This window comes from Streptomyces sp. NPDC001070 (assembly GCF_053598835.1).
In genome coordinates, this window is record NZ_JBSFLB010000009.1 from 115,344 (window position 1) to 171,482 (window position 56,139).

General features: G+C 73.6%; 52 protein-coding genes (1 of these 52 cut by a window edge). 23 read left to right on the top strand and 29 right to left on the bottom strand.

What is annotated here, in order from left to right; translation table 11 throughout:
* Both hemG and hemQ read left to right on the top strand, forming a co-directional pair.
* On the top strand, positions 1-840 hold the 3' portion of the coding sequence (hemG, locus tag ACWDAS_RS13565) for a protoporphyrinogen oxidase (protein ID WP_450389414.1). Its footprint begins 606 nt before the window's first position; the window shows 840 of its 1,446 coding nt (coding positions 607-1,446); its start codon lies off the left edge, out of view; the stop codon is at positions 838-840.
* A gap of 4 nt (positions 841-844) precedes the next feature.
* Complete coding sequence (gene hemQ / locus ACWDAS_RS13570; RefSeq protein ID WP_450389415.1) at positions 845-1,576, top strand: hydrogen peroxide-dependent heme synthase; 732 nt, start codon at positions 845-847, stop codon at positions 1,574-1,576.
* A gap of 22 nt (positions 1,577-1,598) precedes the next feature.
* Here hemQ and ACWDAS_RS13575 read toward each other — a convergent pair whose 3' ends face one another.
* The 5 genes from ACWDAS_RS13575 to ACWDAS_RS13595 all read right to left on the bottom strand — a co-directional run bounded on the left by ACWDAS_RS13575 (position 1,599) and on the right by ACWDAS_RS13595 (position 6,791).
* The gene (locus tag ACWDAS_RS13575; protein ID WP_450389417.1) at positions 1,599-2,351 is read right to left on the bottom strand and encodes a TIGR04222 domain-containing membrane protein; all 753 of its coding nucleotides are present in this window, start codon (positions 2,349-2,351) and stop codon (positions 1,599-1,601) included.
* 94 nt (positions 2,352-2,445) lie between these two features.
* Positions 2,446-3,618 carry a DUF1996 domain-containing protein gene (locus tag ACWDAS_RS13580; RefSeq protein WP_450389419.1) on the bottom strand — a complete coding sequence of 391 codons (1,173 nt, stop codon included), beginning with the start codon at positions 3,616-3,618 and terminating at the stop codon, positions 2,446-2,448.
* A 14-nt stretch (positions 3,619-3,632) separates the two neighbouring features.
* Positions 3,633-4,370 carry a DUF4142 domain-containing protein gene (locus tag ACWDAS_RS13585; protein ID WP_450389421.1) on the bottom strand — a complete coding sequence of 246 codons (738 nt, stop codon included), beginning with the start codon at positions 4,368-4,370 and terminating at the stop codon, positions 3,633-3,635.
* A 162-nt stretch (positions 4,371-4,532) separates the two neighbouring features.
* The gene (locus ACWDAS_RS13590) at positions 4,533-5,891 is read right to left on the bottom strand and encodes a DUF692 domain-containing protein (RefSeq protein WP_450389423.1); all 1,359 of its coding nucleotides are present in this window, start codon (positions 5,889-5,891) and stop codon (positions 4,533-4,535) included.
* Positions 5,892-5,984: 93 nt separating this feature from the next.
* A complete protein-coding gene (locus ACWDAS_RS13595; RefSeq protein WP_450389425.1) occupies positions 5,985-6,791 on the bottom strand; it encodes a peptidyl-tRNA hydrolase in 807 nt (268 codons plus the stop codon).
* Between ACWDAS_RS13595 and ACWDAS_RS13600 the strand changes: the two genes are divergently transcribed.
* Genes ACWDAS_RS13600 through ACWDAS_RS13610 form a run of 3 tightly spaced genes read left to right on the top strand, consistent with a single transcriptional unit; the run spans position 6,733 to position 8,901 of the window.
* Entirely contained in the window at positions 6,733-7,407 is a 675-nt protein-coding gene (locus ACWDAS_RS13600; RefSeq protein ID WP_450389426.1) for an AIM24 family protein, read from the top strand. The two genes, ACWDAS_RS13595 and ACWDAS_RS13600, sit on opposite strands and share 59 nt — an antisense overlap.
* Before the next feature lies 1 nt (position 7,408).
* Positions 7,409-8,233 carry an ABC transporter ATP-binding protein gene (locus tag ACWDAS_RS13605; protein ID WP_450389428.1) on the top strand — a complete coding sequence of 275 codons (825 nt, stop codon included), beginning with the start codon at positions 7,409-7,411 and terminating at the stop codon, positions 8,231-8,233.
* Complete coding sequence (locus tag ACWDAS_RS13610; protein ID WP_450389430.1) at positions 8,230-8,901, top strand: ABC transporter; 672 nt, start codon at positions 8,230-8,232, stop codon at positions 8,899-8,901. The genes ACWDAS_RS13605 and ACWDAS_RS13610 overlap by 4 nt, the downstream gene beginning before the upstream one ends.
* A gap of 21 nt (positions 8,902-8,922) precedes the next feature.
* Here the strand turns inward: ACWDAS_RS13610 and ACWDAS_RS13615 are convergent, their stop codons facing one another.
* The 6 genes from ACWDAS_RS13615 to ACWDAS_RS13640 all read right to left on the bottom strand — a co-directional run bounded on the left by ACWDAS_RS13615 (position 8,923) and on the right by ACWDAS_RS13640 (position 15,054).
* Entirely contained in the window at positions 8,923-9,546 is a 624-nt protein-coding gene (locus ACWDAS_RS13615; protein WP_450389432.1) for a LysE family translocator, read from the bottom strand.
* Between the two features lie 4 nt (positions 9,547-9,550).
* The gene (locus ACWDAS_RS13620; RefSeq protein WP_450389434.1) at positions 9,551-11,626 is read right to left on the bottom strand and encodes a spermine/spermidine synthase domain-containing protein; all 2,076 of its coding nucleotides are present in this window, start codon (positions 11,624-11,626) and stop codon (positions 9,551-9,553) included.
* A gap of 98 nt (positions 11,627-11,724) precedes the next feature.
* Positions 11,725-12,132: a peptide-methionine (R)-S-oxide reductase MsrB gene (msrB, locus tag ACWDAS_RS13625; protein ID WP_450389436.1), complete on the bottom strand. Its 408-nt coding sequence runs from the start codon at positions 12,130-12,132 to the stop codon at positions 11,725-11,727.
* 14 nt (positions 12,133-12,146) lie between these two features.
* A complete protein-coding gene (murC, locus tag ACWDAS_RS13630; protein WP_450389438.1) occupies positions 12,147-13,547 on the bottom strand; it encodes a UDP-N-acetylmuramate--L-alanine ligase in 1,401 nt (466 codons plus the stop codon).
* A gap of 79 nt (positions 13,548-13,626) precedes the next feature.
* Entirely contained in the window at positions 13,627-14,100 is a 474-nt protein-coding gene (locus ACWDAS_RS13635; protein ID WP_450389440.1) for an indole-3-glycerol phosphate synthase, read from the bottom strand.
* A gap of 195 nt (positions 14,101-14,295) precedes the next feature.
* Positions 14,296-15,054 (bottom strand): pyrimidine reductase family protein, encoded by a 759-nt coding sequence (locus tag ACWDAS_RS13640; RefSeq protein ID WP_450389442.1) that lies wholly within the window; start codon positions 15,052-15,054, stop codon positions 14,296-14,298.
* An 81-nt stretch (positions 15,055-15,135) separates the two neighbouring features.
* On the opposite strand from ACWDAS_RS13640, the gene zapE reads away from it, so the two are divergent.
* Both zapE and ACWDAS_RS13650 read left to right on the top strand, forming a co-directional pair.
* Positions 15,136-16,248 carry a cell division protein ZapE gene (zapE, locus tag ACWDAS_RS13645; RefSeq protein ID WP_450389444.1) on the top strand — a complete coding sequence of 371 codons (1,113 nt, stop codon included), beginning with the start codon at positions 15,136-15,138 and terminating at the stop codon, positions 16,246-16,248.
* Positions 16,249-16,383: 135 nt separating this feature from the next.
* On the top strand, positions 16,384-17,274 hold the full coding sequence (locus ACWDAS_RS13650) for a PPK2 family polyphosphate kinase (protein WP_450389446.1): 891 nt from the start codon (positions 16,384-16,386) through the stop codon (positions 17,272-17,274).
* Positions 17,275-17,287: 13 nt separating this feature from the next.
* On the opposite strand, the gene ACWDAS_RS13655 is transcribed toward ACWDAS_RS13650, so the two are convergent.
* The 3 genes from ACWDAS_RS13655 to ACWDAS_RS13665 are packed head-to-tail and all read right to left on the bottom strand — an operon-like array spanning position 17,288 to position 20,134.
* Positions 17,288-17,425, bottom strand: coding sequence for a hypothetical protein (locus ACWDAS_RS13655; protein ID WP_450389615.1), 138 nt, complete (start codon positions 17,423-17,425; stop codon positions 17,288-17,290).
* 13 nt (positions 17,426-17,438) lie between these two features.
* Complete coding sequence (treZ, locus tag ACWDAS_RS13660) at positions 17,439-19,196, bottom strand: malto-oligosyltrehalose trehalohydrolase (RefSeq protein ID WP_450389448.1); 1,758 nt, start codon at positions 19,194-19,196, stop codon at positions 17,439-17,441.
* Between the two features lie 29 nt (positions 19,197-19,225).
* Complete coding sequence (locus ACWDAS_RS13665; protein WP_450389450.1) at positions 19,226-20,134, bottom strand: GNAT family N-acetyltransferase; 909 nt, start codon at positions 20,132-20,134, stop codon at positions 19,226-19,228.
* Between the two features lie 238 nt (positions 20,135-20,372).
* On the opposite strand from ACWDAS_RS13665, the gene ACWDAS_RS13670 reads away from it, so the two are divergent.
* Positions 20,373-20,927: an FHA domain-containing protein gene (locus tag ACWDAS_RS13670; protein WP_450389452.1), complete on the top strand. Its 555-nt coding sequence runs from the start codon at positions 20,373-20,375 to the stop codon at positions 20,925-20,927.
* 24 nt (positions 20,928-20,951) lie between these two features.
* Here ACWDAS_RS13670 and ACWDAS_RS13675 read toward each other — a convergent pair whose 3' ends face one another.
* The 4 genes from ACWDAS_RS13675 to glgX all read right to left on the bottom strand — a co-directional run bounded on the left by ACWDAS_RS13675 (position 20,952) and on the right by glgX (position 26,783).
* Entirely contained in the window at positions 20,952-21,488 is a 537-nt protein-coding gene (locus tag ACWDAS_RS13675) for a hypothetical protein (protein WP_450389454.1), read from the bottom strand.
* Positions 21,489-21,532: 44 nt separating this feature from the next.
* Positions 21,533-22,015: a VOC family protein gene (locus ACWDAS_RS13680; protein ID WP_450389456.1), complete on the bottom strand. Its 483-nt coding sequence runs from the start codon at positions 22,013-22,015 to the stop codon at positions 21,533-21,535.
* Between the two features lie 199 nt (positions 22,016-22,214).
* Positions 22,215-24,611, bottom strand: a complete 2,397-nt coding sequence (gene treY, locus ACWDAS_RS13685; protein WP_450389458.1) for a malto-oligosyltrehalose synthase — start codon at positions 24,609-24,611, stop codon at positions 22,215-22,217.
* 51 nt (positions 24,612-24,662) lie between these two features.
* Positions 24,663-26,783, bottom strand: a complete 2,121-nt coding sequence (glgX, locus tag ACWDAS_RS13690; RefSeq protein WP_450389460.1) for a glycogen debranching protein GlgX — start codon at positions 26,781-26,783, stop codon at positions 24,663-24,665.
* 234 nt (positions 26,784-27,017) lie between these two features.
* Here glgX and ACWDAS_RS13695 point away from each other — a divergent pair, with 234 nt between their 5' ends.
* From ACWDAS_RS13695 to ACWDAS_RS13710, 4 genes are all read left to right on the top strand, one after another.
* Positions 27,018-27,857: a Tat pathway signal sequence domain protein gene (locus tag ACWDAS_RS13695; RefSeq protein WP_450389462.1), complete on the top strand. Its 840-nt coding sequence runs from the start codon at positions 27,018-27,020 to the stop codon at positions 27,855-27,857.
* 19 nt (positions 27,858-27,876) lie between these two features.
* On the top strand, positions 27,877-29,169 hold the full coding sequence (locus tag ACWDAS_RS13700) for a copper amine oxidase (RefSeq protein ID WP_450389463.1): 1,293 nt from the start codon (positions 27,877-27,879) through the stop codon (positions 29,167-29,169).
* A 123-nt stretch (positions 29,170-29,292) separates the two neighbouring features.
* Complete coding sequence (locus tag ACWDAS_RS13705; protein WP_450389465.1) at positions 29,293-30,540, top strand: SAV2148 family HEPN domain-containing protein; 1,248 nt, start codon at positions 29,293-29,295, stop codon at positions 30,538-30,540.
* Positions 30,541-30,772: 232 nt separating this feature from the next.
* On the top strand, positions 30,773-31,486 hold the full coding sequence (locus tag ACWDAS_RS13710; RefSeq protein ID WP_450389467.1) for an exonuclease domain-containing protein: 714 nt from the start codon (positions 30,773-30,775) through the stop codon (positions 31,484-31,486).
* Here ACWDAS_RS13710 and ACWDAS_RS13715 read toward each other — a convergent pair.
* Both ACWDAS_RS13715 and ACWDAS_RS13720 read right to left on the bottom strand, forming a co-directional pair.
* A complete protein-coding gene (locus ACWDAS_RS13715; RefSeq protein WP_450389469.1) occupies positions 31,467-31,931 on the bottom strand; it encodes a hypothetical protein in 465 nt (154 codons plus the stop codon). The genes ACWDAS_RS13710 and ACWDAS_RS13715 overlap by 20 nt on opposite strands.
* A gap of 58 nt (positions 31,932-31,989) precedes the next feature.
* Positions 31,990-32,850 carry a phosphotransferase enzyme family protein gene (locus tag ACWDAS_RS13720; RefSeq protein ID WP_450389471.1) on the bottom strand — a complete coding sequence of 287 codons (861 nt, stop codon included), beginning with the start codon at positions 32,848-32,850 and terminating at the stop codon, positions 31,990-31,992.
* A gap of 33 nt (positions 32,851-32,883) precedes the next feature.
* Here ACWDAS_RS13720 and ACWDAS_RS13725 point away from each other — a divergent pair, with 33 nt between their 5' ends.
* From ACWDAS_RS13725 to ACWDAS_RS13735, 3 genes are all read left to right on the top strand, one after another.
* Positions 32,884-33,240 (top strand): hypothetical protein, encoded by a 357-nt coding sequence (locus ACWDAS_RS13725; protein ID WP_450389473.1) that lies wholly within the window; start codon positions 32,884-32,886, stop codon positions 33,238-33,240.
* Positions 33,241-33,393: 153 nt separating this feature from the next.
* Positions 33,394-34,293 carry a hypothetical protein gene (locus ACWDAS_RS13730; protein WP_450389474.1) on the top strand — a complete coding sequence of 300 codons (900 nt, stop codon included), beginning with the start codon at positions 33,394-33,396 and terminating at the stop codon, positions 34,291-34,293.
* A gap of 99 nt (positions 34,294-34,392) precedes the next feature.
* Positions 34,393-34,692: a YciI family protein gene (locus ACWDAS_RS13735; protein WP_450389476.1), complete on the top strand. Its 300-nt coding sequence runs from the start codon at positions 34,393-34,395 to the stop codon at positions 34,690-34,692.
* A 65-nt stretch (positions 34,693-34,757) separates the two neighbouring features.
* On the opposite strand, the gene ACWDAS_RS13740 is transcribed toward ACWDAS_RS13735, so the two are convergent.
* The 7 genes from ACWDAS_RS13740 to ACWDAS_RS13770 form a co-directional block, all read right to left on the bottom strand.
* On the bottom strand, positions 34,758-38,477 hold the full coding sequence (locus ACWDAS_RS13740) for a CHAT domain-containing protein (RefSeq protein WP_450389478.1): 3,720 nt from the start codon (positions 38,475-38,477) through the stop codon (positions 34,758-34,760).
* A gap of 475 nt (positions 38,478-38,952) precedes the next feature.
* Positions 38,953-40,029 carry a carboxylate-amine ligase gene (locus tag ACWDAS_RS13745; RefSeq protein ID WP_450389480.1) on the bottom strand — a complete coding sequence of 359 codons (1,077 nt, stop codon included), beginning with the start codon at positions 40,027-40,029 and terminating at the stop codon, positions 38,953-38,955.
* A gap of 44 nt (positions 40,030-40,073) precedes the next feature.
* The gene (locus ACWDAS_RS13750; protein WP_450389481.1) at positions 40,074-41,360 is read right to left on the bottom strand and encodes a condensation domain-containing protein; all 1,287 of its coding nucleotides are present in this window, start codon (positions 41,358-41,360) and stop codon (positions 40,074-40,076) included.
* Positions 41,361-41,403: 43 nt separating this feature from the next.
* Positions 41,404-42,303, bottom strand: a complete 900-nt coding sequence (locus tag ACWDAS_RS13755; RefSeq protein WP_450389483.1) for an NAD-dependent epimerase/dehydratase family protein — start codon at positions 42,301-42,303, stop codon at positions 41,404-41,406.
* An 8-nt stretch (positions 42,304-42,311) separates the two neighbouring features.
* Positions 42,312-43,460: an N-acetyltransferase family protein gene (locus ACWDAS_RS13760; protein WP_450389485.1), complete on the bottom strand. Its 1,149-nt coding sequence runs from the start codon at positions 43,458-43,460 to the stop codon at positions 42,312-42,314.
* The gene (locus ACWDAS_RS13765; protein WP_450389487.1) at positions 43,457-44,698 is read right to left on the bottom strand and encodes an aminotransferase class I/II-fold pyridoxal phosphate-dependent enzyme; all 1,242 of its coding nucleotides are present in this window, start codon (positions 44,696-44,698) and stop codon (positions 43,457-43,459) included. Before ACWDAS_RS13765 ends, ACWDAS_RS13760 begins: the two co-directional genes overlap by 4 nt.
* A 16-nt stretch (positions 44,699-44,714) precedes the next feature.
* Entirely contained in the window at positions 44,715-45,962 is a 1,248-nt protein-coding gene (locus ACWDAS_RS13770; protein ID WP_450389489.1) for a cytochrome P450, read from the bottom strand.
* A gap of 517 nt (positions 45,963-46,479) precedes the next feature.
* Between ACWDAS_RS13770 and ACWDAS_RS13775 the strand changes: the two genes are divergently transcribed.
* The 7 genes from ACWDAS_RS13775 (at position 46,480) to ACWDAS_RS13805 (ending at position 51,191) form a co-directional block, all read left to right on the top strand.
* On the top strand, positions 46,480-47,592 hold the full coding sequence (locus ACWDAS_RS13775) for an LLM class flavin-dependent oxidoreductase (protein ID WP_450389491.1): 1,113 nt from the start codon (positions 46,480-46,482) through the stop codon (positions 47,590-47,592).
* Positions 47,589-48,221, top strand: coding sequence for an FMN reductase (locus ACWDAS_RS13780; protein ID WP_450389492.1), 633 nt, complete (start codon positions 47,589-47,591; stop codon positions 48,219-48,221). The genes ACWDAS_RS13775 and ACWDAS_RS13780 overlap by 4 nt, the downstream gene beginning before the upstream one ends.
* A gap of 10 nt (positions 48,222-48,231) precedes the next feature.
* A complete protein-coding gene (locus ACWDAS_RS13785) occupies positions 48,232-48,555 on the top strand; it encodes a GNAT family N-acetyltransferase (protein ID WP_450389494.1) in 324 nt (107 codons plus the stop codon).
* 98 nt (positions 48,556-48,653) lie between these two features.
* Positions 48,654-49,643 carry a pirin family protein gene (locus tag ACWDAS_RS13790; RefSeq protein ID WP_450389496.1) on the top strand — a complete coding sequence of 330 codons (990 nt, stop codon included), beginning with the start codon at positions 48,654-48,656 and terminating at the stop codon, positions 49,641-49,643.
* The gene (locus ACWDAS_RS13795) at positions 49,640-50,005 is read left to right on the top strand and encodes a tetratricopeptide repeat protein (protein ID WP_450389498.1); all 366 of its coding nucleotides are present in this window, start codon (positions 49,640-49,642) and stop codon (positions 50,003-50,005) included. The genes ACWDAS_RS13790 and ACWDAS_RS13795 overlap by 4 nt, the downstream gene beginning before the upstream one ends.
* Before the next feature lie 135 nt (positions 50,006-50,140).
* Entirely contained in the window at positions 50,141-50,881 is a 741-nt protein-coding gene (locus ACWDAS_RS13800) for a VC0807 family protein (RefSeq protein WP_450389500.1), read from the top strand.
* 103 nt (positions 50,882-50,984) lie between these two features.
* Positions 50,985-51,191, top strand: coding sequence for a hypothetical protein (locus ACWDAS_RS13805; RefSeq protein WP_450389502.1), 207 nt, complete (start codon positions 50,985-50,987; stop codon positions 51,189-51,191).
* Between the two features lie 92 nt (positions 51,192-51,283).
* On the opposite strand, the gene ACWDAS_RS13810 is transcribed toward ACWDAS_RS13805, so the two are convergent.
* Complete coding sequence (locus tag ACWDAS_RS13810; protein WP_450389608.1) at positions 51,284-53,506, bottom strand: MMPL family transporter; 2,223 nt, start codon at positions 53,504-53,506, stop codon at positions 51,284-51,286.
* A 421-nt stretch (positions 53,507-53,927) separates the two neighbouring features.
* Complete coding sequence (locus tag ACWDAS_RS13815) at positions 53,928-55,139, bottom strand: pyridoxal phosphate-dependent aminotransferase (protein WP_450389503.1); 1,212 nt, start codon at positions 55,137-55,139, stop codon at positions 53,928-53,930.
* A 107-nt stretch (positions 55,140-55,246) separates the two neighbouring features.
* Between ACWDAS_RS13815 and ACWDAS_RS13820 the strand changes: the two genes are divergently transcribed.
* Positions 55,247-55,858 (top strand): winged helix-turn-helix transcriptional regulator, encoded by a 612-nt coding sequence (locus tag ACWDAS_RS13820; protein ID WP_450389505.1) that lies wholly within the window; start codon positions 55,247-55,249, stop codon positions 55,856-55,858.
* Positions 55,859-56,139 lie beyond the last annotated feature (281 nt).

A 56,139-nucleotide genomic window follows, 5' to 3' on the forward strand; every position in this document is an offset into this window, starting at 1 on the left:
GAGGCCGTCCGCGAGACCCAGCGCAAGGCCGCCGCCGCACGGCAGGACGGCCCGGTCTTCGCCGGCATCCGCGGCGGCGTCGGGCGCCTCCCGATCGCCGTCGCCGAGGCCTGCCGGGCCGCCGGGGCCCGCATCGAGACCGACGCCCCCGTCCGGCAGCTGCGGCGGATCGAGGGCGGCTGGGAGATCGCCTTCGACCGCGACGGCACCCGCGAGTCGCTGGCCGCGGACGCGGTCGTGCTCGCCGTGCCGGCGCCGGCCGCCGCCAGACTGCTGGCCGCCGAGTCGCCGGGGGCGGCCGCGGAGCTGTCGGCGGTGGAGTACGCGAGTGTCGCCCTGGTCACCATGGCCTTCCGGCGCCGCGAGATCGCCCACGCGCTGCCCGGCAGCGGCTTCCTCGTCCCGCCGGTCGACGGGCACACGATCAAGGCGTCCACGTTCTCCGGCCAGAAGTGGCACTGGAGCGGCGCCGCCGACTCCGACGTCTTCGTCCTGCGCACCTCGGTCGGCCGGCACGGCCAGGAGGCCGACCTCGCGTGGGACGACACCGATCTCGTCCGGCTCTCCCGCGAGGACCTCGGCGAGGCCGTCGGTCTCACCGCGGCGCCCGTCGCCGCCCGCGTCACCCGCTGGGACGGCGGCCTGCCGCAGTACCCGGTCGGCCACCTGGCCCGGGTCGCGCGGCTGCGCGAGCACGTCGCGAAACTGCCCGGGCTGGAGGTGTGCGGCGCCGTCTACGAGGGCGTCGGCATCCCGGCGTGCGTCGCGAGCGCGCGCGGCGCGGCGACGCAGGTCCTGGGCACCCTGCGGCAGGCCGCGGAACCGGACGCGGGACAATAGCCTCATGACCGACTCCACTGCTTCCGCCGCCCCCGCCAAAGCCCCCAACGCCGGCAAGAAGGCCAAGGACCTCAACGAGGTCATCCGCTACACCCTCTGGTCGGTGTTCCGGCTGCGCGACGTCCTCCCGGACGACCGCACCCGCTACGCGGAGGAGGTGGAGGAGCTCTTCGAGCAGCTGGCCGAGAAGGACGTCACGATCCGGGGCACCTACGACCTGTCCGGGCTGCGTGCCGACGCCGACGTCATGATCTGGTGGCACGCCGAGACCGCCGACGCCCTCCAGGACGCCTACAACCGGTTCCGCCGCACCATGCTGGGGCGCCAGCTGGAGCCCGTCTGGTCCAACATGGCCCTGCACCGCCCGGCCGAGTTCAACAAGAGCCACATCCCGGCCTTCCTCGCCGACGAGACGCCGCGCGACTACGTCTCCGTCTACCCCTTCGTCCGCTCCTACGACTGGTACCTCCTCCCCGACGAGGACCGCCGCCGCATGCTGGCCGACCACGGCAAGATGGCGCGGGGCTACCCGGACGTGCGGGCGAACACGGTGGCGTCGTTCTCGCTGGGCGACTACGAGTGGATCCTGGCCTTCGAGTCCGACGAGCTCCACCGCATCGTGGACCTGATGCGTCATCTGCGTGCCTCCGAGGCCCGGATGCACGTCCGCGAGGAGGTCCCCTTCTACACGGGCCGCCGCAAGTCGGTCGCCGAGCTGGTGGCGGACCTGGCCTGAGGCCCGCCCACCGGGCCCCGCGTCAGCTCAGGGCCGCGCGGAGGGCGGGGTCGGGGAGGGCGGAGGGGCCCCGGACGGCCAGGGCGGTGAGGAGCTGCTGCCGGTCGTCGGGGGCCGGGCCGTGGGGCACGTCGACGGCGCGCAGGAGCTCCCGGCCGGCGGGGGCGGCCCAGCGGGTGTACGGCTGGATCTCGAGGCGGGCGATGCCCAGGCAGCCCAGTGTGACCAGCAGGGGGAGCGCGAACCACGGCAGCAGCGGCCGGCCGGCGGGGCTGAGGGTCGTCGCGGCGGCCAGCATGACGAGGATGAGCGCGGTGGCCGCGCGGACCTCGCGTATCCCGGTGGAGATCGACTCGCGGGCCGCCGGGGGCACCGCGAGCCCCGCGTCGGCGAGACGCTCGGCGAGGGCGCGTATCCCCTCGGAGGCCGCGTGCTGCGCGCGTATGGCGGGGACGGGTGCCTGACCCTCGGGGCCGGTGGCGGCGATCAGGGAGCGTTCGATGGCGTCCCGGCCGTCGGGGTCCACCACGGTCGCCCAGCCCGTCCTGGCGAGCAGCAGACGCCGTTCACGCCCCATGGCGACCATCGCCAGCTCGGTCACCCGGCGCGGTCCGCCGGACAGGAAGGCCATCTCGTAGAGGCCGAGGCCGCGGTCGCCGGCGGGGACCGCGGCGGTCCCGTCGGACAGATCGGCCGCGGCGACCGCCGCCCTGCACAGGCGTGTGCAGGAGGCGATCGCCGCGGCCCAGGCCACGAAGAGGAAGAGCATCCACATGGGGGAGTTGTAGCCGACCCCCGCGAGGGCCCGCCCGCGATTTCGGGGATCGGAGGGGCGGACCTGCGCGAGGGCCTGGGGGCGGGCTTCCGCGTCAGCCGCAGTTGCGGCCGCTGTTGATGCAGCTGACGACCTGGTTCATCAGGCGCGTCGGCATGAAGTTGGCGAAGTCCGCGTGGTCCGTGACCGGCTTGTGCTGCTGCTCGGGGAAGCTGTCGAGCGCGAAGTTCGGCCCCTGCGGGACCTTGTAGGTGAGCCGCATCTTCAGCTGGGGCACGGCCTTGAAGCCGGCCTGGCACTGGCCCGCGCCGTCGGGGAAGACGATGTGCGTGCGGTGGTTGGCGCTGTCGGTGTTGGTCCCGTCCCAGCAGCTGGGGAAGTTCAGTGTACGGACCACCCGGCTGCCCTGCGGGCACAGCGGGTACTTGTCGGTGAGCTGGCGGTTCTCGAAGCCGGTGCAGCTCCACGACGCGCGGGCGTTGGCGACGCCGTTGGTGAAGGACTTCGCGTCACCCATGATGATCCGCAGGGTGGACGGCATCGCGACCACCTTGGACGCCGGGTTGCCCTTGAAGAGCAGCTGCACCGAGGTCGCCTGCAGGATCGTGCCGGTGTTGCCGTCGGCGTCCGGCGCGTCGTTGGCGGAGCGGGTGCGCAGCACCGGCCAGAAGTACGCCGACTTGTCACCGCGGGCGCAGGTGGTGCCGGCCGCGGCCAGCGACTCGTTGGTCGAGAAGCCGTCGGTGCTCAGGTTGCCGACGTAGTCGTGGACGTGGTGGGCGCCGTTGGCGACACCGGGGGCCACGATGAAGTTGTCGGGGTTGTGGTGCTTGTTCTCGTTGCGGCCGCAGCGCGCCGTGAAGGTGCCGCGCGAGGCGCCGCTCTGGTTCGCCGCCCGCTGGACGTTGGGCTGGACGGAGCGGATGTCGGCGAAGTCCTCGGGGGAGGGGCCGTTGGTCTGCACGCCGCCGGCCGGCGCGGACGCCGAAGCGGAGGCGGACGCGGAGGCGGAGGCCGGTGCCGAGGGCGACGCGGAGCCGTTCTGGCCGCCGTTGTTCTGGTTTCCGTCGTCGGCCTTGGTGCTGTTCCCCGGAGTCGGGCTCTGCCAGCCGTTGGAGTGACCCGAGTTGGGCCGCCAGTGGGCCGAGGCCGATCCGGTGACCAGGGCGAAGGTGCCGCCGGAGCCGAGCAGTGCCAGCACGGCTATCAGCACGAGTTGCTTGGTGCTCAACCTGCGCCGGTGGTTCATGTGTTGTCGTGTGGGCATTGGATCGCTCATTTCTACTGCGACGGCTGGGGGGATGAGGCCGCTGGGGGAAGGGAGTACGTCGGGGACGGCGTGACGACGAAGGTCGGTTCACCGGGGGCGGGGGAGACCGGCACCGCCGCACCGGGGTTCGTGGGGCTGGCGGTCGTGTCCACGGCGATCTGGTCGAAGTTGACCAGTCCGGTCTTCTCCAGAACGGTGATGTGGTCGAGCACCGTCGCGTTCGCCTGGTCGGCCAGTTCCCGCACCAGCGAATTGCGGGTGGTGGCGCGCACCTGGGCGATGACCGAGAACACCTGGCCGTGGGCGAGCCTCACGATATTGGCGAACTTCTGGTCGAAGTCCTGGCCACTCGCAGCGGAGAAAGTGGCCAGAAAGCCCATTTGCTGCTGTGTGGGCTGGTTGGGCAGGGTGATGCCCAATTGGGGCGCGATCGTGCGGCACGTCGCGTCCAGTTGCGTGTGGCCGTCGATCAGATGCTGCCCCGCGCGCTTGACCGCGGGTGTCGTCCCCTTCTGCAAGGCCATCTGCCCGGCGGGGAACTCCCACAGGCCCGCCAGTCGCACCTTGGTGACGAACGTACGGTCCAGCTGCGTGAGCGGGCCGTACTGCGTGGACACGGTCTGGGCGCCGGCCGCGGTCACGGCGGGGCTGTTCAGCCCGGACATGACCGGGTAGGCCAGCGCGGCGAGGGTGACCACGAGAGCCCCGACCACGAGGCTGAGTCCGGTGGCGTAACGGGTGGATCGCATGGGACCGCACGTTAGTGCGTTTGATGCGTCCAGGGCGAGGAACTGTCACGTATTCGCGAATTCCACGAATCGCGGAGCAGTTCTTGATACCTTGTTGCCTTTTTATGCCGGGTGGGGTCCACCGGCATTCCCGCCGCAGGTCGGGGGCCTCTTGGAAAAAGATTATGGCAGCTTTGAACGGAGCCTGTCCCGCATACGTATGAATACGTGTGAGGGCTGTCGCGGTGGCCGGAAAGACCGCCCCCGCAGACGTGTCCGCCAGTCCGCAAGCGGTGCCGGACCGGAGCGTTCCCGCCACCACGCGGCCAGCCGGCGCGAGGCAACGGGGTCGGCCGGACCGCCCCCGCCGTCGAGCACGTACGCCGCGAAGTCGAGGGCGTCGCGCCGGTAGCCCCCGTCGAGCGGCCGGTCCGCGGCGTAGCGCAGGAACGCCGGCCGGAACGCTGCCCCCAGGATGTCCGGCAGCTCCGGCGCCACCTTGGCGACGACGCCGGCGCGCTTGGCGGCCAGGGCACGGCTCTGCACACCGATCCGGGCCCGGTCGAAGCCTTCCGGCACGGGCGTCCCGGCCACGAGCGCGGACAGCAGCGCGGTCTGACGCAGCGCGAGGCGCTGGCGCGCCGCGCCGGGCGCTTCGGGGACTGCGGCGGGCACGGCGGGCGGCCCGTCCGAGGGTCCCCGTGTGCCGCCGTCCACCACGCGGCGTATCGCGGCCAGTTCGCCGGCCAGCTCCTCGTCCGCGGGGAAGTCGTCGTCGCGCTCCAGCAGCACGCCGGGCGGGCGGGCCCGCTCGTACAGCGCGGCCAGCACGTCGAGGACGGCCTCGGGGACGGGATGTGCGTGGCTGTCGTGCCATACGCCGTCCTTCTCGACACCGCCCGCGACATGGACGTAGGCGATCGCGTCCACCGGCAGGGCATCGAGGGCCGCGAGCGGGTCCTCACCGCGGTTGACGTGGTTCGTGTGCAGGTTGGCCACGTCTATCAGCAGGCGTACCCCGGTCCGCTCGACGAGCTCGGCCAGGAAGGCGCCCTCGCTCAGCTCCTCGTCCGGCCAGGCCACGAGCGCGGCGATGTTCTCCAGCGCGAGCGGCACCGGCAGCGCGTCCTGGGCGATGCGCACGTTCTCGCACAGGACGTCCAGCGCGTCGCGGGTCCGCGGCACGGGCAGCAGGTGCCCGGCCTCCAGACGGGCCGACCCCGTCAGTTCCCCACCACCGCGGACGAAGGCGATGTGCTCGGTGACCAGTGGGGCGCCCAGCGCCTCCGCGCGCTGCGCGAGCGCGGCCAGCCGGTCCGCGCCGGGCCGCTCGGCGCCCCCGAGGCCGAGCGAGACTCCGTGCGGGACGACCGTGACACCGCGCTCGCGCAGGCGCAGCAGGGAGCCGGGGAGGTGGCCGGGGCAGACGTTCTCGGCGACCGCCTCGACCCAGTCGACCCGGCCGGCCTCCGCGAGCGCCTCGACCGCCTCCGCGATCTCCGGCCGCCAGCCGATGCCCGTGCCCAGATACGAGTGCTCCATGCGCCCCCCTTCCTCCTGCCGGGGTTCTGGCCCGGCGGGAGGCGGGTGAACCCCGCGGGGGCGGGTTTCAGAGCTTGATTTGAGCTTGGGGCCTCAGTGGCGCAGCGCCGGGTGGTCCGCCACGACGGTGCACGACCCCGGGGCGATCTCGGTGAACCCGGCGTCCCGCACCACGGGCAGCCCGGAGCCGGTGAGCTCGCGCCAGCGCTCCGCCGCGGCCGTGCGCACGGCCAGCGGGAAACCCGCGTCGCGCCATTCGGCCCGCTCGGCGGCGGACAGCGCGAGCCACGCGAGCTGGGCCCCGTGCCCGGCCTGCGCCATCGCCTTGCCGGCCGACATCTGCACCTCGGGGCTGAGCCACAGCACCGGGGTCCCGGCCTCGGGTGCGGCGGGCGGTTCCGGGTCCTCCAGCTCGGTTCCGGACACCTGGAGCCGCGCCAGGTCCTTGGGCCAGGCATCGAGCGGCACCGGCGGGAAGACCCGGACCTCGGCGGACTTGCCGGTGACCGTGATGCCCGGCAGCGCCTCGGCCCGTCGCCACTCGGCGCCCCGCGCCCGCCGTACGACCTTGCGGATGCGGGCGTCCTCCCAGCCCCGTACCGCCCCGGTCCACTCCCCGTCCCCGGCCGTGGCGCGCTCGTCGGAGCGCAGCATGAGCACGGCACGGGCGGCCGTCTCCAGCGCGTCGGTACGCGCCGGCGGGGCGGCCCGCTCGATGCGGACGACCAGGGGCAGGACGAACTGGGGTGCGGCGTCACGAGGATCGGTGGTCACCTCGACAGTCTGCCACCCGCGCCGGAAGAGCTTGGCGGAGGCGATCCCTCCGGGCCAGGATGCCGGGGTGCACAGCGATCTCTTCGCGACCGAGAACACGGCGCAGCCGGCCACCGAGCCCGGCATGACCCTTCAGAACGCCAAGTCGATCAAGTACGCGGTGAACGGCGAGTGCCTGGCCCGCCAGGGCTCGATGATCGCCTTCCGCGGCAATCTGCAGTTCGAGGTGAAGGGGCAGGGCGTCGGCAAGTTCCTCAAGCGCGCCTTCACCGGTGAGGGACTGCCACTGATGTCGGTCCGCGGCCAGGGCGAGGCCTGGTTCGCGCACGAGGCCGCCAACTGCTTCGTCATCGAACTCGACCCGGGCGACAGCCTCACCATCAACGGCCGCAACGTGCTGGTCTTCGACCCCACCCTCTCCTACGAGATAAAGGTCGTGAAGGGCGCCGGCATGGCCGGCGGAGGTCTCTTCAACAGCGTCTTCACCGGTCACGGCCGCCTCGGCGTCATGTGCGAGGGCCACCCCATCGTGATCCCCGTCACACCTCAGGCGCCGGTGTACGTCGACACCGACGCCGTCGTCGGCTGGAGCGCCCAGCTGCAGACCTCCCTGCACCGCTCGCAGAGCTTCGGCTCCATGCTGCGCGGCGGCTCGGGCGAGGCCGTCCAGCTGATGCTCCAGGGCGAGGGCTTCGTGATCGTCCGGCCCAGCGAGGCCACGCCCCACCAGCCGTCCAACTGACATGCGGCTGGAGGCGGTCGGCCGCCGGTACGGGGCGCGCGGACCCTGGGTGCTGCGAGGTGTCGACCTCGACGTGCCCGGGGGACAGGTGCTGCGCATCGAGGGAGCCAACGGCAGCGGCAAGTCCACGGTGCTGCGGATCCTGGCCGGTATCGACCGCCCCACCGCGGGGCGGGTCAGCGGACGCCCGAGCACCGCGTACGTCCCCGAGCGCTTCCCGCCCGCGCTGCCCTTCGACGCGCACGGCTATCTCGTCCACCTCGGGCGGGTGCACGGGCTCGGCGGCCGCACCGCCGCCGCGCGGGCGGCGCAGTGGCTGGAGTGCTTCGGCATCGCCGGGCACGCCCGCACCCCGCTCGCCGAGCTGTCCAAGGGCACCTGCCAGAAGGTGGCGGTCGCCCAGGCGCTGATGGCCGAGCCCGGGCTCCTCGTCCTCGACGAGGCGTGGACCGGGCTCGACCAGGACGCCCGTACCGTCCTGGACGACGCCGTCCGTTCCAGGAGCGCCGCCGGCGGCGCCGTCGTCTTCGTCGACCACGACCCGCGCCGGCTGGCCGGCGACACCACGGCCGCCCACCGCGTGGAGGACGGCGGGCTCGTGTCCGTGCCCCTGGACGCCGGCGCGGGACCGCGCGTCGTCATCGAGGCCACCGGCGCCGGGGAGCCGCCCGCGGGGCTCTCACACTCGGCCCCGGCCCCCGGCACGCTCGAGGTGACGGTCCCCGCCGCCGAGTCCGACGCCGTCCTGCGGCGGCTGCTCACCGCGGCGCCCCCCTGGCACATCCGGGCGGTCCGCCCGGCGCCCCCGCCGACGGAGCCCTCATGACCGCCCTGCTGCGCTACCGGACCGCCCTGCTCCTGCGGTCCTTCCGCTGGCTGCCGCCGCTGCTGCTCTACGTCGCCGTGATGGGGATCGGCGTCGCCGGGGGCCCACAGCCGCTGCTGGACTCCCTCGGCTGGAGCGCCGCCGCGCTGCTCCCGGCCGCCGCATGGCTGGTGCGGGTGTGCGTCACCGCCGAGCCCGCGGCCGCCCGCGCCTGCGTGGCGGCCGCCACCGGGCCGGGCCGGGCCCACACGGCGGGCGTCCTGGCGGCGCTGCTGACCTCGGTCGCGCTGGGCGCGGCGGGCACCGCCGTGGTGCTCGCGGTCGCCGACCCCCACACCACGGACCACCTCAAGGCCATCCCCCTGGAGTCCGCCGCCGCGGCGGGCCTCCTCGCCACCCTGGTGACCGCGCTGCTCGGCACCGCCGTCGGCACCCTCACCAACCCCCCGGTTCTGCGGCGCCCCGGCTGGGCGGTGCCCGTCACGGCCCTCACCGCCGTGCTGGTCCTCGTGGCCGCCGGTTCGCCGGCCCACGCCGCCGTCACCGGGCTCGTCACCGGATCCCGTACCGGCACCGTCCCGTACCCGCTCGTGCCCCTCCTCCTGGCCGCGTTCGCCGCCGCGGGGGCCACCCTGCTCGCGGGGGCCCTCAGCGCGCGCCGCGGGTGAGGACGCCGCAGGTGAAAGAGGTCAGCCCTCCAGCGCCATCCGCACGCCCAGCGCCACGAGCACGCCGCCCGACACCGCCTCCAGGCGGCGGCGCACCGAGGCACGGCCGAACACGGACTTCAGGCGGTCGACGAACCAGACGTACACCCCGTAGTAGCCGACCTCGTAGACCGCCCAGAGGGCGGCGAGCCCCACCATCGTCGGGAGCTGCGGGGCGCCGGGGGGCACGAACTGCGGCAGGAAGGACATCGCGAAGACCGCCGCCTTGGGATTGGCCAGGTTCATGCCGAGCCCGGCGCGGTAGGCCGCCCACGAGGTCACCGGGACGTCCTCGCCCGCCGCGGCCTGCTCGGGGTCCAGTCCGCGGCGGGCGGCGCGCAGCGCCTGTACGCCGAACCAGATCAGGACGGCGGCGCCGACGATCCGCACGATGTCGTACGCGAGGTGTGAGGCCGCGAGGAGCGCGGTGAGGCCGAAGGCGGCGCAGACGCCCCAGATGAACACACCGGTCTCGTTGCCGAGGACGGTCGCGAAGCCGGCACGGCGGCTGCGCAGGGAGTGCCGGATGATCAGCACCGTGCTCGGCCCGGGGGCCGCGGCGACGAGGGTGCACGCACCGAGGAAGGGCAGCAGGACGCTCAGCATCCCGTCATGGTGCTGCAGCGGGCCCCTCGTGCACCAGCCGGTTTCCGCCGACCGGCGCGTCCTGCCGGCCGCTCCCCTCCCCGTCCGCGCCGCCGCTTCCCGGGCCACCGCCACCGGACAGGCGCATCGCGACGCAGGCCCCCGCGTACAGCACGGCCACCACGATCAGCAGCGCGCGGTAGCCGGTGAGCAGCGCCAGGTACTCCAGCGTGCCGCCGGTGAGGGCGCCGAGGAGGTTGGCGCCGAAGGCGGAGGTCGGGTCGGACGCCTGGGCGAGGCGGTCGGAGAAGATCAGGTTGGCGCAGAAGATCGGTGCGAAGGCGAGCGCGATGGCGGCCGCCAGCCGGGCCGCGAAGGGCAGGGAGAGCACGGCCTGTGCCGGGACGAGCCAGCCGACGGCGAGAGTGACGAAGAGCAGGATCTGCAGCGCCGTCTGGTTGAGCCGGCGCATGCGGCGCCGTACCTCGACGGCCGCGAGCACCGCCAGCAGGACGCCGATGAAGACCAGCGCGTTCACCAGCCAGGTGGTGCCGAAGTAGAGCGCGAAGCCGATGACGTTCTTCGTCTCCAGCAGCAGGAAGGCGGCGCCCATCAGGAACATGTCGGCGTAGCGCAGCGTGCCGCCGAGCCGTACGCCGGCGAGCCGCACCGAGACCACGGTGACCAGCAGGATCAGGCCGAGCGCGCCCAGGTACAGGCTCGGCACGGTGCGGTGCAGGAGATACGGGAACGGATGGTCGTCGTCCGCGGGCGGGGGCACCGCCCCGCTCGCCCGCCAGACCTTCCCGCAACTCTGGTCCGCGGGCGTCAGCCCGGCCACGAGCACCGCGGCGCGCTTGCTGTACTCCGTCATGCACGGGGCGTGTCCGAAGACCTGGTCCAGGCTTCCGGCGAAGCGGTCGATCAGCCAGTTCTGCCGGTAGTAGTTGTACATGGCGAACGCGCCGCCGGGGGCGAGGTGGTCACGTGCCGACTCGAAGGCCTGCTTGGTGAACAGATAGCTCTCCAGCCGCAGGTTGCTCGCACCCGACACCAGCGTCAGCGAGTCCGGCAGCGCGAGCACGACGAGGTCGTACTTCGTCTTCGTCCGTTCCAGGAAGGCCCGCCCGTCGTTGATGTGGACGTGCACCCGCGGGTTGTCGTACGGCCGCGCGGGGTGCAGCTTCGCCCCGATCTCCTGCAGTCGCGGGTCGATCTCGACGGCGTCCACGTACCGCGCGCCGTTGGCCAGGGCGACGGCGACGTCGTTGCCGTTGCCCGCGCCGATCACCAGCACCTTGCGGTGGGGATTGCCCGGCGTCTCACGGTAGGCCTGCTCGTAGGGTGAGTTGGGCTGCTGCAGCACCTTCAGCGGCGCGATGCTCTGGTGCGGCACGCCATTGGCGGCGATCTTGTACGTACGCGAGCTGGTGCCCGGCTCGGGGCGGGTGAGCTCGATCTTGTAGTACGGCGACCACGACACACCGGGGGCCAGCGACTCGAAGACCAGCGCCGTCACCATCGCCGCCAGCGGCAGCGCGTACCGCACCGTGTTCCGCCGCCCGCCGAGCACCAGCAGGGCCGCCGCCGCGATCACACCCCACACCAGGGAGGGCGCGCGCAGCCATGACAGCCCCGCGAACGCCACGGAACCGCTCAGCGAGCCGAGCAGGTCCCACCGGTAGGCCTCCAGCGACGGCAGCTGCCGGAACAGATCGGCCGTGATCTTGCCGATGGCCATCATGGCGACCGCCACCAGCAGGAACAGCACCGGAAGCGTCACCCACTGCGGCAGCCCGGTGGTCCTCACCGCCGTGAAGTAGATGATGTCGCCGCTGCTCTGCCGCACCTGGACCGGGAACTCCCGCACCAGCACGACGAGTACGGCCAGTGGCAGCGGCGCCCAGCGCTTCAGCCACTGCCCGCGCTCGGCGGCGATCAGGAAGCCCAGCCCGATCCCCAGGAAGGAGCCGAGCAGGATGAAGTTCGAGAAGTAGCTCAGATGGACGACGTTCGCGCCCGCCCACCGGATCAGCGCCAGTTCGACGAAGAGCATGCTGGCGCTGGCCAGCAGCAACCTGGCCCGTACGTGGTGTTCCATGCCGGGCCACGTTGCCACCCGGTGGGCGGCGAGTCGACGGACGCGCCTGGCGTGGCGCGCCAGCCCCACGCGAGGGGCCTAGCCGTCGGATTTCGTGATCAGCCCTCTTCGGGGGCGAGACGCAGCGAGATCGAGTTGATGCAGTAGCGCTGGTCCGTCGGGGTCGGGTAGCCCTCGCCCTCGAACACGTGGCCCAGGTGCGAGCCGCAGCTCGCGCAGCGGACCTCGGTGCGGACCATGCCCATCGAGCGGTCCTCGATCAGCTCGACGGCCTTGGTGTCCTTCGGGTCGTAGAAGGACGGCCAGCCGCAGTGCGACTCGAACTTGGTGTCCGAGGTGAACAGCTCGGCACCGCAGGCACGGCAGGAGTAGACACCCTTGGTCTTGGTGTCCGTGTACTCACCGGTGAAGGGCCGTTCCGTGCCCGCCTCGCGCAGGACCGCGTACTCCTGCGGCGACAGCTCCTGCCGCCACTGCTCCTCGGACTTGTCGACTTCGTACGCCATGGTCCTCCCTCTCCTCAGCTCTCCAGGCGCGCGAGAATGCGCGGACCGAGATCGGTCACATCGCCCGCGCCCATGGTGAGAACAAGGTCACCGGGCTTCGCCATTCCGGCGACGATCCCGGGGACGGCGTCCTTGTCGTGCTCCGCGGTGACGTCGGCGCCGTGGGCGGCGGCCGCGTCGATGATCAGGCCGCTGGTGACGCCCGGGATCGGGTCCTCGCGGGCCGGGTAGATGTCCAGGACCACGGAGGCGTCGGCCAGCGCCAGGGCCTCGCCCATCTCGCGGCCCAGCTCCTGGGTGCGGCTGAACAGGTGCGGCTGGAAGACCACGAGGATGCGCCGGTCGCCCGCCGCCTCGCGCAGGGCCTCCAGGTCGGCGGTCATCTCCGTGGGGTGGTGCGCGTAGGAGTCGATGACCTGGACGCCCGCGGCGGTGCCCTTCAGCTGCAGGCGGCGCTTCACGCCGGTGTAGGTGCCGAGCGCCTTGGCGAGGCCGTCCGCCGGGACGCCGAGTGCGACGCCGGCGGCGAGGGCGGCGACGGCGTTGTGGGCGTAGTGCCGGCCGGGCACGGAGACGGTGAAGGTGTGCTCCTCGCCGTCCAGGCCGCCCAGACGGACGGCGACCTCGCTGGACATGCCGTGCGGGGTGATCCGGAGGATGCGCAGATCGGCGTCCTCGTCCTCGCCGACGCGGACGATGTTCAGGCCCTCGCGGCCCGCCACCCGGGCTGCCAGCTCCCGGGCCCCGGCGTGCTGGCCGACGACCAGGGTGCCGCCGGCGACGATCTTGCCGACGAAGATCTCGAACGACTCGTGGATCTCGTCCATCGACGCGTAGTTCGCGTGGTGGTCCAGCTCGACGTTGAGCACGATCGCCACTTCCGGGTCGTACTTCTGGAAGCTGCGGTCGCTCTCGTCCGCCTCCGCGACGAAGATCTCGCCGGTGCCGTGGTGGGCGTTCGAGCCGGGGGTGTCCAGGTCGCCGCCGATCGCGTACGACGGGTCCAGGCCCAGCGCGGACAGGCTCACCGCGAGCATGGAGGTGGTCGTGGTCTTGCCATGCGTTCCGGCCACGGCGATCGGGCGCAGGCCGCCCATGAGCGCCGCCAGCGCGTCCGAACGGTGCACGACCGGGATGCCGCGCTCGCGGGCGGCGGCCAGCTCCGGGTTGTCCTCGCGGATGGCGCTGGAGACGACCACGCAGGTCGCGTCCGGCGCGAGGTGGCCGGCGGCGTGGCCGATGTGCACGGTCGCGCCGAGCGCGCGCAGCGCCTCCGAGGTCTCCGAGTCCTTCGCGTCGCTGCCCGCGACGGCCGCGCCGCGCTGGGTCAGGATCTTCGCGATGCCCGACATCCCGGCCCCGCCGATCCCGATGAAGTGCGGTCGGTCCATGCCGGGGGGAAGGGTGGGGCTCATGCGAGGTGCTCCCTGGAACTCACGGGGTCGGTTGTCGGCCGTCCCCGATTCTTCCACCAGTCGGGGGCGCGGCGTCCGCTCAGTCCTCCGCGTTGTGGGCGAACAGCTTCAGCACCGGTACGCCGACCTTGTGCCGGGCCCGGGACGTCCAGTCGCGGTGGAAGAACTCCTCCACCAGGTGCGGGGCGGTCAGCACGATCACCTCGTCGGCGTGGGTCTGCTCGACCACCGACTTCATCAGTTCGATGGGGTGGCTCTCGACCACCTCGCCCACCGCCTCGCAGCCCGCCTCGCGCAGCGCGGTCAGGCTGTGGTTCAGCGCGCGCTCGGCGGGCAGCAGGGCCTTGTCGCCCTCCGGGCGGTCGCGCTCGTGGACGGCCTTGTCCAGTTCACCCAGGGCGACGTCGTCGATGGCCCGGAGCAGCCGGTCCTGGTCGCCGCGGGGCTGCATGAGGACGACGAAGGAGACGGGCTCGTCACCGTGGAGCGTGGTGACCAGTTCCACGTCGGCGGGGACGAGCGGCTGCTCGATCATGAGTACGGTCGTGAACACGGACGCGTCCTTCTCTCTCGCGGGCCGTCGGGCCTGCCACGGAAACCATCCTGCCCCGTCCGGGCGCGGGGCACGCGGGGACATGCGTTCCCGGCTCTGACAGGCGCACGTATGTGTGGCGGGCAATCGGCACCATCCGGGTGAAACCGGCGGTGCGGGCGGTCACGGCTGATGCGGCCGCGCGGGGACGGCCGGTCAGCCGCGCACGTAGCGGGTGAAGAGAAAGCCCTCCTCCTCCAGGATCGACACCGGGGTGAAGCGGGCGGGATCGGCGATGCCGGGGCCGTTCATGATGCGCATCGCGTCCCCGGCGGTCAGCAGCGGCGCGATCGTCAGGCACAGCTCGTCGATCACCCCGCCCGCGGCGAACTGGGCGAGCAGCCGCGGCCCGCCCTCGGTCAGCATCCGGGGCAGCCCGAGCGCGGTGAGCTCGCGTACCGCGCGGGCCGGGTCCACGCCGGTGCCCGTGCCGGCGAGGACGACCCGGGCCCCCGCCTTCTCGGCCGCCGCGATCCGGTCGGCCGGGGCGTCCTCGCCGGTCAGCACCAGGGTCGGCACCAGCGGCTCGGTGAACAGGGGGAGCGAGAAGTCCAGGTCCAGCCGGGCGCTCACCACGGCGATCGCGGCGGCGGGCCCCTGCCCCGCCGCCGCCCGGCGGGCCGCGAAGGCCTCGCGGGCGCGGGCCGGGCGGTAGCCCTCCTGACGTACCGTCTCCGCGCCGACGACCACGACGTCGGCCAGGGCCCGCAGCACCCCGAAGACCCGCATGTCGGCGTCCGAGGACAGCGGCTGGGAGCGCCCGTCGTGCCGGGCCGCCCCGTCCAGCGACGACACCATGTTCGCCCGCAGCCAGGGCGCCCCGCCAGCCCGCCGCGGGTACGCGTACGCGTCGGCCAGCGCCTCCACGGTGTCGAGCGTCTCGGCGGGGGCGGGGGCGGGGAAGAGGCGGCGCATGGCTGCAGTCTTCCACGGCCCCTCGCGGAGTGGGGTCGGCCACACGACGGCCGGGCGACCGCCCGCGAGGCACTAGGCTGGATGGCTGTGTCCTCGTCCTTCGCCGCCGCGCAAGCAACCAGCCCGATACCCGGTGGGACGTCGCCCGTCTCGCTGAGCGGACGCGAGCCGCGCGTCCCGGCGGACCGGCTGGTGGCCGAGATGGTGCCGCCGCCGCGCTTCGACTCCGTACGGTTCGACAACTACATCCCGGACGCCAAGCAGCCGAGCCAGGCCGAGGCCGTCGGCACGCTGCGGGTCTTCGCGGAGGGGCTGGGCACGCCCGCGGACGGCGCGCGCAAGCGCTGGTTCCGGCGCCAGGCGGCGTCGGCCGTCCCCGCCGGTCCCGGCGGGGTCTACCTCGACGGCGGCTACGGCGTCGGCAAGACGCACCTGCTGGCCTCCCTGTGGCACGCCACGCCCGCGCCGCGCGAGCAGAAGGCCTTCGGCACCTTCGTGGAGCTGACCAACCTCGTCGGCGCTCTCGGCTTCCAGCAGGCGGTCCAAGCGCTCAGCGGTCACAGGCTGGTCTGCATCGACGAGTTCGAGCTCGACGACCCGGGCGACACCGTGCTCGTGTCGACCCTGCTGGGCAAGCTGGCCGACGCAGGGGTGAAGCTGGCCGCGACCTCCAACACCCTGCCCGGCAAGCTCGGTGAGGGCCGCTTCGCGGCCGCCGACTTCATGCGCGAGATCCAGGGCCTGTCCGCCCGCTTCCGTTCCCTGCGCATCGACGGCGACGACTACCGGCACCGCGGCCTGCCCGAGGCCCCGGCGCCGTACGCCGACGACGAGGTCACCGCCGCCGCGGGCCGCACCGCGGGCGCCTCCCTCGACGACTTCGGCGCCCTCCTCGCCCACCTCGCCCGGATCCACCCCAGCCGCTACGGGGCGCTCTGCGACGGCGTCGAGGCCGTCTTCCTGCGCGGTGTCCGGCCCGTCGAGGACCAGGCCACCGCGCTGCGCCTGGTCGTCCTGGCCGACCGGCTCTACGACCGCGAGGTCCCGGTCATGGCCTCGGGCCTGCCGTTCGACCGGATCTTCGGCGACGAGATGCTGGCGGGCGGATACCGCAAGAAGTACTTCCGGGCCATCTCCCGGCTCACCGCACTCGCCCGCGACGCGAAGCGCCTCGCCGCCCCGAACGGCGCCTGAGGCCCGCGGAGCGCTCGCGCCCCGGGCGTCCGGGGCCCCCGGCCGCGTTGGCGGGTCCGGAGGATCCGGCGCACCATCGGATCACCGGACGACAGCCCGCGGGGAGCGGGGACCGTCCCGCCGGAGGGAGGCGCGGTGGCGAAGAAGAGCCCGGAGACCGAACCCCAGTCCGGAAACGGAACCGGCCCCGGGCTGCGCGCGAAGCTGCGGGTCCCACCGGGCGGCGGCCCGGTCCGGCTCCGCTCGTACGACACCCGCGCCACCCCCGGTGCCCCCGCGGGCAAACGCGAGGCCCAGGCCTGGACCCCGTACGCCCGGGACCGCATCACCGCCCTGCAGGAGCGGCTCTTCGCCCAGAGCACCGCGGGCGACCCGCGCTCGGTACTCGTCGTCCTCCAGGGCACGGACACCTCCGGCAAGGGCGGCGCGGTGCGTCACCTGACCGGACTCCTCGACCCGGCCGGGTGCACCATCACGGCCTTCAAGGCGCCCACCGCCGAGGAGAAGGCCCATCACTTCCTGTGGCGCGTCGAGCGCGCCCTGCCCGGTCCCGGACGGATAGGCATCTTCGACCGCTCCCACTACGAGGACGTCCTCGTCCCCCGTGTCCGCGGTCTCGTCCCGCCCGCGGTCTGGGAGGAGCGCTGCGACACCATCAACTCCTTCGAGGCGTCGCTCGCCGACGACGGGGTCAGCGTCGTCAAGGTCTTCCTGCACATCAGCTACGAGGAGCAGCGCTCCCGGCTGCTGGCCCGCCTCGACAACCCCTGCAAGCACTGGAAGTTCGGCCCCGGCGACCTGGAGGACCGGGCCCGGTGGCCCGCCTTCCAGCGGGCGTACGAGGACGTCCTCGCGCGGAGCTCCACCGAGGCCGCCCCCTGGTACGTCGTCCCCGCCGACCGCAAGTGGTACCGCGACTGGGCCGTCGGACGGCTCCTGATGGAGCACCTGGACCTGATAGACCCGGTCTGCCCGCCCGCGTCCTTCGACGTCGAGACGGCCCGCGAACGGCTGCTGGAGGACTGACCGGTCCGCCGGGTCAGCCGCTGCAGGCCGTGCGCTGGGCCTCGTGCCATTCGCAGACCGGGCAGAGGGTCAGGCCCGGCCGGGAGTCGGGGTACTCGGTGGGGTCACCGCAGTGCACGCAGGTGGCGCGGGGTTCGTCGTCGTTCGTCACCCGTTCAGGGTAGTCAGCGCTCACGGAGCACGGCGACCGAGTGGCCGGGCAGGTGGAGGCAGCCGGTGTCGGTGGGCGGTGGGCAGGGACGCCAGGAGGCGACCGGGACGTAGCCCGCGGGCTCGGCGCGGCCGGGGTGGTGGAGCGGGACGAGCGCCTCCTCCGGGGAGAGGTTGACGGCGACCCGGAAGCGGCCCCGGTCCAGCCGCAGGGTGTGCTCGCCCACGGCGACGTGGACGGTGTCGAGACCGGGGTCGGTCAGCTCGGGCTCGGCGTGGCGCAGGGCGATCAGGCGGCGGTACCAGGCGAGCAGTCCGGAGTGCGGGTCCTTGTCGCGTTCGGACCAGTCCAGGCAGGAGCGCAGCCGCGTCGCCGGGTCCTGGGGGTCGGGGATGTCCTCGGCCTTCCAGCCGTGCTCGGCGAACTCGCGGCGGCGGCCGCGGGTGATGGCGGCGGCGAGCTCGGGGTCGTCGTGGTCGGTGAAGAACTGCCAGGGCGTGCGGGCGCCCCACTCCTCGCCCATGAACAGCATGGGTGTGTACGGGGAGGTGAGGACGAGTGCGGCGGCCGCCGCGAGCAGGCCCGCGGGGACGCTCGCGCCGAGGCGGTCGCCGGTGGCGCGGTTGCCGATCTGGTCGTGGGTCTGGGTGTACGCGAGGAAGCGGTGGCCCTGGGTGGTCGTCAGGTCGACGGGGCGGCCGTGGGCGCGGCCGCGGAAGCCGGAGTACGTGCCGTCGTGGAAGAAGACCCGGCGCAGTGCCTTGGCCACGGCCGTCACCGGGGAGGCGGCGAAGTCCGCGTAGTAGGCCTGCGACTCGCCGGTGACCGCGGTGTGCAGGGCGTGGTGGAAGTCGTCGTTCCACTGGGCGTGCACGCCCAGGCCGCCGGCCTCGCGCGGGTCGGTGGTGCGCGGGTCGTTGCGGTCGGACTCGGCGATCAGGAAGAGGGGGCGGCCGACCGCGGCCGACAGGGCGTCGACGGCGGTGGACAGTTCCTCGAGCAGGTGCGTGGCGCGGGTGTCGACGAGGGCGTGGACGGCGTCGAGCCGCAGCCCGTCGAGACGGTAGTCGCGCAGCCAGGACAGGGCGCTGCCGGTCAGGAAGTCGCGCACCTCGTCGGAGCCGGGCGCGTCGAGGTTGACGGCGTCGCCCCACGGAGTGTGGTGGCGGTCGGTGAAGTACGGGCCGAAGGCGGGGAGGTGGTTGCCCGAGGGGCCGAGGTGGTTGTGGACGACGTCCAGCACCACCCCGAGCCCGTGGCCGTGCGCGGCGTCCACGAAGCGCTTCAGCCCGTCGGGGCCGCCGTAGGGCTCGTGCACCGCCCACAGGGACACGCCCTCGTACCCCCAGCCGTGCGTGCCGGGGAACGGGCAGACCGGCATCAGCTCGATGTGCGTGATGCCCAACTCGGCCAGGTACGGTAGGTGTTCGACGGCCGCGTCGAAGGTGCCCGCGAAGGTGAAGGTGCCGACGTGCAGCTCGTAGAGGACCGCGCCCGGCAACGGGCGGCCCGCCCACTCGTGGGTCCACTCGAAGCGGTCGTGGTCGACGACCGCGCTCGCCCCCTCCGGCCCGTCGGGCTGGCGGCGCGAGCGGGGGTCGGGCCGCGGCGGGCCCTCGTCGAGCGCGAAGGCGTAGCGCGAGCCGTGCCCGGCGGGCACGTCCGCGTACCACCAGCCCTCGCGTTCGGGATCGCGCCCCATGTCGTGAGCCCGGCCGTCGACCCGTACCTCCACCTCACCGGCGTCCGGTGCCCACACGTCGAAGCGCATGGGCACCATGCTGCACCGCCGTCCGGGGGTCACACCAGGTTGACGCGCTCCCCGGCGACCGGATAACCCGCCTTGGCGAAGTGCGCCGCCATCGGCGCGTTGCCCTGGTCGGTGGCGGCGGCGATCCGCTCCGCGCCGTGTCCGGCCAGGTCGTGCGTGCACTCCACCAGCAGGTCGTAGGCGTAGCCGTGGCCGCGCTGCTCCGGCACGACACCGATGAAGCCGACGCAGAACGCACTCGGGTTGCGTCCCGGTACCTGGATGCCGGCGAGCTCACCCTCCGGGGTGTACGCCAGACGCCACCATTCGCGCGGCGACTGCAGCCAGTTGAGGAACTCCAGCTCCTCGCGGGCGGCCGCATCCGGGCCCTGCAGCCGCACCGTGCGGCGGGTGTGCGCGTCGAGGCTGCCGACCCCGACGCGCTTCAGCACGTCCAGGATCACGGCGTCGTCCGGCTCGGGCCGGTACTCCAGCCGTCCGGTGCGCTCGGGAATCCCGCACTCGGGGGTCCAGATGTAGCGGTAGCGCTCGACGAGCAGCTCCATGCCGGAGACGATCGCCGCGTCGATGCGGGCCTGGGCGGCCTCGCGGACCTCCCGCCGCTCCCGCCAGCCGGGCGGCAGCGGCAGTTCGTACTCGGCCTTGAGCGGCGCCGTGCGCAGCAGTCGCACGGCGGCGTCGGCGTCGGTGAAGTCGAACCAGTCCAGGGCCACGGGCTCGTCGTCGTCCGGCCCCGCCCACCAGGCGGCGCGGGCGACGACGGTGCCGTCGCGGAGGGCCACCCAGGTCCAGTCGGGGCGGTACTCGCCGCCCTCGTCGAGCGTGGAGTACCTGTGACCCATGAGGGACCGGCCGACCAGGCCCTCGTCCTCGATGGTCAGGGAGTGGAACAGGTGCGATTCGCCCGCGGTGAGCGGGCGGATGACCAGATCAGTCATGAAGGGGAATGTCCTCACGGGAGAGCGGAGCGCTCCCGGTCAGACGGAGTACGCCCTGTGGACAACGGGGCGGGAGCGCGGGACAACGAACGGGTACATGGCTGCCGCCTCCTTCCTGGGTCAAGGGCGTGCGATCACCGTAACCATCCGCGTTCGGCGGCGTCCACGCAATTAACGGCGCGCCCCCGCAGACGCATCTCCTGGACACCCCGGGCCTGCCGGCCCGACAATCACGCAGGTGACCTACGAGTTCCCGACGCATCCGGCGCGGCCCACCGACGCCGAACGCGAGCGCGCCATCGAGGTACTTCGCGAGGGCGCCGTCGACGGACGTCTGTCGCACGACACCTTCGTGCGCCGTATGGGACTCGTCCTCAAGGCACGCCACTCCGACGAGTTGGCCGCCCTCATCGCCGACCTGCCGCCCGCGAAGGGGCGTTGGGCCCGCATGGCGGGCTCCGTCGTCCGCGCGGTCACCAAGACGTCGGCCTTCCGCGCCCGCATGCGCCACGCCTGGGCCGTCCAGCAACTGCCGCCCCTGCTGCTGCCCGCCCCCGCCCCCTTCCCGGTGCGGATCGGCCGGGACCTTTCCTGCACCTTCCGGCTCAGCCACTCCTCGACGTCGCGTTTCCACGCCGAGCTGAGCCACGAGGGCGGGCTGTGGGTCCTGCGCGACCTCGGTTCGATGAACGGCACCTGGGTCAACGGCCGCCGCGTCATGGGCTCCGCCGCCGTCCGCCCCGGCGACCAGGTCACCTTCGGCGCGATGAGCTTCCGCCTCACCACGGGGTGAGGCCGGGCCGCTCCGGGCCCGATCTCAGGTGCGGAACAGCGGCTCGTACGGTTCGTGGTCGTCGTCGTCCACATACGGCAGGAAGTCCGGCGCCGTGCGCGCCGCCGTCCTCCGCAGCCGGGCGACGACCTCCTCGACCGGAGGGGGTGTCAGCCCGAGGGTGGCCGCCAGTTCCTCGCGCTCCCGGTCCAGCTCCGGGTGGTCGGCGCGCACCTCGGCGTCCAGCTCCTCGGGAGAGCCCCCCGGGCACACCTCCCGCCACCACATCGGGCAGGACACGATCAGCTCGACGGCCTCGGCCAGATCCGCGCCGATGAGCGCAGCCCGCCCCTCGGAGTCCGCGAAGACCACCGGCCGCTCGGCGTCGCCGGGCTCGCCGCAGAGGAAGAACGTGCCGCCCGCGCCGTCGCCGGCTATGGGGCGCAGCGCGAGGCCCGAGGGCAGCCGCACGTCCTCGACCGGGTCGCGGCGGGTGATGTCGAAGTCACCGGGCCAGGCGAGGCGTGCCGCCGCGACCGGGTCGTTCTCGATGCGGGTGAGCAGGGCTTCCGAGGCGTCCATGGCAGGACGCTAACAGCGGGGTCCGACAATCCGGCCCGTGCTCCTCAGGCGGTACGGGACTGCGGCACCGGCTCGCGGCCGGCCGCGAGTGGCAGGACCCGGCCGGGGCAGGGGGGCGGCCCCTCGTCGACGGTGGCGAAGCGCAGCTCGTGGCCGTCCGGGTCGCGCAGCAGCGGGAGGAGCCAGCCGCGGGCGGTGCGGACCACGGCGCCGTGCGGCTCGCCGAGCGCGTCGAGGCGGGCGGCCAGCACGTCGAGCGCGGGGAGGTCGGGAACGCCGAGGGAGAACCACGCGAAGCCCGCGGCGGCCCCCGCGAGGGCGGGGTCGTGGCGCAGGCACAGCACGGGCCCGCCGCCGGGGTGGGCCATCGCGATGCCGGCGAAGGCGCCGCCCTCCGTGAACTCCGCGATCCGGTGGTAGCCGAGGACCCGCTCGTACCACGCCTCCGACCGGGCCGGATCGCTGACGGGCAGCGTGACGTGGTGTACCCCGGCGAGACGCGGGATGAAGGGAATATCGGTATACATGCCGCATACCGTACAGCGCGGCCGGTCGTGCGCCGTGAGCGAGGGAGCGGCGAGCCGGACGGCGGTTGACGGACCGTCAACGGGCGGCGCCCTCAGGGGATCGCGCGCCCGGCGGCCGCCCGGCCAACCCCTCGTGGTGCCGGGATCCATGACGACGTCATAGGACGGCGTGGTGGGGGAGTGCGGCGGGCAGTGGGTGTCACTCGTCCACGTCGCGCACCAGCAGGCCCACCGGGAGCCGGTCCAGGAGCTCCGCCAGGGGTGCCACGCCCTCGAACGGACGGCCCGTCAGCACCTCCGTCCAGACCCCCTCCGGCAGCACCAGCTCCGTGCCGCGCCAGCCGCCCGCGTCCGCGAGCCGCCGGGACAGCCGGGTGACCACCGTGAGCGCCCGCCCGCCGCGGACGAAGGCCACGCAGTGGGCCCCGGACGGACCGCGCGCGTACAGCGGCTCGTACGTGGCGTCGGGGCCGGTGAACCACTGCGGCCGGGCCCGGCGCAGCCGCAGCGCGGCCGTGGTCACCCGCCGCTTCTCGCCGGGGGCGTCACCGGCGGCGCCCGGGTCGTACGGCCTGCGGTTGGCGGGGTCGACGAGCAGCAGCTGCCGCTCCTCGTCGCCCTGGTACACATCGGGCACGCCCGGCATGGTCAGGTGCGCCAGGTGCGCGCCGAGGGCGTTGACACGTTCGGGCCCGCGCAGGGCGCGGTCGATGCGCTCCGTGGCGAAGGCGGCCGGTCCGCCGACCAGTTCGCGCACGAAGCCGGTCAGCTCCTGCTCGTACTCGGGCCGCTGGTCGGTCCAGGAGGTGCGCAGTCCCGCCTCGCGCTCCGCCTTGAGCATGGTGCCGGCCACGAGGTCCGCCGCGCCGGCGTCGCAGAAGACCGCCGCGTACTGCCAGGCCTGGTACTCCACATGACGCTCGGGGAGCGGGATCCCGCGGTGTTCCAGGTACTCCCGCAGATTCCCCGAGACCTCGCCCACCCAGTCGGCCCACTCGCCCGGCAGCTCGGTCAGCGCCGCGAGCCGGGCGCGCACGTCGGCGCTGCGCTTGGTGTCGTGCGTGGAGCGCACGGTCCCGGTGAGCGGCCAGTCGCGCCGCAGACGCTCGCAGAAGGCGTGGAAGTCCTCCGGGGAGACGGCGGGGCGGTCGGGTTCGCGGCCGACCTCGTTGAGGCAGAGCAGCGGGTAGTAGCGGTAGAAGGCGGTGTCCTCGGCCGACTTGGCGCGCAGCGCGGAGGAGACCTGGGCGAAGCGCACAGGGAAGTCCGCGGCGGCCTCGCCGCCGCCCTTGAGGCGTCCCAGGGCCAGGTCGCACACCGTCCCGGCCGCCGGATGCCCGGTGGCGCCGGTCGCGGCCTCCAGCAGCGCCGTGTCCTCCGCGCCCGCGGGCTCGCCGGGGACGACGTACGGGCGGTAGCGCGGCAGCCGTACGAGTGTCGCCTCGATCGCCTCGCGCAGCGCGGCGGGCTCCAGCCCGGTGGCGCGGACGGCGGAGCGGGTCAGCCGGTCGACCTCGGCGGCCAGGTCGTGCGTCGCGATCCGGTCCGCGGCGGCCCGTACGGTCGCCGCCCAGTCGCCTCCCGCGTCGGCCGGGGCGCCGGTGAAGCCGCGGTAGAAGCGGGTGATCTCCTCCGCGCCCGCCGGATCGGTGAACAGCCCGTCCAGGCGGTCGAGTGCGTCGTAGCCGGTGGTGCCGGAGCAGGCCCAGCCGGCCGGGAGCCGTTCGCCGCCGGTGAGGATCTTCTCCACGACCGTCCACCGGCCCCCGGAGGCGTCCGCGAGCCGCCGCAGGTATCCGGCGGGGTCGGCGAGGCCGTCCGGGTGGTCGACGCGCAGGCCGTCGGCGACGCCCTCGTCCAGCAGGCGCAGCAGGGTGGCGTGGGTGGCGGCGAAGACCTCGTCGTCCTCGACGCGGACCGCGATGAGGTCGGAGATGGTGAAGAAGCGCCGGTAGTTCAGCTCGGTGCGGGCCTGCCGCCACCAGGCGAGCCGGTACCACTGGGCCTCGACCAGCGAGCGCAGCGGCAGCTCCTCGGTGCCGGCCCGCAGCGGGAAGGCGTGGTCGTGGTAGCGCAGCACCCGCTCCCCGGCGGCGTGGTCCCGCTCGACGCGCAGGTCGTCGAGCACCTCCTCCAGCGGGGCGCCCAGCACCGGCAGCAGCAGCCGGTCGCCCTGGGCCGCCCAGTCGATGTCGAACCAGCGCGCGTACGGGGACTCCGGTCCCTCCCGCAGCACCTCCCACAGCGGCCGGGCCAGGTACTCCGGCGCGGGGACGGCCATGTGATTGGGCACCACGTCCAGCACGAGCCCGAGGCCGTGCGCCCGGGCGGTGCGCGCCAGCGAGCGCAGCCCCTTCTCGCCGCCCAGTTCCTCGCGCACCCGCGTGTGGTCCACGACGTCGTAGCCGTGGGTGGAGCCGGGCACGGACTGCAGCACGGGGGAGAGGTGGAGGTGGGAGACGCCGAGCGCCGCCAGATGGGGGACGACGGCCTCGGCGGCGGCGAACGGGAAGTCGGGCTGGAGCTGCAGCCGGTAGGTCGCGCTCGGCACGGAGGGGACGACAGCGGTCGGCGGGGTCGCGGCGCTTTCTGTCATGGAGGAGTGACTACCCCGCCGACCGGTATGCCCATCACATCGGGCGGCCGGTTACGCCGGGCGCTGCAGCACCACCATGCTCCGGTCCGCCAGCCGCAGCCGGTCGCCCTGGGTCACCTTGCGCCCCGAACCAGGGGCCACGCCCTCGGGGCGCTGGGTGTCGACGACCACCTGCCACTCCTTGCCGTGGTTGACCGGCACCACGAAGTCCAGCGGCTCGTACCAGGCGTTGAACATCAGCAGGAAGGAGTCGTCGCCGATCCGCTCCCCGCGGTCCCCCGGCTCGGAGATGGCGCTGCCGTTGAGGAAGACCACCAGGGCGTTGGCCTGGGCCTCCTCCCAGTCGTCCTGGATCATCTCCTCACCCTCAGGGGTGAACCAGGCGATGTCCGAGAGCTCGTCGTGCGTCCCCTCGACGGGGCGCCCGTGGAAGAAGCGGCGGCGCCGGAAGACCGGGTGGTCGCGGCGGAGCCACACCATCTGGCGGGTGAATTCGTGCAGCCGCTCGGTGTCCGCGTCGCCCTCCTTGGGCCACGGAACCCAGGACAGCTCGTTGTCCTGGCAGTAGGCGTTGTTGTTGCCCTCCTGGGTGCGGCCGAACTCGTCGCCGTGGGCGATCATCGGCACGCCCTGGGAGAGCATCAGGGTGGCGATGAAGTTGCGCATCTGGCGCTCCCGCAGGGCGAGCACGTCCTCGTCCTCGGTCTCGCCCTCGGCGCCGCAGTTCCACGAGCGGTTGTGGCTCTCACCGTCCCGGTTGTTCTCGCCGTTGGCCTCGTTGTGCTTGTCGTTGTACGACACCAGGTCGCGCAGCGTGAAGCCGTCGTGGCAGGTCACGAAGTTGATGGAGGCCAGCGGCCGGCGGCCGTCGTCCTGATAGAGGTCGGACGAGCCGGTCAGCCGGGAGCCGAACTCGGCCAGTGTGGCCGGTTCACCGCGCCACAGGTCGCGCACGGTGTCGCGGAACTTGCCGTTCCACTCGGTCCACAAGGGCGGGAAGTTGCCCACCTGGTAGCCGCCCTCGCCGACGTCCCAGGGTTCGGCGATCAGCTTCACCTGGCTGACCACGGGGTCCTGCTGCACGAGGTCGAAGAACGAGGACAGCCGGTCCACCTCGTGGAACTGCCGGGCCAGGGTCGCCGCGAGGTCGAAGCGGAAGCCGTCGACGTGCATCTCGGTGACCCAGTAGCGCAGCGAGTCCATGATCATCTGCAGCACGTGGGGGCTGCGCATCAGCAGTGAGTTCCCCGTGCCGGTGGTGTCCGTGTAGTAGCGCGGGTCGTCGGCCAGCCGGTAGTACGAGGCGTTGTCGATGCCCCGGAAGCACAGCGTCGGCCCCAGGTGGCTGCCCTCGGCGGTGTGGTTGTAGACCACGTCGAGGATCACCTCGATGCCGGCCCGGTGCAGCTCCCGTACCGCCGTCTTGAACTCCAGCACCTGCTGGCCGCGGTCGCCCATCGACGCGTAGGCGTTGTGCGGGGCGAAGAAGCCGATCGTGTTGTAGCCCCAGTAGTTGCGCATCCCCGTGTCCACCAGCCGGTGGTCGTGGACGAACTGGTGCACCGGCATCAGCTCCAGCGTGGTGACGCCGAGTTCCACCAGGTGCGAGATGACCGCGGGGTGCGCGAGCGCCGCATACGTGCCGCGGATCTCCTCCGGCAGTTCCGGGTGGAGCATCGTCAGGCCCTTGACGTGGGCCTCGTAGATGACGGTGCGGTGGTAGTCGATGCGCGGGCTGCGGTCCTCCGCCCAGTCGAAGTACGGGTTCACCACGACCGAGGTCATGGTGTGCGGCGCCGAGTCCAGGTCGTTGCGGGACTCGGGCTCCCCGAAGCGGTAGCCGTAGACCGCCTCGTCCCAGTCGATCGTGCCGCTTATCGCCTTCGCGTAGGGGTCGAGCAGCAGCTTCGCTGAGTTGCAGCGGTGCCCCCGGGTCGGCTCGTGGGGACCGTGGACCCGGAAGCCGTACCGCTGACCGGGCATGATGCCCGGGACGTACGCGTGGCGGACGAAGGCGTCCGCCTCGCGCAGTTCGACGGCGGTCTCCGAGCCGTCGTCCTGCAGCAGACAGAGCTCGATCCGCTCCGCGGCCTCCGAGAAGACCGCGAAGTTGGTGCCGGCGCCGTCGTACGTGGCGCCGAGGGGGTATGCCTGACCCGGCCAGACCTGCATGTCGTCGACTCTTCCACTTCTTCGCCGGGCGCCGGTAGGCCGCACCCCGGCCACATCGGTGCCGAAAGGGCATCGTCACGCAAGTGGACCCCTCCGGGCATGGAATCGCCAAGTTCTTCCCCGTTACGGGTGTCCCAATTCCCCTGCCTGCCGCAAGAATCCACCGCCCTCGGGGAACCTGTGTCGTGTTGATCCCGTCAGAACAAGTGACAGTACGACACAGGGGAGACATACGTGACAGATCAGGGGGAAAGTCGCTCCTTACTGCGAAGGGAAGGAGTCGGGCGCGGTCTCACGCGCGCCCTGTGGGGTGGCGGCGTCGCCGTCGCCGCCACGGCGGTGATGATCGCCGTCACCCTGCCGCGTGACGCCTCCGGCGACGACCACTCCACGACGGGCGGCCCCGCCGCCGCGTCCGGAGCGCCGGGGCGGCAGGACACGGGCAGCGGCGGAGTGACCGAGGACGACGCGCCCCAGGGCGGGCAGCAGACCGGTCGCGGGCCTCTGACCAAGGCCGAGGTCGACCGGGCGAAGTCCATAGCCCTGCAGCGCGACGCGCTGCGCAGCGCGGAGAACGTGGACGGGGGGCGCGGGCCGGAGTACCTCGACACCGACCTCGCCGAACCGGCCGACGCCTCTGGGGCGTCCGCGGACGAGGCCCGCCGGGTCGAGGTGCTCTTCTACGACTACGGGCACGACCGGCTCGTGAAGAAGACCGTCAACCTCACCGCCGGCACCGTCGAGCACACCGACACCGCCACCGGCATGCAGCCGCCGCCCTCGAACGACGAGACGCGGGAAGCGGCGGCGCTGCTGATCCAGGACGCCCTCGGCAAGGGCCTCCGCGCCGACTTCAAGGCCGCCACGAAGGGCCGGGAGCTCACCTCGCCCGACCAGCTGCGGCTGCGCGGCATCTCGTTCAACACCTCGGAGCAGTCCGCCCCGGCCGGTTTGGGCAAATGCGGCACGCATCGATGCGTACGGCTGTTCACGCAGGTGAAGGACGGGCCGTGGATCGATACGACCAATCTGGTCGTCGACCTCAGCGATCGCACCGTCGGCCGAGTCCACTAAGAGCGGAGACCCAGCAACCATGCGCACCCCGAACGTGCGCCGGGCCCTCGGTACGGCCTCGGCGCTCCTGCTCCTGCCCGCGCTCTTCGCGGGCTCCACGGCCGGCGAGGCCGGCGCGGCCCCCCGGGCCGGCACCGCGGCGGCGGTGGACTGCGGCACCGCCACCGCCATCACCAAGACCCTGCCGAACGGCACCGGCTGGAGCATGTGCTGGCGGATGAGCGGAACCAAGGGCCTGGTCCTGGAGAAGATCGCGTACAAGCCGAAGAAGGAACCGCAGCCGCTCAAGGTGCTGACCTCGGCCACGCTCGCGCAGGTCAACGTCCCGTACGACTCGGGTCGGACCGAGTACAACGACCTGTCCGACATCGGTTTCGGCAACACCGCGATCGACATCGGGCCCGAGGAGTGCCCGGGCGGGACGATCAGCTCCGCCTACATCCCGCAGCAGCAGCGGAACGTCAAGGCGCTGTGCACCACCACCGCCCCGCACGGCTACGCCTACCGCAGCGACGTCTACGACGACCAGGGCAACGCCAAGAAGTACACCAAGCAGGGCAGCGACCTGGTGGTCTTCTCCGTCTCCCAGCTCGGCTGGTACGAGTACATCACCCAGTGGAACTTCTCCGACGACGGCACCATCACCGCCAAGATGGGCGCCACCGGCGACCTGTCGCCCGGCGACTACAGCGGGGAGGGCACCGGCTGGCCCATCGGCCGGGGCAACCACGACCACTCCACCAGCCACTACCACTCGGTCTTCTGGCGGCTGAACTTCGGCCTGGACGGCTCCACGCAGGCCAAGGTCGAGCAGTTCGACACCAAGAAGGCCGGCCAGGGCTCCGGCTCCGCCATCCTGAAGACCACCAGGACCCCGGTGACCAAGGAGCTGGCCGCCTCCTCAGCGCTGCGCCGCTGGTGGCGCGTGGTCTCCACGGCCGGCAAGAACGCCGACCAGCACCCGCGTTCCTGGGAGCTGGTCCAGCAGCACTCCGACCACTACGACGCCCACGCCTACACCTCGAAGGACGTGTACTTCACCCAGTACCGCGCCTGCGAGCAGCTGGCCAGCGGGAACAGCGACCCGGCCTGCAACGGCCGGGGCACCTCGGTCGACAAGTGGGCGGACGGGGAGGCACTGAAGCACCCGGTCGTGTGGGTCAACGTCGGCTTCCACCACATCCCCCGCGACGAGGACCAGAGCCCCATGCCGATCCACTGGCAGGGTTTCCAGCTCGCGCCGCGCGACGTGACCGCGATGAGCCCGCTCACCCCGGACGACCTCTCGGGCCACAACGGGCAGGGTCACTAACGGCGTTGCCCGGCAAACCCGGTAAGCATGTGGTGAAGTAGCGTCGTTACGGCTGCACCGCCTCCCGCCCCGCAGTACCCTTCCTTGATCGTGGACGGGGGCGGGAAGGCGGGTGCAGTCGTGATGTCGGGAGGTCTGGTGCTCCCCGGTGGTGGTGATCAGGGGGACCCGGGCGGCGGCATCGGCGAGGGAACCACCGGCACCGCCTCCCTCGCACTGCCGTTGGAGATCGGAGCGGAACTGGACTGGGGCGCCGACGAGTGGGCCGAGGTGCGTACCCGCGCCCGGCGCGCCGGCCGGGCATACGTGTGGCTCAACCTCGTCGAGCAGCGGCTGCGCGCCGTCGTGAACGCCGTGCTGCGCCCGATCTACGAGCCCGTGCACGGCGACGAGTGGGTGGTCGCGGCCGCGGGGCCCGCCGGTCACGAGTGGGTGCAGCGGGCCGCCGCCGTCCGCGAGGTCAGCCGCCGCAAGGGTTTCCTGCTCGACCCCGCCGACGACAACATCCTCAGCTTCCTGACCCTGCCGCAACTGCGCGAGCTCGTCATCCAGCACTGGCCGTGCTTCGAGCCCTATCTGGACGACCGCCGGGAGCTCGAACTCGCCCTGGACGAGCTTGAGGTGGCCCGGCACGTCGTCTCCCGCAACCGCGCCCTGTCCCGCACCGTCCTGGACCAGGCCGAGCGGGCCGCCGCCCGGCTGCTGGACATGCTCGGCTCCGGGCCCGGCTACCCGTCCGCCGAGCGGCTGCCCGTGGACGCCGTCGAGGAGCTCGTCGCCGACCGCTACGCCGATGTCGTCGGCGTCTACCCTGACCGCGTGCGACTGCAGCGGCAGCTTCCCGCGGAGGACCTCTTCGGGACCGCGCGCCGCCTCGACGCCGTGGGCATCGGCCTCAATCTGCTCGTACAGAACTATTCGGGCAAGCGGCTGGTGCGGCTCGCGGAGTCCGGGTGCCGCGTGCGGCTGCTCTTCCTCAACCCGGCGAGCAGCGCCGTCCGCCGGCGCGAGCGCGAACTCGGCCTCGGCCGCGGGGAACTGAGCCGCTCGGTCGAGATGAACATCATGCACATGCGCCGGGTGCGGGCGCGGCTGCGGGACACCGCCGCCTTCGAGATCCGGGTCTTCGACGAGACCCCGCGCTTCACCGCCTACCTCGTGGACGGGGACACCTCGGACGGCCTCGCGGTCGTCCAGCCCTACCTGCGCAAGGCGCGCGGCATGGAGGCCCCGGTCCTCATCCTGCGCGGCGGACCGCGCCAGCTCGTGCAGACCAGGGCCGACGAGGTCCCCGAGGCCGAGCACGGGCTGTTCGAGATCTACCGCGAGGAGTTCGAGGGCGTCTGGGCCGACTCCCGTCCGGTCTCCTGACGGCCCGCCGGACCGCAGGCCCGCCCTGAACCGGGCGGTCGCACAGCCCGGCCGGAGGAGTGTCAGTGGCGCGCGGGATGATGGAGCGGAACACGGGGGAACCGCGGGAAGGACGTACGCCAATGGGCAGGGGACGACGCCGGGCATGGCAGGCCGGTTGCGGACGGGGGGCGGCAGGCAGCCGCAGGCGCGGCGCGGGCGGCGCCCTCGCCGCCGGCACGGGGGCCGCGCGATGAGCTGGATCAGCGGCCCGCTGGTCGCCTTCGACCTGGAGACCACCGGCACCGACGTCGAGACCGACCACATCGTCACCGCCGCCGTCGTGCGGCTGGAGGCGGACGGGGCCGTCTCGGAGGAGCGGACGTGGCTGCTCGACCCGGGGGTGGCGATACCCGAGCAGGCGTCCGCGATCCACGGCATCTCGACCGCCCACGCCCGCGCGCACGGGCTCCCGGCGGGCTCGGCGGTCGAGGAGATCGCCCACGCCGTCGCCGAGGTGCTGCGCTCGGGCACACCGCTGGTGGTGATGAACGCGCGCTACGACCTGTCGCTGCTGGACCGCGAGTGCCGGCGGCACGGCGTCGCGTCGGTCAGCGAGCGGCTCGGGAGCGGGCCCTCACCGGTCATCGACCCGCTGGTCATCGACAAGCACGTCGACAAGTACCGCAAGGGCAGGCGGGCCCTGCAGGCGCTGTGCGCCCACTACGGGGTGCCGCTGGAGGGAGCGCACGACGCGAGGGCGGACGCGCTGGCCGCGGCCCGTGTGGTGCGCAGCATGGCGGAGCGGCACCGGCCCGTCGGCCTGATGCCGCTCACGGACCTGCACGACCTTCAGGTCCGCGCGGCGGCGGAACAGTCGGCCTCCCTGCAGGCGTATCTGCGGCGCACCGCCGACCCGGCGGCCGTCGTCGAGCGGGCCTGGCCGGTCATCCCCCGGCCGAGGTGACCGCGGGGCTCGCCGGCGCGGTCGCCGCGCAGTCGAGGACCCGCCCGTCCACCGTGCCGACCAGCAGCCTGCCGGCACCGGCCGACGTGAGCGACAGGGGCACCACTACCTGCCCGTCGACACGCAGCCGGTGCCGCCGGCGCGGCCTGCCGGTCCGCGCGTCGAGCGCCACGACCTCCCCGGACCGGAAGGCGACCGAGTTCACCGGCCGGCGGCAGTCGTGCACGTGCCGGCGGCGCAGGTCCTCCGCGTCGTAGACACCGACGCGGTACTGCGGCCACCGGTCGATCGGGGGCCGTCCCGATTGGGGCCACGGGCTCCGTCCCATGTCCCCGCCCACGACCACGCATCCGAGACGCGGGTCCGCCGCGGCGACGGCCGGCTCGCCGATCCCGGCGAAGGGACGGTCGCCGAGGACACGGCGAACGACCAACGGATCCGGCACGCACACCGCCTTGGCCGGAGGAGCGCCCCATCCTCCCAGCCGGGGCGGCGCGACGGGTTCAGAAGGGATACCAGCGCACCGACGGATCGCCGTCCCGCAGAGAGGCCACGCGCCGGCGGAACTCGGCGAGCGCCGCCGGATTCCCCGGCGCGTGCTGTGCCACCCAGGCGCAACTGGCGGTCTCCCGCGCACCGCGCAGCACCGCGCAGCCCTCCCACTCGCGCACGTCCCAGCCGTAGGCGGCGGTGAAGGCGTCGTAGGCGGCGGGGTCGAGGCCGTAGCGGTCCCGGCTGAGCGCCATGACGACCAGGTCGTGCTCGCGCAGGTCGCCGGAGAAGGTCTCCAGGTCGACCAGGACCGGGCCGTCCGCGCCGACGTGGACGTTGCGCGGCAGGGCGTCCCCGTGGATCGGTCCCGGGGCGAGGCGCGGGGTCAGCGCGGCGGCCGCCGCGGCGAAACCGTCCCTCCGCTCACGCAGATAGGCGGCGTCAGCGGGGTCGACCGCCGTGCCGGCCAGCCGCAGCCACCGCTCGACGCCGTCCAGCAGGTCGCGGCGCGGCAGGGCGAAGTCCGGCTCGGGCAGGGCGTGCACGAGCCGCAGCAGCGCGGCGAGGTCGGCGGGCTCCGCGGGCCGCACGGTGTCCGGCAGCCGCTCCCAGTACGTCACCGGGTGCCCTTCGACCAGCCGGGCCTCGGGCGCCGCCGCCCGTACCGCCGGGACGCCGTGGGCGGCGAGCCAGGACGCCGTGCGCACTTCGCGGGCCGCCCGCTCCAGCAGTTCGGGACCGCGGCCGACCTTCGCGACGGTCACGCCGTCCGCGAGCTCGAACACCGCGTTCTCACCGAGCGCGATCAGCTTCGCGCCGTCCTGTCCGTCCGCCGCGAGCACGGCCCGCGCGAGCTCTTCGGTGAACGCCATACGGCAATGATCGCAGATCAGTAGGCTGGGCCGGTGGACGAGGACTACGTCATGGCCTTCTGCGAGGCGCTCCCGGAACTGCGGCGTGAAGCGCTCGGCGATCCGGGGGATGCCGCCGAGGTGGAGGCCGTCGCGGAGGCCGTACGGCAAGGCACCGGGGACCTGCTGGCGATCAGCGACCTCGCGTTCCGGCTCGGCGTCCGGATCAACGACGGCCGCGTGCAGTGGGGCGGCTACCCCCAGCTTCCCGGCCTGGCCGGCGGGGGCGGCGGCATCCTGCGCTACCGCTGCCCGCGCGGGGTCTGCGCGCGCAGCGAGGACCCCACCGGGTCCGTCTCCGCCCCGCACTGCGCGGTCTGGGACACCGACCTGCGGCGCGTGCGGTACTGAGGGCCCGTCCTTCAGGATCCCTGCGGGGGAAGGAGCGGCGACCGCTGCGTGCGGGTCGGGGCGGTTGGGGCGACGGCGTTCGGCGGCAACGTGGCGGAGGCGAGTGCCGGACGGCGCTGCGCGACTCAGGTCCGGAAGGCGGGTGCTAGGGCGGTGGCCGGACTGCTGGACGAGCTCGGCGGCAAGCTCGCCGAGCGCTGGGTCTCCCTGCTGGCCCTGCCCGGCTCGCTCTTCCTCGGCGCCGCCTGGGCCGCCCATGTGCTGGGCGGCGGGCGGCCGTTCGACGTGGGCCGCCTGCTGCGCGAGGTCGAGCGCTACGCGGACTGGACGGACGCCCACGGGGGCGCGGCGCTCTTCCTGGCGCTGGTGGCCGTGCTGCTGCTCGCCGTCGTGCCGGGCCTGGTGGTGCAGGTCCTCGCGCGGGCCGTCCAGGTGCTCTGGCTCGGGCCCTGGCCCGGTGGGGCGGGCGCGCGGCTCGTCCGCCGGCGCCGCGCCCGCCGCGAGCGCGCCGACGCGGACGTCGCGGCGCACCTGCGACGCCACGAACACGGCGGCGGCGAGGACGAACTGACCGCCGCCCGCGCCGCCGAGGCACGACGGGACCGCATCGCGCCGCTGCCCCCGGCCCGTCCCACGCGCATGGGCGACCGGATGCACGCCCTCGAGCACCGCGTCGGCGAGTACTACGCGGTGCCCTTCGCGGTGGTCTGGCCCCGCCTGTGGCTGGCGGCCGCGGAGGCCGACCGAAGGGAGGTCCGCGAGGCGGCCGGTGCCTTCGAGGCGTCCGCCCGGCTGTGCGGGTGGGGTCTGCTGTACGCGGCGCTGGCCTGCGCCACGTCGTGGTGGCCCGCACTCGTCGTCGGTGTCGTGGTCGTCCTCGCCGCCTGGTGGCTGGGCCGCGAACGGCTCTTCGCCCTCGCGGACCTCGTCGACGCCCTCGTCGACCTGCGCCTGCGCTCGGTCGCCCGTGCGATGGGCCTACCCGTCCCGCCCGGCCCGGTCCCGACGGCGGCCTGGCTGGAGCTCGACATGGTGCTGCGCCGGCAGCGGTGACCGCGCGGCACTGCGGCACCGACGCACCGCCGCCGGCAGTGGACCGGGCTCTGCCATGATGTGCCGGTCCGCCTGGCCCGCCGAGGAGATCGGACGGGAATGCTGCACCTGCTGCTCCTGACCTACACCGGATCGGAAGAGGACGCGGGGCCGTTCGTCGCGGCCCACGTCGATCACCTGGAACATCATCACCGTGCCGGTACCTTCCTGGTCTCCGGGCAGACGGTGCCCTCGACGGAGGGCGGCGCGATCATCGCCCGCGGGGTGGATCGCCGGGCGATCGAGCGGATCGCCGCCGAGGACCCGCTGGTGACCTCGGGCGTGGCCACGTACGAGATCACCACCATCGATCCGGGACGTGTGCACCCCGACCTCGCCGGCCTGCTCAAGGGCGAGTGACTCTTCCGTCCGCCCTCGGCCGGTCGCGGCCACCGGCCACAGTGGTGATGGCTGCGGCACGGGGCTCAGCGGCCGATGTGGACGAAGGGGGCCCAGGCCGCGGGGGAGCGGGCGTAGCGGGTGCGGAGGGCGCGGGTGACGTGGTTGAGGGCGCGTCCCGCGTCCGCGGGGGCGACCGCGCCGGGGACGGGGGCGCGGATCGCGGCGTAGAGGCGGGCGGCGAAGAGCGCGGAGGCGGTGTCGTCGGCCTCCCAGAGGGCGCCGACGACCTGCGGGTAACCGGCGGTCTGGAAGGCGGACGCGAGATGGACCGCCTCGTCGGGCAGTTGCCCGCTGTGCGCGGTGTGGCAGGCGAGCAGTACCGCGAGTTCGGCGTAGAGCAGTTCCTGCCGGGAGACGTCCCCGACGCTCAGGGGCCCGCCGTGCAGCACGAGGTGGCTGTCGGACGGGTTCTCCGTGTCGCTGACGCCGTGGCAGGCGAAGTGCACCCAGCGGGCGGTGCGCATTGCCGACAGGACGCGTTCCGGTGTGGCCGTCTCGCCCTCGAGCCCGCGTACGCCGCCCAGCGCGTCCGCGATCGCGGCGATCTCCCGGGCGGAGGCGCCCGCCGCGCCCGCCCTGCCGGTGGGCTGGCCGACGGCGAGCAGCCGCCCGCCGGTGCGGCCGGAGGCGGCCCGGCGGGCGTGCCGCAGGGCGCGGAGAGTGGGGGTGTAGGAGGAGGCGACGCGGTCCAGGACGGTGCGGCCGTCGCGCAGTTGGTGCTTGCGCTGCAGTCCGGCGGCGTGCAGCGGCAGGTAGGCCAGCGGACCCGAGGCGGACCACCACAGCCGCGGCATGCCGGAGGCGGGGGCGTCCTCGGGGAGCGGCCGGGTGAGGCCGAGGGCGCCGAGGACCGGTTCGGCCACCGTGCGCCAGAGCCAGGCGAAGGTGTCCAGGACGACCTCACGGGCGCGGTCGTGCTCCTCGCGGGGCGCCCCACGGGGCAGGTTCACCGCCGCCAGGAACTCCTGCGCCCGCAGGGCGATCCGGCCCTCCGTCAATTCCCGCAGCGGCACGGAGAAGATCCGCTCCGTCGTGACGACGATGGCGTCGCACCGCAGTCTGTCCACGTTGACCGCGACGATCGGGCCCTCCGCGGCCACGGCCCGCATCTCCTCCTCCGTGGGCGGCATCAGGAAGCGCTCGAATCCGGCCCTGCCGCGGAGGCGCATCAGCAGCGCCTCCCACTCGGCGGCCGCGATGTGCCGCTCCATGATGTCGTCGCCCGACTCGGCCCGCCGCATCCGCGCCGCCAGGGCCGAGAACTCCCGGGCCAGCATCGGGTGCGCCGCGGCGAGCGCGGTCAGGTCGGTGCGGGCCTCCAGGTCCTGGCCCATCAGGACCGCGCGGCCCTGTTCCAGCAGCGCCAGGGCCTGGGCGGGGCGCCCGGCGGCGAGCGCCGCCGCACAGCCGGTGCGGCCGAGGCTGGTACCGGTCAGGGGATCGGGCCGGCCCGCGCCCGCGGGGTCGCCGCCGTCCACCTGGAGGTGGGCGATGGGGTAGCGGCGGCCGAGCAGCGCGCCGCTGACGAAGGCCCGCCGGTCGTCGCGCGTCAGAGCGCGGGAGGCCACCGACGGCAGGGTCTCCAGGGCGCGTTGCGCGGCGTCGGCGGCGGCCGCCCAGCCGCGGTGCTCCAGAGCGTCGGCCATGGCGATGCGCGCGATCTCGAACTTCAGCGCCGGCATCTCGCCCGCGGGTTCCGCCGCGAAGGCGACCTCGGCCGCCCGTGCCGCCTGCGGGTCCCCGCGCACCGTCGCGTCGGTGTAGTCGGCCCAGTGGCCGTAGGAGGTCACCATCCCTCCGAGCAGGTCCGACATGCCCGGGGCCCGCTCCACGCGCCGCGAGGCGTCGGCGATCCGCCGGCGTGCCTCTGCGGCCAGGACGCGATCCTGGGTGAGCCCGGCGAGGTTGGTGAGCGCGTTGGCGTACTCGACCTCGCCGGCAGCGCGTTCCGGGGCGTCCTCGGGCAGCCGGTCGAGGGCGGCGCGCAACTCCCGGCAGCAGGTGCGCAGTCCGTCGGCGTCCATGCCGAGCACCGCCCGCATGTGCTGCCAGGGTGCCGAGGTGAGGACGAGAAGGGCGTGCTCGCGGGTGCCGTGGGGCAGCTCGGCCAGGACGCGGTCACCGAGCGCGGCCGCCTCGTCGATCACGGCTGCGTCCTGGTCCGTCATGTAGCGCATCGCGATGACCGCCATCAGCAGGCCGGCCGTCCGGGCGCGCTCGGGGGTGCCGGGACCGGTCCGCTCCAGTGCCTCGCGCAACTGCCGTTCGGCGTCGGCGACGAAGGCGGGGTCCATGCCCTGGGGTGTGCCCGGACCCTTGGCCAAGGCCTCGACCAGGGCCCGCATCTCCTGCGGGACGGGGAAGGCGGCGGTGAAGGGCGCGGGCGCCTCGTGCGCCTCGTGCGCCTCGTGCCCGCCGGCGTCCGGCCCCGGCGCGGGCACCGGGACCACGACAGGTTCCACGGCCGGTTCCACGATCGGTGCCGGGACCGGGTCGGGCTCCGGTCCCGGGCCCGGCGCACGGCCAGGTTCCGTACGGAAGCCCTCCGGCGGCATGGCCGTCCGGAACTGCACCGGCGGCAGCGCGGGCGCGAACCGCACCGCCATCGGCAGGAACCGGGTCGCCATCGAGCCGAGGGCTCGCGGGAAGAGCCGCATCTTGCCGCGTAGTTCGCCCACTCCGGCCGCCTTCCGGGCGATGTGCGGCAGCAGCGGATGACCGGGCGGCAGCCGTTCCATGAGCGCGCGCAGCATCCGCTCGGCCTCGGCGGCGTCCGCGACCTCCCAGTCGACGACCGCGCGGGCGGCCAGCAGCGAGGCCATGTTGACCTCGTAGACGCCGTTGTCGTCCGGCAGTCCCTCCGCCCGGAACGCCTCCAGGTGGCCCATCGCCTCGTCGATCGTCGCGCGGCTCGGCGCCCAGGGCAGCGTGCACATCAGCGCGGCCGACAGCGCGAAGCGGACGGTGCGCAGCTCGTGCCGGTCCCGGAGCGCCGCCGTGGCGCGCCCGCTCGCCGCGGCCAGCGCCAGCCGCCCGCCCCGGACGGCGATGTCCACCGCCGCCCGGTCCTGCGGGTGGGCCCGTAGCCAGGCGATGCCGGCGAGCACGGCCACCCGGCCGGCGTCCGGGGCGTCGACGTGCTCGGCGGTGACCGCCTCGAAGGCCGCCCGGGCGCGCGGCCACAGCGCCGGCAGTTCGTCGGTGGCCCCGGACTCGTAGCGGATCAGGGCGGAGTGCGCGAGCCGGGCCAGCAGCCCCGGACGGCTGAGGTCGTCCGGCGGCAGGGTCGCCAGCAGGTCCGCCACCCTGTCCTCCGCGGGGTCGGCGGGCCGGAACGGCTGCTGGGCTGGGCCGGCCGGGTAGGTGGCGGCTATGGCGACGAGGTCGTCCGGGGAGCGGTGCTGGGTCTGCGCGGCCAGGTGGTGGCGGACCTCGGACGCGGTACGGAAGTCGCCGTACAGGTGCGACAGGGTGCGGTCGGCGAGCTGCAGATGCAGGACGAGCCGGGCGCGCAGCGGATGGTCGCCGTGCGCGGTGTCCAGGGCGAGGATCATCAGCGCGAGGGCGGCGGCGGCCGGGGCCCGGCCCCCGTCGTGCCAGGAGGCCCGTAACAGATGCTCGGCCGTCGTCAGCAGGCTCTCGGGCGTCGTACCGGCGTCGGCGACCAGGCGGGCGGTGTCGGGCGGCTCCGCCAGCCCGAAGCGAGCGAGCATGCGGTGCACCGCGGCGCGCGCGTCCGCCATCAGCCGCCCCCGATCCCCCGACGTGTGCGTCGCGGCAGGATAGCGCGCAGCGCGTGGCCGGTCCGCCTCGCCCGGCCCCTGTGGCGGGCAGGACGTCGGCCGGTCCGCCCCGCCGACCGCGGCGCCTCGGAGGCGTCCGCCGCGGAGACCGCCACCCGCGGCGGGCTCGCCTTCGGGTGCGTCCACGGGCTTGTCAGGGACTGTCTGCTCGCGTGGGTGGGGCGTCGGAAGCCGGGTCGCTCGGGCGGGAGCCGTGGCTGTGGGCGTGTGCCGATGCGGCGCGCGCCTTGGGGCCGGTCCGCCGGCTTGCCGGGGACCGCCTGTTCGGCGTCGGGCGAGGGTGCTGGAGACCGGGTCGCCCTGGGGGGAGCCGTGGCTGCGGGCGTGTGCCGACGTGCCGCTCCCCTTGGACTGCAGGCCCACCGGCGGGGCGGGGCGGCCGCGAGCCGCGAGGCGCGAGGCGCGACCGGCAGGGTCAGGCCTCGGTACGGGTGACGGCCTCCCGCAGGACGGCGGCGGCCCCGCCGTCCGCGTAGACCTCCCGCTGCCAGCGGGCACCGGAGCCGTGGGACGTCAGCCGGTCCACGCCGGCCCGGACGGTGTAGAGGTCGCCCGCGTCCTTCAGGGCGCCCTCGACGTGGCCGACCAGCGTCTCGATCACGTCATGGGCGCTCGCCGGGCGGAAGGTGCGCGGATCGAGCAGCGCGCCGTCCAGCCCGAAGCGGCTGGCCCGCCAGGAGGCGAGCCGCAGCAGCGCGACGTCGTCGGCGGGGGCGGGACGGCCGTCCGCCCAGTCCCGGGCGGCGGTCTCGACCAGGCCTCGCACCAGGGCGGCCAGCACGACCGCGTCCTGGTAGTCCGGGCACACGTCGCAGACCCGTACCTCCACCGTCGGGAACTTCGCCGACAGCCGGGCGTCGAAGTAGACCATGCCCTGGTCGAGCAGGATGCCGGTGGCCAGGAGCCGGGCCACCGCTCCGTGGTACGCCTCGGCCGAGCCGAAGCCGCTGGTCGGGCCGGCGGTGGGCCACCGGCCGAAGACCTGGTAGCGGTAGCTCGCGTACCCGGTGTCGGCACCCTGCCACAGCGGTGAATTGGAGCTGAGCGCCAGCAGCGGCGGCAGCCAGGGGCGGATGCGGTCGATGACGGCCACGCCCTCCTCGTCCGAATCCACCCCCACATGGACGTGGCAGCCGCAGGTCAGGGTCTCCTGCGCGGTGAGGCCGAAGGACTGGGCCATCCTGCGGTAGCGGCCCCGAGGGGTGAGCCGCGGCGACACCGATACCGGGGAGGTGCCCAGCGCCGCCACCGCGACCCCCTGCGAGCGGGCCAGTCCGGCCGCCCGGCAGCGCCACGCGCGCAGCTCCTCCCGCAGCTGGTCCAGGGTGACGCAGGGAGAGCTGTTCAGTTCGAGCTGCTGCTGCTGCAGCTCGGCCACCAGTTCCCGGGACCATGGGCCGCCGTCCAGCACCGCATCCGCGACCGCGCGCGGTTCGGCGGTCCGCGCGTCCACCAGGAGAAGCTCTTCTTCGACTCCTACGGTGCGTGCCACGCCCTTCCGATACCCGCTGAGCCCGTGGGTATCCGTCGGGGCCCTCACCGCGCGGACAGGAGGTGGTCCATGGCGCGCCGGCACAGGTCCGTGGCCTCCTCGCCGGCGGTGGACGTCACGCTGAGGAAGAGTCGGCCGCCGAGACCGACCACGATCACCAGGGGCGCTCCCGACAGGCTCGTGTGCGCGGCGCCGTACACCGCGCTCAGCCGCAGCGGCCCGTACTCCTCGGGGAGGTCCAGGCGCGTGTTGCTGACGGACACGTCGAACCGGGGGCCGCGCGACTCGCCGCGCCGCAGGAGGGCCCCGACCGCGCGGTGCGGCAGGAGCGACGCCAGGCGGAACACGCGCACGAGGGGCCACAGCTCCTCAGCGGTGAGCCGGGCATGGATGCCGGCCCGCGCGTCGCGGGCGGCCGCCCACAGGTCGGCGGCCCCGCCGTCCACCGGCACGACGAAGCTCGCCGCGTACAGGCCCATGGCCTCGCCGGGCGGCGGTTCGAGCACCCGGCGCAGGTCCGCGGCGACCGCGATCCGCGCGGGGCGGCCGGGTGCGGCGGCCCGCGCGAACGCCGCGCACAGCGCCGCCTGCAGTGTCGCGCCGTGGTCGCGGCACCGCTTGAGCAGCAGCGCCGTCTCCTCGCGCTCCAGCGACCAGGCGGTGTACGCGAGCCGCCCGTCCCGGGGGTACGGCGCCCGCACGGGGCCGCCCAGGGCCCGGGCGGTCCTGAGGAGGTCGGCGGGACGCGCACGCGGGCCGGGGATGAGTTCGTCGGCCGGCGCCGCGAGCACGGGTACCGGGTCCCCTGCGGCCTCGTCCGCCGCCGCGTGCCGCCGCGTGCCGGTGGGCCCCGCCGGTCCGGGTACGGGCGCGCCGGCCGGGTCCGGCCCGGCCAGGTGGGTCAGGAGGTCGCGCATGACGATGCCCGCGGAGACGGCGTCGGCCACGAGGTGGTGGTACACGGTGACGAGGTCGAAGGCGTCGCCCGCGTCGACGAGGACGAAGCGGGCGAGGGGGCCCGTGGGGGTGTCGAAGGGGCGCGGCAGCTCCTCCTCCACCACGGCGGACCAGCCGCCATCGGGGTCCGCGCCCCGGACCACCCGCACCTCGGGGTCCGGGACCCCGTTCGTGGTGAGCCGCCCCTGCCACGGCCCCGGGTCGGCGATGCGGACGCCGAGCAGGGGATGGCGGCGCCGGAGGGCCGCCACGGCCGCCCTGACGCGGTCGGGCGTCGTACGGCCCTCGACCCGGGCGACGGCGGCGATGTTGACGGGGAGCCGCTCACCCGCGGCCCAGATGACGCGTTCGTACGGGGACAGTCGGCGGTGCATGGGGTGGTCCCCCCTTCCTCACAGGGCCGGGTCACGGCTTCGGTCAGCGGCTCAGGGCGCCGCGCAGCCCCTCGGGGAGCGCGACGGCGGGGCGGTACGGCAGCCGGCCGCCGGGGGCGCAGGTCCACGCGGGGTGCAGCGCCTCGGCGACCTTGTCGGGATTGAGCGCCGACGAGCGGCCGAAGAGCCGCGCCACGGTCATCGCCAGCGGCCCGGGGATGTGGACCACCCGGGGCGCACGGCGTCCGAGCGTGCCGGCGACGGCGGCGCCGATGTCCTCCCAGCGGTGCTCGGTGCCGTCGCAGACGTGGTACGTGCCCACATCGGTGGTGCCGGGGTCTGCAGCGGTGATCAGGGCCCGGCACAGGTCGTCGACGTGGATCAGCGAGTAGTGCCGCGGGCCGGGCCGGCCCACCGCCGGCAGCACCCCGGTGCGCACCGCCGCCACCAGCCGCGGCAGGAACTCCCGGTCGCCGGGGCCGTACACGATCGGCGGCCGGACCACGACGGCCGGCAGCCGGTCCGCCGCGTCCCGAACCGCCCACTCCCCGCCGAGCTTGCTGCGCCCGTACGCGGAGACCGGCTCCGGTGGCTGGTCCTCGTGGCGCCGCCGGCCGGGTCCGGAGGCGGCCAGCGACGAGCAGTAGACGAGGCGGGGCGGTACGGGCAGGGCCGCGGCGGCCTCACACAGCCGCCGGGTGCCGGCGGCGTTGACGGCCGCGTAGGCGCGCGGGTCGGTGGCCTTCGTGACCCCGGCGAGGTGGATGACGCGGTCCACGCCGCGCAGCGCGGCGGCCAGTCCCACGCCGGTGGCGAGGTCACCGGGGGCGCTGTGGGCACCGGGGACGGCGCGGCCGCCGCGCACCAGCGCGGTCACCTCGTCGCCCCGGGCGGTGAGATGGCGGACGAGGTGGCCGCCGACGAAGCCGGTCGCGCCGGTCACGAGGTATCTCACCGCAGACCGCCGCCGTCGCGCTCGTACAGCCGGTGGGTCCTGAAGTGCACCCCGCCCATGGCCTGGGCGTGCCGGTTGGAGCCGCGGTTGTCCTCCAGGATCCAGGAAAGGTCGGTCTCGGTGTAGCCGAGCCGGAACGCGGCGCGCTGCGCGTCGGCGAGCAGCACGGCCACCAGCCCGCGGCTGCGGTGCTCCTTTCTGACGCCCGACGTGCCGCCCCTGACGCGGGTGACGCGCCCCATGGCCCGGCTGACCCGCAGCAGGCCGATCGGCAGCCCCCAGGTGGTGAGCCTGCCCCGTGTGCCGCGCAGCGCCTGGTTCACGTCGGGCACCCACAGCGTGAAGGCGGCGGGCTCGCCGTCCACCTCGGCGATCCGCACCAGCTCCGGCCGGACGACCGACCTCAGCTGCTCGGCCATGTGCCGGAACTCGGCCTCGGTCAGCGGGACCGAGGCGTAGTTCTCGGCCCACGCGTCGTTGTAGATCTCCTTGATGGCGGCCATGTCGGCCTCGTAGCGGTCCGGGTCGAGCGCCCGCACCCGCACGGCGGGGTCGGCCAGGGTGCGCGCGGCGACCCGGGCGATCGCGGCGGGCGGCTCGCCGTCGGGAGGCATCGGCACCAGCCAGGACAGCAGGTCCTTGGCCTTGGCGAAGCCGCAGCCGGTCAGCAGGTTCGCGTAGTAGGGCGGGTTGTACGGGATGCCCACGCTCGGCGGCCCGTCGAAGCCGTCGACGAGCAGCCCGCACTCGTCGTTCACGGAGAAGCTGAGCGGGCCCAGCATCCGGGTCAGGCCGCGCTCGCCCAGCCAGGCGGCGGCCGCGTCGAAGAGCGCCGCCGCGGCCTCGAGGTCGTCGGCGCACTCGAAGAGGCCGAAGTGGCCGCACTTGTAGTCGTGCCGCTCCTGGAAGCGGGGGTCGGAGACGGCCGCGATCCGGCCGACGGCCCGGTCGCCCCGACGGGCGAGGAACAGGCGCGCCTCGGCGGTGTCGAAGAAGGGGTTGCGGCGCGGGTCGAGGAAGGCGCGCATCTCGCGTTCCAGCGGCGCGACCCAGTGCGGGTCGTCGCGGTAGAGGGCGTACGGGAGCCGGATGAAGGCCGTGGTGGCGGCGCGGCCCTCGACGGGGGTGACGGTGATCGCGTTCACCGGGCGGCCGCCTGGGAGGGGAGTTCCGGGATCAGGCCGACCCGGCGGCCGGCGGCGGCGAAGGCGCCCAGGATCCGCTCGAGGTGGGCGTCGGAGTGGGTGGCCTGGACCGTCACCCGGATCACGCACTGGCCCTCGGGGACGGCGGGGGCCCCCACGGCGTTGGTGAACACGCCCTCGTCGAGCAGGGCCTGCCACATGCGGGCGCAGTCGGTGGCGTCCCCGACGAGCACGGGCACGACCGGGGTGACCGAGTTCCCCGTGTCGTAGCCGAGGGCGCGCAGCCCCTCGCGCAGCGCGTCCGCGAGGGCGAGCACGCGCCGCCGCCGCCACGGCTCGGCCTCGGCGACGCCGAGCGCGGCGATCCCGGCGGCGAGGGCGGCCGGCGGCATCGAGGCGGAGAAGAGGATGGAACGGGCGCTGTAGCGCAGATAGTGGATGACGTGCGCGGGCCCCGCGAGGAAGCCCCCGGTGGAGCCGAAGCACTTGGACAGGGTGCCGGTGAACAGGTCGACCCGGTCCATGAGGCCGAAGTGGTCGGCGACACCGCGCCCGCCCGGGCCGAGCAGCCCGATGTCGTGCGCGCCGTCCACGACGAGGCGGGCGCCGTGCCGCGCGGCCAGCCCGGTGAGTTCGGGAAGCCGGCACAGATCGCCGTCCATGGAGAACATGCCGTCGGTGACGATGACCCTGCCCGCGGCCGGTTCCGCGGCCGAGGCCTGGTCCAGGAGCATGTCCAGCCGCGCGGTGTCGGAGTGCGGGTACAGGACGCGGCGGGCGGCGCCGAGCCGGATGCCGTCGACCAGCGAGGCGTGGTTGGACATGTCGCTGAACACGATGTCGCCGCGGCCCAGGAGGGCGGCGACGGCGAGGTTGGCCTGGAAGCCGGTGGTGACCACGGCGGCCGCCTCGGTGCCCAGGAAGTCCGCGATCCGCCGCTCCAGTTCCCCGTGGAGCGGGAGGGTGCCGTTGAGGGTGCGCGCGCCGGAGCAGGAGGCGCCGTAGCGGGTCAGCGCCTCGGCGGCGGCGGCCGTCACCCGGGGGTCCGTGGACAGGCCCAGGTAGTCGTTGCAGCCCGCCATGACGACCTCCCGGCCCTCAATGACGGCCTCGCCGTCGCCCGCCGTGTGCATCGGGCGGTAGAAGGGCCGGATACCCGTCTCCACCATGGCCCGCACGAAGGTCGACGACGACAGGTCCTTGCGGAACGCGTCCGTGGCGTCATGGATTTCGGTCACTGGCCTTCGGTCTCCCTTAGGTGAGGGGCGAGTGGATGGTCAGCCGGGCGATGTCGGCCATGCTCGGCCCGGCGTGCCGCACCGGCGGGGCGGCCGCCCGCGCGCCCGGCAGCTCCCGGGCGAGGGCCCGGGCGAAGACGAGGGCCTGTGCGCGGGCCAGATGGGACCCGAGGCAGTAGTGCAGGCCCCCGCCGAAGACCAGCAGCCGCTGCGCCGGCCGGTCCGGGTCGAAGGCGTGCGGGTCGGGGAAGAGCGCCGGGTCGCGGTGCGCGGCGCCGATGAGCGCGTGGACGACCTGCCCGGCGGGCACCGGACGGCCGCCCAGCTCCGTGTCCGCACCGGCCACGCGGGTCACCACCCGGCCCGGCGGGTCCCAGCGCAGCAGCTCGTCGGTGAGCGGGCCGGCGAACTCCGGGTCCTGGCGGATCCTTGCGGCAAGCACGGGTTCCGTGGCGAGCGCCAGGGCCACCGCGCCCAGCAGTGCCGCCGTGGTGGGCACCCCGGCGGAGAACAGCGTGAGCAGCAGATAGCGGGCCCCGGCCGGGTCCTCGGCGGCCCACCGGGACAGCAGATCGCCGGTGGGGTGCCGCCGGCGCTCGTCCAGCGCCCGGTCGTAGGCGCCGAGCAGGGCGGTCGCGGCGGCGTCCGCCCGCCGTACGACGCTGGGCGGCGCGGCGAGTTCCTCCACGCGCACCATGGCGGCGCTCTCGGCGGCGAGCCAGCCCCGGTCGATCCACGCCGGCAGTCCGGCCATCTCCGCAAGGACGGCGGTCGGCAGCGGGCGGCAGACCCGCGTGACGACGTCGGCGGCGCCTTCACTGCGCACGGCCGCGGCGAACTCCCGTACGCAGTGGTCGGTGAGCGGCTCCACGAGCCGCTCGGCCGCCTCACGCACGATCCGGGGGGCCAGCACCGCGTTGAGCGGGCGGCGGCGCGCGGTGTGCTCGGGCGGATCCTGCTGCAGAGGGGTCTCGCACAGCCCGACCGTGCCCGCGCTCTCGCGCCAGCCGGGGCGGTGGGCGTCGCGCCACCGGGCGCCCAGGGTGAGCCAGACGCGTCCGGTGAGCACCTGGCGGCACTCCTCGTAGCCGGTCACCAGGAGCGCGCCCCAGGACGTCGGCACGAGCGGCCCCACCCCGGCCAGCGCGTCGTATGCCGCCGCGAGCGCTTCGGGCTCCGCGGCCCTGCGCCACTGACGGACGAGGCCCGCCGCGGAACGCGCGTCAAGGGCGGTGGGCTTCGGGGGCAGCATCACGTGGCTCATGTGTCAGGAACGGACTTCGGCTCGGAGGGCGGGGCGGGGGAGCGTCGCAGAGGGCGCGTGGGGGGCGGCGTACTTCGGGCTCGCGCCCTGAGAGTGCTCTGCCGGAGGGGTTCTTATCCAGCCAGATACGCACTTTTCACCCACTCGTGAACGTAATTCGCCTTTCACTCATGTGATCCGCTACGGTCGACCCTCCGTGTCTCAACCGCCCCGTGAACCCCACAGGTGCCATTGGCGTGCGGCGCCTGTCCCCGGAGGCACCCCGGCCCGCCCCGGCGGGGGGCGTGCCGCATGCCCCACGCCGGGCGGCCGGCGGTCGCCCTCCGCGCAGACCCCGCGGGAGCCCGCTCCACGTCCACGCCCACGCTCCCGCCCCGCCGCGGCCGGGCCCCGCGGTCGGACCCACCGGCTGCCGGGCACCCCCCACCGGCGCAGGAATAGGCCGGCCGGACATCCCGTTGGAGAAGGTGGTTGAATAGTCAACAACATTGCGAGACGACGGAGGAGGGTGAGGCCGGTGCAGTTCGGGATCTTCACTGTGGGTGACGTGACCGCCGACCCCACGACCGGCAGGACGCCGAGCGAGCACGAGCGGATCAAGGCGATGACCGCCATCGCGTTGAAGGCGGAGGAAGTGGGGCTCGACGTCTTCGCGACCGGCGAGCACCACAACCCGCCGTTCGTGCCGTCGTCGCCGACGACGATGCTGGGCTGGATAGCCGCCCGCACCGAGAAGCTGATCCTGTCGACCTCCACCACGCTGATCACCACGAACGACCCGGTGAAGATCGCCGAGGACTTCGCGATGCTGCAGCACCTGGCCGGCGGTCGCGTCGACCTGATGATGGGGCGCGGCAACACCGGGCCGGTCTACCCCTGGTTCGGCCAGGACATCCGGCAGGGCATCCCGCTGGCGATCGAGAACTACGCCCTGCTGCACCGGCTGTGGCGCGAGGACGTCGTCGACTGGTCCGGCCGCTTCCGCAGCCCGCTGCAGGGCTTCACCTCCACGCCGCGGCCGCTGGACGGAGTGGCGCCGTTCGTCTGGCACGGCTCCATCCGCTCGCCGGAGATCGCCGAGCAGGCCGCGTACTACGGCGACGGCTTCTTCCACAACAACATCTTCTGGCCGTCCGGCCACACCAAGCGGATGGTCGAGCTGTACCGCTCGCGCTACGCGCACTACGGCCACGGCACCCCGGAGCAGGCGATCGTCGGCCTCGGCGGTCAGGTGTTCATGCGGAAGAACTCGCAGGACGCCGTCCGCGAGTTCCGGCCGTACTTCGACAACGCGCCGGTCTACGGGCACGGTCCCTCGCTGGAGGAGTTCACCGAGCAGACCCCGCTGACCGTCGGCTCGCCGGAGCAGGTCATCGAGAAGACGCTGAGCTTCCGCGAGTACGCCGGCGACTACCAGCGTCAGCTCTTCCTCATGGACCACGCCGGGCTGCCCCTGAAGACCGTGCTGGAGCAGATCGACATGCTCGGTGAGCAGGTCGTGCCGGTGCTGCGCGAGGAGTTCGCCAAGGGCCGCCCCGCGGGTGTGCCGGAGGCTCCGACGCACGCGTCGCTGCTCGCCCGTCGTGACGCGGAGGTGCTGGAGGCGAAGGAGACGGAGGCCGCGAAGTGACCTACGCGCCCTTGAAGCTCGTGGTCGTCTCGGCGGGCCTGAGCTCGCCGTCGTCCACCCGGCTGCTCGGCGACCGGCTCGCCGAGGCCGTACGGCAGGCCGTCGCGGACGACGGCCGCACGGTCGACGTGCGGGTGATCGAGCTCCGCGACCTGGCCGTGGACATCGCCAACAACATGGTCACCGGCTTTCCCGGCCGCGCCCTGGCGGAGGCGATCGGGGCGGTGACGGAGGCGGACGGCCTGATCGCCGTGACGCCGGTCTTCACCGCCTCGTACAGCGGACTGTTCAAGTCGTTCTTCGACGTCGTCGACAACGACGCGCTGTCCGGCAAGCCCGTGCTGATCGGTGCCACCGGCGGCACGGCCCGGCACTCGCTGGCGCTGGAGCACGCGCTGCGGCCGCTGTTCGCCTATCTGCGGGCCGTGGTCGTCCCGACCGCCGTGTACGCCGCCTCGGAGGACTGGGGCGGCAGCGGCGACCCGCTCACCGACACCCTGCCGACCCGTATCGCCCGCTCCGCGGGCGAACTGGCGGCGCTGCTGGTGACGCGGCCGTCCACCCATGCGGGCGCGGCCGATACCGTCGTGCCGTTCGAGCAGCAATTGGCCGCCCTGCGGCCCGAATAGGAGGCAGACCATGGCACCGCGCGTCGCGGACAACCCCGGCAAGTCCCGCTTCGAGATCTTCGACGCGGTGGAGGAGGGGGGTGCCGAGGAGCAGGCAGGCTTCGCCGAGTACCACCTGTACCGGGATCAGATCGCGTTCATCCACACCGAGGTCGACCCCCGTTTCGGGGGCCGGGGCCTCGGCGGCGCGCTCGCCCGCGCCGCGCTGGACGCGGCCCGCGAGCGGAAGCTCGCCGTGCTCCCCTTCTGCCCGTTCATCCGCGGGTGGATCGGCAAGCACCCCGAGTACGTGGACCTGGTGCCGGAGGCCGAGCGCCCGCGCTTCGGCCTCTGACCCGGCCGGCCGGGCCCGGAATGGAAACGGTTGATTGAATGTTAAATCAGCCGTACGGGTCCGAGCCCGGGCCCGCCGAGACTCCTGTGGAGGGTGTCATGCCTGCCGTGACCGTGGAGAACACCCTGCTCCTTCCCCGTGTCACCGAGCCCGACCCGGTGACCGCCGAGCAGCGCCCCGTCCGCCGGGTGACCTCGGCCCCGCAGGGTTTCGAGGGCGAGGGCTTCCCGGTGTACCGCGCCTTCGCCGGCGTCCCGACGCGTGAGCTCGACCCGTTCATCCACATGGACCAGATGGGCGAGGTCGAGTACGCGCCGGGCGAGCCCAAGGGCACCGCGTGGCACCCGCACCGCGGCTTCGAGACCGTCACGTACATGATCGACGGCCGCGTGGAGCACCAGGACTCGCACGGCGGAGGAGGCGTGATCACCGACGGCGCGACCCAGTGGATGACGGCCGGCAGCGGCATCCTCCACATCGAGGCGCCGCCGGAGGAGCTGGTCGTCTCCGGCGGGCTCTTCCACGGCATCCAGCTGTGGGTGAACCTGCCCCGGGCGAACAAGTGGAACGCCCCGCGCTACCAGAGCATCGAGGGCCCCGAGGCGGCACTGCTGTCCTCGCCCGACGGCGGCGCCCTGGTCCGCGTCATCGCCGGTGACGTCGGGGGCCACGCCGGACCGGGCAGCACCTTCACCCCGATCACGCTGGTCCACGCCACCGTCAGCCCGGGCGCGCGGCTGGTCCTGCCCTGGCGGCCGGACTTCAACGCCCTCGCCTACGTGCTGTCCGGGCGTGGCAGCGCCGGGGCCGAACGGCGCCCGCTGGACGCCCACCAGCTCGCCGTGTTCGGCGGCGGCGACACCCTGACCCTGGAGGCCACCGACCACCCTGACAGCCGCACCCCCGCACTCGACGTCCTGATCCTCGGCGGCCGCCCCATCCGCGAACCCGTCGCGCACTTCGGCCCGTTCGTCATGAACACCAAGGCAGAGGTCATACAGGCCGTCGAGGACTTCGAGCGGGGCCGGTTCGGCCTGGAGCAGGCCGGCCGCATGCCGCACACCGCACCCGGAGAGGAGCTTTCGTGAACACCACCATCCACGAGTCCTTCGCGTCCTACGAGGAGACCACGGCGGAGCGCTGGGCGCGCGCCGGGCTCTTCTTCGAGGCCAAGGAGTACACCGAGGCGGCCCGGCTGCTCACGGCCGTCGTCGACGAGGTGCCCGAGCAGGTCGCCCCGCGCCTCCTGCTCGCCCGCGCCTACTACCACTCCGCCCAGCTCGGCCGCGCCGAGGAGCAGTTGCGCGCGGTCATCGAGCGTGACCCGGTCGAGCACTACGCGCACCTGATGCTGGGCCGCACCCTCCAGCGGCAGGGCCGTGAGGCGGAGGCGACCCCCTGGCTGCGGCTCGCCGCGGCCTTCGCCGGGGAGCTGCCGCCGGAGGGCTGAGCGGGGGCGCCGAATCCCCGTTCTCTGTCGTGTCCGTGGCGCCGCCGTCCTCAAAGCCTGGGCAAAGTCCCCGGCGGGGCGGCGGCGTCGCGCATACGTTCCCCTGCGACTTCGGCACTACTACGGGGGGAAGCCGTGTCCGAACGGTCACGCCTGTCGTCCGCGCTCGGCTGGGCGCTCACGATCATGTGCAACATCGTCCTGCCCATCATCACGTACAACCGGCTCACCGACGCGCACTGGAGCGAGTTCTCCGCCCTGCTCGTCTCCGGGGTCTGGCCGGTGCTCGACACCGTCGTCACCCTCGCCTGGCGTCGCAAGGTCGACGAGTTCGCGATCATCACCCTGATCTTCCTGGTGATCACGTTGATCGTCACCGTGGCCGGTCCGCACTCCGCGCGGCTTCTCCTGGTCAAGGACTCCGCCGTCACCGGCCTGTTCGGGGTGGTCTGCCTGGCCAGCCTGCTGGCGCCGCGGCCGCTCATGTTCTACTTCGGCCGCAAGTTCGGCACCGACGGCACCAAGGAGGGTGCCGAGCGGTTCGACGGCCTGTGGCAGTACGAGGGCTTCCGGCATGTGATCCGCACCATGACCGTCGTGTGGGGGGTCGGCTACGTCGTCGAGGCCCTCGCGCGGATCGGCCTCTCGTACGAGCTGTCGACGGCCGCCATGGTGACGGTCAACTCCGTTCTGGCGTACGCGGTCACCGGTGTCCTCGTCGCCTGGACGATCCTCTACGGCCGGCGCGCCGCAGCTCGCGGCCAGGAGCGCGCGCGGCAGGCCGAGGCCGCGGCGCAGGCGCAGGCCGCGGCGGAGGCCGCCGAGGGCGTGGAGACGGCGGAGGCCGCCGAGGGGGCCGGGGCCGCCGGAGCGTGACCGGGGGCCGTCCCGCGTCCCGGGTCCGGCACTTCGGGCGGCCGAGGCGATAACCCTTTCGGGGGATCGCACAGATATTCGAACACGGGATACGCTGCGGAGCATGTCGACTTCAGACGAAGAGCGAGATCTGTTCTCCGATCCCGACCGGACCGCGCCGCTCCATGTGCGCGGTCCGGCACCCGCCCTCGATCCGTTCCGGGCCCCTGGCTCCGCGGGCGCGGCCACGGCCCCGGCCGCGCCCGCGGTGGAGCGCCCGGGGCACGAGGCCATAACCCCGCGCCGCGGGGGCGGTTACCCCGGCCGCTGAGCGACGGCGCGGGGCCCGGGGGTCGCACACCGCGGCCCGGCCCCCGTGGTCACGGGAGCCGGGCCGGAGGGCCGGTCGAGGGGCGGGCGGGATCAGCGGCCCACGCCCGAAGGCTCGACCGGCGCGGGCGTGCCGGCCGGCGGCGCAGGGGCCGGCGCGATGGCGGTCTCGTCGTGGGTCATGTCCGGCAGCCAGGCGAGCCACTTGGGCAGGTACCAGTTGCGCTCGCCGAGCAGGGCCATCACCGCGGGGAGCAGGACACCGCGGATGACGGTGGCGTCGATGAGCACCGCCGCGGCCAGGCCCACGCCCATCTGCTTCATGCTCTGCATGGACAGCGTGCCGAAGATCGCGAAGACCGCCACCATGATGACCGCCGCGCTGGTGACCACACCGGCGGTCGTCGTGATGCCGTGCCGGATCGCGCCCTGTGTGGTCAGCCCGCGCATCCTGGCCTCGCGGATCCGGGAGACCACGAAGACGTGGTAGTCCATGCTCAGCCCGAAGAGGATCACGAACAGGAACAGCGGCAGCCACGCCACGATCGCGCCGACTCCCTCGGCGCCCACCAGGCCGGCACCCCAGCCGTGCTGGAAGACCACGGTGAGGATGCCGTACGCGGCGCCCACCGACAGCAGGTTGAGCACGATGGAGGTGACCGCGATGGTCAGCGACCGGAAGGAGAGCAGCATCAGCAGGAAGGCGAAGGCCACGACGAAGGCGAAGACCGGGGGCACCGCGTCACCGATCTTGTCGGTGAAGTCCATCGACGCGGCGGTCGAGCCGCCGATCGGCGCCGTGACGCCGGCCGCCTTGCCCAGGGTGCCGGGGCGCACCTCGTCGCGCAGGACCTTCAGCGCCGCCTCCGCCTTCTCCTCGTCGGTGCCCCCGGCCAGCGGCACCTTGATGACGGCCACACCGGCCTTCTCGTGCAGCTCCGTCTCCACCGGGCCCGGGGAGGCTCCCTTGGCCACGGCCTCCTTCGAGAAGGCGTCGATGGCCTGACGCACCTCGGGCGAGGTGATGTCCGAGGCCTTGACGACCACCTGGGCCGGGTCCGGTCCGCCGGGGAAGGCCGTGTTGATGTCCTCGTACGCCCGGACGATCGGCAGGCTGTCGCCCAGCTCCTGGCTGAGTGTGAGGTTCGCCGTGTTCAGGCCCACCGCGGGGACCGCCAGCGCGATCAGGGCCCCGCCGGCGAGCGCCGCCGACACCGCCGGCCGGCGCAGCACGCCCCCGAGGACCGCCCGCCAGAACCGCGACTCTCCACCCGCCCCGCTGCCCCGGCGGCGCAGGAACGGGATGCGGCCCTTCTCGACCCGCTCGCCCAGCAGGGACAGCAGCGCCGGCAGCACCGTCACGGAGCCGAACATCGCCACGGCCACGACCATCATCGTGGCCAGGCCCATCGCCTTGAAGTCGCCGATACCGGTGAAGAGCATCCCGGCCATCGCGACGATCACCGTCACGCCGGAGACGAGCACCGCACGGCCGCTGGTGGCCGCGGCGATCCGCAGCGCGGTCTGCGCGTCGTGGCCGGCCGCCCGCTCCTCGCGCTCACGCCGCAGGTAGAACAGGCAGTAGTCGACGCCCACCGCCAGACCCACCAGCAGCATCACGGAGTTGGCGGTGTCGCTCATGTGGACGGCGTGACTCACCACGGCCACCAGGCCGGTCGTCGCCAGGAAGGCCGTCATCGCCAGCGCCACCGGCAGCAGGGCCGCCACCAGCGCGCCGAAGGCGATCAGCAGGATGCCGAGCGCCACGGGCAGCGCCGAATACTCGGCGCGCTGGAAGTCGTTGCCGAAGGCGTCGTTGAAGATCTTCTCCGAGCTGGCCTCGCCGAACTGCTCGACCTTCAGGTCCCGGTGCCCGTCCTGGACGCCCTGCACGGCGTCGACGACCGGTTCGACGCGGTCCGCCGCGGTGTCCGGGTCCCCGCGCATGTCGAACTTCACCAGAGCGGACCGGCCGTCCTTGGAGACCGTCCCGATGTCGTAGGGCGACTGGACGGCGGTGACCTCGCCGGTGCCCTTGACCGCGGTGACGACATCGCCGACCACGGCGCGGAAGGCCGGGTCGGTGGCCTTGAGGGATCCGTCGGCCGACTGGACCAGCACCATCTCGCCGGCCGGCCCGTCACTGAGCCCGGCGTCGTCGAGGATGGCGACGGCCTGGCCGAACTCGCCGGGCACCTCCTCCCGGTCCGTCAGATCGACCCGCCCGGCCATCGAGCCGATCACCAGGGCGAGTACGACGAAGAGCAGCCAGCTCCCGACCGCCGTCCAGCGGTGGCGGGCGCTCCAGCCGCCCATGGCGGCGGCGATGCCCTGCCCGCCGCGTACCGTCCCTTCGGTACGTACCCTGCCGTGTGCGCTTGCCACGGTTGCGAACCCCCTCGATGCCGGGCGGTGGATCCTCACCACCGCCTCGCCCTCGACGCTATGGGTCCGCGGGCCACCGCCCCATCCGGCTGACAGGTGAACCGGCGGCGGGTTTCTCCTCCCCAGGGAGTGGGGAAAACCCCCGCCCGGTGAAGTGTTGCCCCCTACACCCATCTCCGTGCGCGGTCCCGCCCGCACGAAAACCGGATGCGGCTGCGCCCGTCCGCCGCGCTAGGGTGGGCGGCACGCGGGGGCGGCTCCGCGGTGTGCTTCCTTCTCTTCTTCTTCTGTAAAAAGAATCGCAGCGCACCCACTCTCCGCCCCCGTTTCCCTTCCGGGCGGCCGGCCTCCCCTACTGCCGGTAGCTCGCGAGGAAGCGGCCGATGCGGCTGATGGCGGCGTCCAGGTCGTCGGCGCGCGGCAGGGTCAGGATGCGGAAGTGGTCCGGACGCGGCCAGGAGAAGCCGGTGCCCTGGACGACCTGGATCTTCTCCCGGAGCAGCAGGTCGAGCACGAACTTCTCGTCGTCGTGGATCCGGTGCACCTCAGGGTCCAGCCGGGGGAAGGCGTAGAGCGCGCCCTTGGGCTTGACGCAGCTGACGCCGGGGATCTCGTTCAGCTTCTCCCAGGCCTTGTCGCGCTGTTCGTGCAGCCGGCCGCCGGGGAGGACCAGATCCTTGATGCTCTGGCGCCCGCCGAGCGCCGCCTGGATCGCCTGCTGGGCGGGGACGTTGGGGCACAACCGCATCGAGGCCAGCATCGTCAGGCCCTCGAGGTAGCTCTTGGCGTGCTGCCTGGGGCCGGTGACGACCAGCCAGCCGGAGCGGAAGCCCGCCACGCGGTAGGCCTTGGACAGGCCGCTGAAGGTCAGGCACAGCACGTCGGGGGCGAGCAGGGCCGCGGTGTGGTGGACCGCGCCGTCGTAGAGGATCTTGTCGTAGACCTCGTCGGCGAAGACGATCAGGTGGTGGCGCCGGGCCAGGTCGAGCATGCCCTCCAGCAGCTCGCGCGGATAGACCGCGCCCGTCGGGTTGTTGGGGTTGATGATGACCATCGCCCGCGTACGGCTGGTGATCTTCGAGGCGATGTCGTCGAGGTCCGGGAACCAGTCCGCCTGCTCGTCGCAGAGGTAGTGCACCGCCTTGCCGCCCGCCAGGTTCGTCACGGCCGTCCACAGCGGGAAGTCGGGCGCCGGGATCAGCACCTCGTCGCCGTCGTCGACCAGGGCCTGGACGGCCATCTGCACCAGCTCGGAGACGCCGTTGCCGAGGAAGACGTCATCCACCCCCACGTCGGTCAGCCCGCGCTCCTGGTAGTGCTGGGCCACGGCCCGGCGCGCCGAAAGGATGCCGCGCGAGTCGCTGTAGCCGTGCGAGGAGGGGAGGGTGCGGATGATGTCCTGGAGGATCTCCTCGGGCGCATCGAAGCCGAACAGCGCGGGATTGCCGGTGTTGAGCCGCAGGACGCTGTGCCCGGCGTCCTCGAGCGCGTTGGCGTGCTCTATCACCGGCCCGCGGATCTCGTAGCAGACCTCGGCCAGCTTGCTCGACTGCTTGTACTCCATGCGACGGCCTCCCGACCCGGTCCGGCGAACCTGCTCCGTACGCTGCTGTCCTTGGTTTTACCAAGTTCCCGCTTGGACAGTCCAACTACTTGTCTACACTGGGGATCATGCCGCGCCGAAGTTACGACCAGTACTGCGCCGTCGCCCGGGCCCTCGACACGGTCGGGGAGCGCTGGACGCTCCTGATCGTCCGGGAGCTGCTGGCGGGCCCCCGCCGGTACACCGACCTGCACGCCGACCTGCCCGGCGTCAGCACCGACGTCCTCGCCTCCCGGCTCAAGGAGATGGAGCGCGACGGCCTGGTCACCCGCCGCCGCCTCGCGCCCCCCGGCGCGGCGTACGTCTACGAACTCACCCGGCGCGGCCGGGAACTGCTCCCCGTGCTCGGCGCCCTCGCCGAGTGGGGCGCGCCGGCCCTGGAGGACCCCAGGCCCACCGACGCCGTCCGCGCCCACTGGGCCGCGGTGCCCCTCATGCGCCATCTCGCCGCGCTCCCCGGGGCGACCGCCGGGGTGGTCGAGGTCCACCTCGACGAGGGCGCCTTCCACATCGAACTCGGCGGCGAGACGCCCTCGTACGCCGACGGCCCCGCCAAGCGCCCCGACGCGGTGCTCGCCCTGCCCGCGGGCGCCGTCCGCGGCATCGCGGAGTCCCTGCGGGACGGCGCCGCCGAGGTCACCGGCGACGGCCCCCTCGCCGACGCCCTGCGCGGCGCCTGACCGCTGTACGGTGCCGCCGTGGACGTCATCCGCGACCGGTGCCCCGGATCGGTCCTCCGGACGGAAACCGTCGGCTCCGGCCAGGCCCGCCGTCCGCGCGCCGTCAACCTGGGCTGGAACTGAGACGACTTCGTGAACCGACCGCCTGGGGACTGCGGTTGCACGACTCCCGCACCTTGTGGGACCTCCCGCCGGAGGCCCGCGCCCGGCACCTCGGGCCGCCGCGTCCTGAGCGCGCTGCTCGACCGTGCCTCGCGCGCCCGGGGGCTCCCGGCTGGGCC

Bases quoted from the DNA above. Each gene is read 5' to 3' on its own strand.
- ACWDAS_RS13815 (WP_450389503.1), bottom strand. From the start codon at position 55,139: ATGGAGTACAAGCAGTCGAGCAAGCTGGCCGAGGTCTGCTACGAGATC.
- ACWDAS_RS13705 (WP_450389465.1), top strand. From the start codon at position 29,293: ATGTCGGGAGGTCTGGTGCTCCCCGGTGGTGGTGATCAGGGGGACCCG.
- ACWDAS_RS13610 (WP_450389430.1), top strand. From the start codon at position 8,230: ATGACCGCCCTGCTGCGCTACCGGACCGCCCTGCTCCTGCGGTCCTTC.
- zapE (WP_450389444.1), top strand. From the start codon at position 15,136: ATGGCTGTGTCCTCGTCCTTCGCCGCCGCGCAAGCAACCAGCCCGATA.
- ACWDAS_RS13820 (WP_450389505.1), top strand. From the start codon at position 55,247: ATGCCGCGCCGAAGTTACGACCAGTACTGCGCCGTCGCCCGGGCCCTC.
- ACWDAS_RS13770 (WP_450389489.1), bottom strand. From the start codon at position 45,962: ATGAGCCACGTGATGCTGCCCCCGAAGCCCACCGCCCTTGACGCGCGT.
- treY (WP_450389458.1), bottom strand. From the start codon at position 24,611: ATGACAGAAAGCGCCGCGACCCCGCCGACCGCTGTCGTCCCCTCCGTG.
- ACWDAS_RS13810 (WP_450389608.1), bottom strand. From the start codon at position 53,506: ATGGGCGGCTGGAGCGCCCGCCACCGCTGGACGGCGGTCGGGAGCTGG.
- ACWDAS_RS13805 (WP_450389502.1), top strand. From the start codon at position 50,985: ATGTCGACTTCAGACGAAGAGCGAGATCTGTTCTCCGATCCCGACCGG.
- ACWDAS_RS13620 (WP_450389434.1), bottom strand. From the start codon at position 11,626: ATGGAACACCACGTACGGGCCAGGTTGCTGCTGGCCAGCGCCAGCATG.
- ACWDAS_RS13675 (WP_450389454.1), bottom strand. From the start codon at position 21,488: ATGGACGCCTCGGAAGCCCTGCTCACCCGCATCGAGAACGACCCGGTC.
- ACWDAS_RS13580 (WP_450389419.1), bottom strand. From the start codon at position 3,618: ATGCCCACACGACAACACATGAACCACCGGCGCAGGTTGAGCACCAAG.
- ACWDAS_RS13790 (WP_450389496.1), top strand. From the start codon at position 48,654: ATGCCTGCCGTGACCGTGGAGAACACCCTGCTCCTTCCCCGTGTCACC.
- msrB (WP_450389436.1), bottom strand. From the start codon at position 12,132: ATGGCGTACGAAGTCGACAAGTCCGAGGAGCAGTGGCGGCAGGAGCTG.
- ACWDAS_RS13605 (WP_450389428.1), top strand. From the start codon at position 7,409: ATGCGGCTGGAGGCGGTCGGCCGCCGGTACGGGGCGCGCGGACCCTGG.
- ACWDAS_RS13750 (WP_450389481.1), bottom strand. From the start codon at position 41,360: ATGCACCGCCGACTGTCCCCGTACGAACGCGTCATCTGGGCCGCGGGT.
- ACWDAS_RS13640 (WP_450389442.1), bottom strand. From the start codon at position 15,054: ATGCGCCGCCTCTTCCCCGCCCCCGCCCCCGCCGAGACGCTCGACACC.
- ACWDAS_RS13680 (WP_450389456.1), bottom strand. From the start codon at position 22,015: ATGTATACCGATATTCCCTTCATCCCGCGTCTCGCCGGGGTACACCAC.
- ACWDAS_RS13595 (WP_450389425.1), bottom strand. From the start codon at position 6,791: ATGCCGGGCTCGGTGGCCGGCTGCGCCGTGTTCTCGGTCGCGAAGAGA.
- ACWDAS_RS13710 (WP_450389467.1), top strand. From the start codon at position 30,773: ATGAGCTGGATCAGCGGCCCGCTGGTCGCCTTCGACCTGGAGACCACC.
- ACWDAS_RS13590 (WP_450389423.1), bottom strand. From the start codon at position 5,891: ATGGAGCACTCGTATCTGGGCACGGGCATCGGCTGGCGGCCGGAGATC.
- ACWDAS_RS13665 (WP_450389450.1), bottom strand. From the start codon at position 20,134: ATGACTGATCTGGTCATCCGCCCGCTCACCGCGGGCGAATCGCACCTG.
- ACWDAS_RS13735 (WP_450389476.1), top strand. From the start codon at position 34,393: ATGCTGCACCTGCTGCTCCTGACCTACACCGGATCGGAAGAGGACGCG.
- ACWDAS_RS13785 (WP_450389494.1), top strand. From the start codon at position 48,232: ATGGCACCGCGCGTCGCGGACAACCCCGGCAAGTCCCGCTTCGAGATC.
- ACWDAS_RS13740 (WP_450389478.1), bottom strand. From the start codon at position 38,477: ATGGCGGACGCGCGCGCCGCGGTGCACCGCATGCTCGCTCGCTTCGGG.
- ACWDAS_RS13720 (WP_450389471.1), bottom strand. From the start codon at position 32,850: ATGGCGTTCACCGAAGAGCTCGCGCGGGCCGTGCTCGCGGCGGACGGA.
- murC (WP_450389438.1), bottom strand. From the start codon at position 13,547: ATGAGCCCCACCCTTCCCCCCGGCATGGACCGACCGCACTTCATCGGG.
- treZ (WP_450389448.1), bottom strand. From the start codon at position 19,196: ATGCGCTTCGACGTGTGGGCACCGGACGCCGGTGAGGTGGAGGTACGG.
- hemQ (WP_450389415.1), top strand. From the start codon at position 845: ATGACCGACTCCACTGCTTCCGCCGCCCCCGCCAAAGCCCCCAACGCC.
- ACWDAS_RS13585 (WP_450389421.1), bottom strand. From the start codon at position 4,370: ATGCGATCCACCCGTTACGCCACCGGACTCAGCCTCGTGGTCGGGGCT.
- ACWDAS_RS13615 (WP_450389432.1), bottom strand. From the start codon at position 9,546: ATGCTGAGCGTCCTGCTGCCCTTCCTCGGTGCGTGCACCCTCGTCGCC.
- ACWDAS_RS13575 (WP_450389417.1), bottom strand. From the start codon at position 2,351: ATGTGGATGCTCTTCCTCTTCGTGGCCTGGGCCGCGGCGATCGCCTCC.
- glgX (WP_450389460.1), bottom strand. From the start codon at position 26,783: ATGCAGGTCTGGCCGGGTCAGGCATACCCCCTCGGCGCCACGTACGAC.
- ACWDAS_RS13700 (WP_450389463.1), top strand. From the start codon at position 27,877: ATGCGCACCCCGAACGTGCGCCGGGCCCTCGGTACGGCCTCGGCGCTC.